Here is a 57671-nt window from a genome sequence, read left to right on the forward strand (position 1 = left end):
TCTCCGTGCAGATCCGCGCCGTGGAACGCTACGTTCGTAAGCCCGTTCAGTTCCGCATTCTCCCGGCCCCGCACAACCATCGCATCGTCGCCTTCAACGCCAATCACCTGCCCGCCCTTGCGCGCAAGTGGCAGTGTAAAGTTGCCTAACCCGCAGAACAGATCCAGAACCCGCTCACCTGGCTGCACATCCAGCCACTCCACAGCCCTGTGTACCATGGCCTTGTTAATATCTGCATTGACTTGGGTAAAGTCCATGGGATGGAACTTCATGGTCAGGTCGAAGGCGTCAAGCCGGTAGCTGAGCCGCTCATCCTGCCGGCCGGCCGATTCCGGCCAGATGCGATGAACAGTATCCGGCCCTTTCGGCTGCAGATAAATATGCAGTTCGTGCGCCTGACCAAAGGCAATCAGTTTTTCCTGGTCGCCACTGCTCAGTTCATCCATATTGCGGAAAACCATAGCCGCTGTATCATCGCCACAGGCAATCTCCACTTGGGGAATGCGGGCATAGGCATCCATGCTGTGCAGTAACTCGCGCAGCGGAACAATACGCTCCCCAATGCGCGGGTCCAAAACCACACACCGGTCAATATCCGTAAGGAAGCTGTTGCGCTTCTCCCGGAAACCAACCAATACCGACTCGCGAGCCTTCACATAACGCACACCCATACGCGCCTTGCGCCGATAAGCCAAAGTGCTGTCAGGGCGTAGCGGCTCAATCCACTCCTCAGGCTCTATACCGCCAAAGTGCGCGAACTGTTCACGCAGTGTGTCTTCCTTGAAGCGGATCTGGGCATCGCTACTCATGTGCTGAAGACTACAACCACCGCACAGATCTGCGAACTCGCATGGAGGTGTTTGGCGGTCCGGTGCAGACTCCAGCACCTCAAGGGTACGCAGCTCATCAAATTTGCTGCGGCTGGACACCACTTTGGCCATCACCGTTTCACCGGGCAAGGCACCATCGACAAACAGGATTTTTCCGTCCTGACGAGCTATGCCGCGGCCATCATGGCTTAGCTTGTCCACTTCACAGCGTACGGGTTCCGTAGGAAGTGCCTTCCTGCGTCGTCTGCTCATAATCTGTTCTCTTGGTGTCGTCAGTCAGGTTCAGGTGTTTGGAAACACACCCGTGGATAAATAGCGGTCGCCGCGGTCACAGATAATGGCTACGATAATGGCGTTTTCAACCTGGGCAGACAGTCGAAGTGCAGCGGCAACTGAGCCGCCGGATGATACGCCACAGAAAATCCCTTCTCGCTCAGCAAGCGCACGCATGGTGTCCTCGGCTTCTTGCTGGCCAATATCGAGTACCTGATCCACCCGGGCAGCATCGTATATGCTGGGCAGGTAAGCTTCAGGCCAGCGGCGGATTCCCGGTATGGAAGCACCCTCTTTTGGCTGCAGGCCAATGATGCTGATATCCGGGTTGCGCTCTTTCAGGTAACGGGACACGCCCATAATAGTACCGGTGGTACCCATGGAACTGACAAAGTGCGTTACCCGCCCCGCCGTCTGCTCCCAGATTTCAGGGCCTGTGGTGCGGTAATGCGACAGTGGGTTGTCCTGGTTACTGAACTGATCCAGCACCTTGCCTTTGCCTTCCTCCTGCATTTTCAAAGCCATGTCTCTGGCCACTTCCATACCTTCTTTCTGGCTCACGGTAATGATCCGGGCGCCGTAGGCTCTCATGGATGCACGGCGCTCTTCGCTCATGTTGGCCGGCATAATAAGTATCAGCCGGTAACCCTTGATGGCGGCTGCCATTGCCAGAGCAATACCGGTATTACCGCTGGTCGCCTCAATCAGCGTATCCCCGGGCTGAATCTCACCGCGACGCTCCGCTTCCTGAATCATTCCCAGAGCAGGTCGGTCTTTTACAGAGCCCGCCGGGTTATTGCCTTCCAGCTTTGCCAGAATTACATTGCTGGTCTCGCCAGGAAGACGCTGCAATCGAACCAGAGGCGTATGCCCGACATAATCTTCAACTGTTGGAAAATGCATATGAGAACCCTGTGGTACACTTTTGCGTGGCATGATACGCCTTATGGCCCCGGTCGCCCAATACAGCTTCTCGCTAAAACCATGACTGGAGGCTATATGAGCAACGTATTTTTCGGCTCCGCCGGCTTGGATACTCAGAACATCCGCGCCCGGATGACCTACTATTACAAGGACGTAACCCGCCCATAAAGGTGGCGTTAAGTTATTTTTCAGGAATTTCGTATGCGACGTTGGGGCATTCGCAAAAAGGTGCTGGTGGTTACTCTGGTTCCCACCCTTATCACCACCCTTATGCTAGGGATGTTTTTTACCTATAGCTGGGTTAACAATATTGAAAGCCTTCTGAAGGATCGTGGCGAGTCACTCTCTCGCCAACTCGCGGCTGGCTCAGAATATGGCCTGTTCACGGCGAACCGCAGTCTGTTGAGCAATCTTTCCAGCGCCCTGCTGGAAGAGCAGGATGTTCGCTCAATTACCTTCTTCGACAGCAACCGCCGTCGTTTACTGCACACTGGGCCCGGCAGTTCAGACAACCTCGACAGCAAAGAGCTGATCAGCGAAGAGGCAAGCCGGATTACCCGCAAGACCAGTACACGTTTTGTGAACCCTGTTTTTCTCCAGGATCTGATCATTCAGTCCATCCACGACCAGGGCTCACAGCAGCCCTCCTCCGAGCAAAGGCAGCCGCTTGGCTGGGTGGCAGTGGAGATGTCTCATATCCGTACGGAAAAAGAGACCTACAAAGCCTTACTGATTTCCCTTCTGCTGGTTCTGGGTGGCGTTATTTTCAGTTTACTGATCGCCCTGCGCTTGAGCCGTGCCTTCACCGGGCCAGTGTTCGAGCTCAACGAAGCTGTCGCAAAGCTTAAAGAAGGCAAGCTGGACACCCGCATTCATACCAAGGCTGGCCCGGAATTCGAGCAGCTTGAATCGGGCCTTAATGCCATGGCAGAGGAGCTGAGCAAAGCCCAGGCCGAAATGCAGCAAAACATTGATCAGGCCACGGAAGACCTGCGCGAGACTCTGGAAACCATTGAAATCCAGAACATAGAGCTGGATTTCGCGCGCAAGGAAGCCCTGGAAGCCAGCCGCATAAAATCTGAATTCCTGGCAAATATGTCCCATGAGATCCGGACACCACTGAACGGGATTATCGGCTTTACCGAACTACTACTCAAAAGCCCCTTGCCGCGCCAACAAAGGGATCATTTGAGCACCATTCGCAAATCATCCGAAATTTTGCTCACCATCATTAACGACATTCTGGATTTCTCCAAGATTGAAGCCGGCAAGCTGATTCTCGACCGTGTTCCCTTCCAGCTCAGGGATATTGTGGAAGAGGTAATGGTGATGCTGGCCCCCGCTGCCCATAGCAAAAACCTCGATTTGGTACCGCTGGTCTACAACGATGTGCCCGATAACATAATGGGCGACCCTTTGCGGGTAAAACAGGTAATTACCAATCTCGTCAACAACGCCATCAAGTTTACCCAGACCGGTGAAGTCGTTCTGCGGGCGAGCCTGGAAGAGGAAGACAAAGAAGGTAACCGCGTTACCCTGCGCCTGAGCATTACCGATTCTGGCGTTGGCTTGTCACGGGCCCAGCAGCAATCGCTGTTCAACGCCTTCAGCCAGGCCGATGCATCTACCGCAAGGCAATATGGTGGCACAGGCCTTGGGCTGGCCATTTCCAAGCGCCTGGTGGAAGAAATGGGTGGCCAGATTGGCTTGCAAAGTGAACTGGGCAAAGGCTCTACCTTCTGGTTCACTCTAACTCCAGAACTGTCCTCAAGTGGCGAAGCCGTCGCCCCCCGGGACGCTTTGCGGGGCGAGCGGGCCATCTATCTGGAACACCAGAAAACCTGTGGCCTTGCCGTTGAACACCTGCTGCGGGACTGGGGAATGACGGTTGATCGCGTTACCTGCCCAAGCGCCATGCAGGAGAAGATTGAAGAGGCCCAGAAAAGCCAATCCGGGTACGCCGTCGCTATCATTGGTATTACACGGCATCTGCTCAATTCCAGCCAGTACTGCGGGCTGGTGCGAGCGGTGGAGATAGAGCGGGATTGCCGCACCCTGCTTCTTACACCGACCCTCGACGTCCATGACACCCCGCTGGCCGGGCTGGCCAGTGGCCACCTGACAAAGCCCGTTTGTCGAGATGCCTTGTACGATGAATTGCTGCTCCTGGTACACGGCATCAACACATCCGGACAAGGCATTTCACGCCAGGACTACAGCGCACGACTGCCCGCCCCGGTGAATGTGCCCCGCGTACTGGCAGTGGACGACAACGATGCCAACCTCAAGCTGGTCATGACCCTGTTGCAGGATTATCAAATAGACGCAGAAGGCGCTTCAAGCGGCTTCGAGGCCCTGAGCAAAGCCAGGCAGAAGTCCTTTGATCTGGTGTTCATGGATCTTCAGATGCCTGGCATGGACGGAGTAGAAACAACGGCCCGAATCCGTGACATGGACAACAGCAACCACAGAACAGCCATTATTGCCCTCACGGCACACGCCCTGGCGGATGAGCAGGGGCGTTTGACCCGGCAGGGTTTTGACGGCTATATGCCCAAGCCTATCAGTAGCGGGCAGCTTGCAGATACCATCTTCGAATGCACCGGATACCGTTGCCAAAGCGCCGGTGAAGCAGGCCGAATTCCTGTGCCGGAGGTGCGCGACACCAGGCGCGCCCTCAGACCTTCCACCCGGAAGATGCAGCGAGAGTGCGTAAGTGTGGATGAGGGTATTCAACTGGCGGCAGGGAAAACAGATTTGGCGGAAGAGTTGTTCAGCATGCTGCTGGAACAGTTGCCGGCAGATTTCAACAGTATTAACCAGCTCTGGAATACTGGTGATCTGGCCGGCCTGCTGGAGTGCGTGCATAAGCTGCACGGTGCCACGCGCTACTGCGGTGTTCCGGAACTGCGAACTGCCGCAAACCAGCTGGAAGCCGCCCTCAAATGCTCAGCGCCTGACATGGAACTGCAGAAAGACCAGCTAATGTCAGCTATTGAGCGTTTGCAAATCTGGAGCGAACAAACAGACTGGCAGCAAATGTTCCGGGCTCATCATCAGCGGGCCGAAACCAGCTGATGATGGATGGGTGCACCTGCAAGACCTTATCCGGCTTGCCTGCCCGCCCGATCAAGAATGGCCTTCATATCCTTAACTGCCTCTTTGAGGCCGGTGAATAAGGCTCTGGCAATAATCGCGTGGCCAATGTTCAGTTCATTGATACCGGGAATAGCGGCGATCCGCTCGGTGTTGTGATAATGCAAGCCATGCCCCGCATTCACAATTAGCCCTTTCTTGCGGGCGTAACTGACGGCGTCTGATAGCGCTTTGAACGTCGCGTCCTGGGCTTCAGCACCAACCGCCTCAGCGTACTCGCCAGTATGAAGCTCGATAACCGGAGCACCACAACGCACTGCTGCATCAATCTGTGCAGGGTCCGGATCAATAAAGAGCGAGACTTCGGCGCCAAGCTTGGCAAGGCGCTCACACGCATTTGCCACGCGCTTCTCCTGACCTACCACATCAAGACCACCCTCGGTTGTTAACTCTTCCCGCTTTTCCGGAACCAGGCACACACACTCAGGGCGGACTTTCTCGGCGAATTCCAGCATGGCATCAGTTACCGCCATCTCGAGATTCATTTTGGTTTGAAGCACTTCTTTTAGCAGCAATACATCGCGGTCCTGAATGTGACGACGATCTTCTCTGGGATGGATGGTAATACCATCGGCCCCGGCTTCTTCTGCCATCAAAGCGGCCTGGACCGGATCGGGATAACGCGTTCCCCGGGCCTCACGTAAGGTAGCAATATGATCGATATTGACACCAAGCAATACTCTAGGATTCATGTCGTTCTCCCTCATGATGAGCGAATAGAAAGATGACTAAAAAGACTGCGACTGTTCAACGGGCGCCCCTGAAGCAGATAATCTGTCAGTACGCGCATGACCCGCTTTGACACCCGTCGGCTCGCGGCAGATTCATAATCCCCACCAGCAAGTGCCAGCAGCGTCTCCCCAGGCAGATTTTGCAAACGCACACCGGCGGACGCTGCAGCAACAATACCCTGTTCCGGGTCGTAGCAATAAACCTGTGCGGCATGGACTGCCTTGCCCGTGTCCATCACCTCATCCCAGCGAAAATCGTACCCCAGGGCAGCCGCAAACGCCTGCTCAAACTTTCGCAATACCGGCTCTACATCCGACGTTTGTGCAAGCTGGCCCAGCGCTTCAATATAAGCAGCAAAGAGTGTGGGGTGAGGATCGGCCTGGGGCAATACCCGTTGTATCAACTCATTCAGATACAGACCACTATAAAGGGAAACCGTGCGGTGCAGGGCCTGGCCATCACGCACATCCACATCGGTCAGGGTTTTCAGATCGCCGCGCCCCACCCAACTCAGCATCAGTGGCTGGAAAGGCTGAAGCTGAGCTTTCAGTGGGCTTTTATTACCGCTGGCACCCCGGGCTACCACGCTAAGACGGCCGTGATTCAGAGTAAAAAGGTCAACCATGAGGCTGGTTTCCCGCCAGGGCCGCCGATGGATCACATAAGCGGGCTCCTGTTGTTGCGCGTCTCTTCTCATAGTGCCTCAGGGGGGCGTGGTAGCCTCAGAGGTCGTTCATGCCCAGGCTTTTAAGTGCACGGTCACTGTCGGCCCAACCGCGTTTTACCTTAACCCACAACTTGAGCATGACCTTACAGTCGAACATGCGTTCCATATCGGCCCGGGCCTCTTGGCCAATACTTCGCAGCCGATCGCCTTTATCACCAATCATGATTTTTTTCTGGCCTTCGCGCTCCACAAGAATCAACGCCGATATATGGAGTGTCTTGCCATCATGCTTGAACTCTTCAATTTCCACAGCAACGGAGTAAGGCAGTTCAGCGCCCAGTTGGCGGGTGATTTTCTCACGCACCATCTCCGAAGCCATAAAACGCTCGCTCCGATCGGTAATCTGATCGTCCGGATAAAAGTGGACGCTTTCTGGCAGGAAACGTGTCACCGCTTTTTCCAGAGGCTCCAGATTGGTTTCCTTTAGCGCAGACATGGGAATAATTTCCGCAAAATTGCGCTTTCTGGATAGCATATCGAGGTGCGGCAACAGACTTTCCCGCTTCTCAATCCGGTCAACTTTATTCACAGCCAGAATAACCGGGCAATCGAGCTTGCTCAGCTTTTCGAGCACCATTTCATCTGCCGTGGTCCACGCAAGTTGATCCACCACAAACACCACAACATCCACGCCAGAAAGCGCAGAAGTTGCTGCTTTGTTCATATAGCGGTTAAGAGCACGAGGCTCTTCCACATGCATCCCTGGCGTATCCACATAAATCGCCTGCACTGGCCCCTCGGTTTTAATACCCAGCACCTTGTGGCGAGTGGTTTGGGGTTTACGGGAAGTAATGCTCAGCTTCTGCCCCAGAATATGGTTTAGCAGCGTCGATTTGCCCACATTGGGACGGCCGACAATAGCGACAAAACCACAACGACTGTCGGGGTTTTCGGGACGAGTAATATCATTCATCAGGGTGTCTCCACGCCAAGTTGCTTCAGCGCGCTACGGGCCGCTTCCTGCTCCGCCACACGGCGACTGTTGCCCACTCCACTGGTTTTCCGATCCAGCGATGGCAACACACAGGACACATGAAATGTCTGTTTATGAGCTTCCCCATCTACCGAAATAACATCGTATCTGGGCAAGGGGAACTGTCGGGACTGCAAATATTCCTGCAAACGGGTTTTCGGGTCTTTCTGGGTATCCTGAAGATCCAGCTTTTGCAGACGCGCCTCAAACCAGCGCAGCACCTGCTCGCGACAGGTGTAAAAATCGCTATCGAGGTAAATGGCACCGATTACCGATTCCACTGCATCTGCAAGAATGGATTCTCGACGAAAGCCCCCGCTTTTCAGCTCACCGGAACCTAGCCGCATGTAGCTTCCAAGATCAAACTCTCGCCCAATCTCCGCCAGGGTTACGCCTTTAACCATGCGAGCCCGAAGCCGGCTCAAGTGGCCTTCCCGGGCTTTATCAAAACTCTGAAACAGGTACTCGGCAATCACCATGTTAACAATGGAGTCGCCAAGAAACTCAAGCCGTTCATTGTTCTGATTTCCGTAACTCCGGTGTGTAAGCGCCAGCATAAGACGCTCTGGCGACTTGAATTGATAACCAATCCGTCGCTGTAGTTGATCGAGGTCTGGTTGCGAACTCACTTACCCCTCATCTCGTAACTGTGCTGAAAGTGAACAACCGTATCAATGTTGCGGAAGATGTTATTGCGGACTTCGTAGTCCACAGCAATCACAACAATCTCACCGTCCTTCTCAACAGAAATGTTTTTGGTATCAAAACCCCGGATGCTGTTCACGCTCAGTCGCTTGTTGATCAGGGTAAGAATTTGAGCCGGCCCCATCTGCGACAGACCTTCCGTGCCATCCAGACTTTGAAGCGCTTCCTGAATGGTGTAGTCATCCATATACGCTGGCCCAACCTTGATCAGCAAGGTAAGCAAACTGCCAAAAAACAGGACCATAATGAGAATGACAAGCGCTGAGGCGCCGCCTTGGCGGCCCATGGCGGACAGATTAATGTGTTTCATTACAACTGGACTCCAGAATAGTCAAAATTACTCAATTCCACCCACACGCTTGAAGGATGGCAGACTGGTGAGGGATTTCCAGTGCATCCAGATCGCGAAAGCTTTGCCCACAATCAACTCGTCGGGAACCGTGCCCCAATAACGGCTATCGTTACTGTTATCGCGATTGTCACCCATCATGAAGTACTCACCTTCGGGGATTTGCCATTCTCCCTCTCCGGCTGTACCCGGGCGCCCCATGGTCAGGAAAATATCATGCTCTACCTTGCCCAGATCTTCGCGGCGCACTTCCACCGGCGGCAAGCGCACAACAAACTCGCTTTCCACCTTTTGGTCGTTGATAAACAACTGCTTGTCGCGATAGCGCACCGTATCCCCGGGCAGGCCAATCACCCGCTTGATGTAGTTGGTTTTGCCGTCTTCGGGATAGCGGAATACCATCACGTCACCCCTTTCTGGCTCCCCTATACTCAATATTTTGGTTCCCGCAACAGGCAAGCGCAGGCCATAGGCGTACTTGTTAACCAGAATAAAATCGCCAACCTCCAGGGTTGGCAACATGGAACCCGAAGGAATCTGAAAGGGCTCCACCAAAAACGACCTGAGGATAAGCACAACCGCCAGTACCGGGAAAAACGAGCGGCTGAGGTCTACCAGGTACGGTTCTTTAGGTAGTTCCTCGCCATCCACGGAGGCAGCCGGGGACGCTGCAAGGCGACGCTTACGCAAAAACAGAATGTCTGCCAGCCAGATCAACCCTGACACCAGAGTCAGAACAACCAGAACCAGAGGAAAATCAATATCCATCAAGATGCCTTCTAATTATCGACTTTCAATACGGCAAGGAACGCTTCCTGAGGTACTTCAACATTACCTACCTGCTTCATGCGTTTTTTACCTTCCTTCTGCTTCTGGAGCAGCTTTTTCTTTCGGCTGACATCGCCGCCGTAACATTTTGCAGTTACGTTTTTCCGTAGCGCCTTAACGCTGACTCTGGATACCACCTGATTACCGATAGCTGCCTGAATGGCTATATCGAACATCTGACGGGGAATCAGTTCTTTCATCTTCTCAATGAGCTGGCGCCCCTTATAGTGGGACTGATCTTTGTGAACAATCAGCGCCAGAGCATCTACCCGATCACCATTTATGAGAACATCCAGACGCACCAGATTCGCCGGCTGAAAGCGCACAAAGTGGTAGTCCAGAGAAGCAAAACCACGGCTGGCAGATTTGATGCGATCAAAGAAATCGAGCACTACTTCAGCCATGGGCAGCTCGTATGTCAGCTGCACCTGATTGGTCGTAAAGTGCATGTTTTTCTGAACACCACGCTTCTCTTCACAGAGCGCTATAACGTTGCCCAGATGCTCTTGGGGCACCAGAATATTCGCTTCGACGATAGGCTCGCGCATTTCCTCAATCGAGCCGGTATCCGGCAACTTTGAGGGGCTATCCACGGTCAGGGTCTCGCCCTGCTTGGTCAGCACTTCGTATATAACCGTAGGCGCGGTTGTGATCAGGTTAATATCGTATTCACGTTCTAGCCGTTCCTGAATGATCTCCATGTGCAGCATGCCAAGGAAACCACAGCGGAAGCCAAAGCCGAGAGCGTCAGAGCTTTCTGGCTCGTAAAATAGTGAAGCGTCATTCAGGGTGAGCTTCTCCAGTGCATCACGGAAGTCGTTGTAATCATCCGCACTCACCGGGAACAGGCCAGCGTATACTTGAGGCTGAACCTTCTTGAACCCCGGCAGCATTGGAGTTTCTTCAGCAAATTTGTGGTGCACGATGGTGTCGCCAACCGGCGCCCCGTGAATATCCTTGATACCGGCAACCACAAAGCCAACTTCGCCAGCTTCCAGTATGTTGGTGTCGTGGGGTTTGGGTTTGAAAATCCCTACCTTATCGGCATTCCAGGCTTTGCCCGTCGACTTGAGGACAATCTTGTCACCTTTTCTCAAAACGCCCTGAGTTACCCGGACAAGAGAAACAACACCCAGATAGTTGTCGAACCAGGAATCGATAATCAGCGCTTGCAGGGGCGCGGAACGGTCACCCTGCGGTGGCGGAATTTTCTTGATCAGGTCTTCAAGAACATCTTCAACGCCCATCCCACTCTTGGCAGAGCAGCGCACCGCGTCGGTTGCATCGATACCGATAATGTCTTCTATTTCTGCCGCAACCCGCTCCGGCTCCGCCTGAGGCAGGTCCATCTTGTTCAGAACCGGAACGACTTCCAGGCCCTGCTCAATGGCTGTATAGCAGTTAGCGACCGACTGGGCTTCAACGCCCTGCCCCGCATCCACAACCAGCAACGCGCCTTCACAGGCATACAGTGAGCGCGACACTTCGTAGGAAAAATCCACGTGCCCCGGTGTGTCGATAAGGTTCAGTTTATAAATTTCGCCATCCCGGGCCGTATAGTGCAGCGTAACGCTCTGGGCCTTGATAGTGATGCCCCGCTCCCGCTCCAGATCCATGGAGTCCAATACTTGTTCGGCCATTTCCCTTTGGGTCAAACCACCGCATATCTGGATAAAACGGTCAGCAAGGGTAGATTTGCCATGGTCAATGTGGGCAATAATGGAGAAGTTACGGATTCGGCTCAGTTCAGTCACAGACAATGAATACTCATAAAAAGACGAAGGATTGAGCCCGGAGAGGCCATTATCAGGATCCGGGACCGGCGTGATTTTACCGGTAACCGGCCGCTATTGCCATGATCAGGAAATAACCGGCCGTTCATACTGCCGCACAAGGAAACCAATCAAAGCATCCTCATCCAGCGGGTAACTGAACAGATTGCCCTGGCACTGGGTACACCCGGCAGATTTCAGGAAACTCAGCTGCTGCGGTGTTTCCACACCTTCAGCAACCACAGTAAGATGAAGCTTGTGTGCAAGCGCAATAACCGCAGAGGCCACGTCGGTTGCGCTTACATTGTACGGAATATCGCGAATAAAGCGGTGATCAATTTTGATAACATCAAGGGGTAACTGCTGCAAGGCAACCAGGGAGCAGGAACCTGCCCCAAAATCATCCAGAATCAGGCACACACCAAGATCATTGAGTGACACCAGCAGCTCACGCACCGCCCGCGAGTCCTCATTCAACAGTTCAACAGGCATTTCGAGCTCAAGCTTCTCAGGGGATACGCCCGTCTCTGTAATCACCTGCCGAACCATATCAAGGAAGCGCGAATCCGTTACCTGCCTCACGGAAAGATTAACCGCCATTTTCAGGTCCTCAAAACCCGCACGTTCCAACGCTTGAACCTGAATACAGGCCTGACGCAGGGCCATCTCACCCAACCTCACAATCAGGCCGGTTTCCTCTGCCAGCCCGATAAACTGCTGCGCAGATACCAAGCCTTTTTCCGGATGATGCCAGCGCAGGAAGGCCTCAACACCAATTACCCGCTCCGTGGACAGGTCTATCTTCGGTTGGTAGTGCAGAACAAATCTTTCTTCTTCAAGTGCACTGGCCAACTCTTCCTGCTGCAACAAGCGGCGGGCGGCCTTTATATTCATAGCGGGGGTGAAGAACTGGTAGGTGTTACGGCCCATTTCTTTAGCGCGGTACATGGCCAAATCCGCAAACTTCATCAGGGTTCCCGGGTCTTCACTGTCATGGGGGATCATAGTCACGCCAATACTGACAGTAATTCCCACCTCATGGTCGTTCAGGCGAATCCGTTGGCACAGCCTGCGCAGAATGGTTTCAGCAACCTTGCCGGCCGCCTCGGCGCCACTGATCTGCGACAACAACACCACAAATTCATCACCACCAAGCCTTGCAACAGAATCCTCTTCTCGCACACAGCCCTCAAGCCAGGTTGCCACCTGACTCAAGAGTTCGTCACCCGCATCATGGCCGAGCGTATCATTGATGCGTTTGAAGCCATCAAGGTCCAGGAACATAAGGGCGGCGGGCTCGCCACTGCGACGGCTTCGTTGCACTACACTATTCAAACGGTCACGAAATAACTGTCGGTTGGCCAGCCCGGTGAGCGGGTCGTAAAATGCCAACCGGTGCAGCTCAGTCTGTGCAGCTTTCAGCTGGGTAAGATCACGCAAGCTAAGAACCACACCATCCACGCCCGGCACCGTCAACATTGCAGTGTAAGTGCCTTCCATGTCGCGCCAGTTGTGTTCTGCATCGTAGATACGCGCACGGATAACCGGCATCTGCTTGCCCGGGGCCTTAACTGCGTCTTCAAACCCCTGTTTCAGTTGAGCCCAGTCGTCTTCATGAACAAGGTTTTCCAGTGCAAGCACCTGTATTTCGCCGGGATTAAACCCGAGAATATCAAAGCTGGAGGGGCTGGCATAAAGGGGCTTGCCTGCTTCGTCCATAACCAGAGTTACGTTGGCGGCGCCCTCTGTAATTGCCCGGTAACGCCCTTCACTGATCTGCGCCATAAGACGGGAACGGATCAACACCAAAGCGACGATGAACAGCAGCAGGCTTATTGCAATGCCGCTGCCCAGCACTATGGACGGGCGCGGATCAGAGGCCAGATAATCGAATGCAGGAGTAGACCGGGTTTGCAGCAGCCACTCGCGCCCACCGTGGCTTACGGTCTGGCTCATGTCGAAACTGAACTGGTCGTCCAGAGAGCCAAGGTTTGAGCCGTACATGAGGTTTTCACGGGCAGCGATGGCATTGTCGTAGATACGAACATCAAGAAACGGCGAGATAAGGCCAACGATGCCATCAAGAAGGTTATTCATACGGAAGGCACTGAACACAAAGCCCGCCAGCATCATACGTCGCTCAGCGCGTATTTCAGGCACCTCCCCGCCTTGATAAACCGGGTAATACATGAGGAAACTGGCCTGCCCTTCTTCCATTTCCTCCTGAATCAGAACCACCTTGCCCGTTACCGTTGGAATGGCATTGTCGCGGGACTGCTCCATGGCTTTGCGGTGAACCGGGTCACTGAAGGCGTCGTAGCCTAGCGCCCTGCGATTACTGACGGTTCCCGGCTCGAGGTACACCATAGGGTAGTAAAAAGGCCCGACCCCCAAAGGCTTCACCAAATAATTATGAACACCCTCTGCGCGCACCGAAGCAATGTGATCAGCCATATCCCGCACTTCAATACGTTCAACAAACCCTATGCCCTGAATACCCGGGTAGTAGCGATTTATATCGACATTGTGAACATATTCCTGCCACTGATCACGGGAGACATTGCCTGCAACAGCAAAGAGGCCTGCACTACCGGCCAGAACCTGCTCGTAGTTGATCAGGCGCTCTTCAATTGCAGTTTTCAATTGCAGTGACTGGGTTCGGAATCTGGCTTCTGTACGATCTTCAACCAAGCGGATCGAAAACTGCCAGGACGCAATAGTGACAGCGATCGCCACAAGCAGAAGCAACCAGGCAAGCCAGGCGTTACGGAGTTTCAGAAGTTGCAGGAGGGGGAGATCCTTTCTGTTCATCATAATCTGACCTGGTCCATTCCGTGGCCGTTCTTATTATTACCGCGAAGCAGTATAACAAAAGCCTCCTGACCTGTCGTTTATAACATCAGGCCAGGAGGCTTAACGCCATTATATGCGACCAGTCAGATCAGGGCTTCATTACCAGATAGATTGCTCGCCCCTGACGCACCACTCGAACTGAGACCGCCCGCCCTTCCGGCAAGGTTCTGACAACCTTACGGAAGTCATCAACCGATGACACAGCTTTTCTGTTGATTTCGGTAATCACATCCCGGGCGCGAATACCTGCATTGTAAGCCGGACCTCTGCCAACGCCTGTTACAATAACGCCGCCCGACACACCTATAGAGTCCGCCAGCTCTGATGGTAATGGTTCAACGGTGAGCCCCAGTGGCGCCGCAGATGAATTACTGCCCGAGGGGCTCGCTTGCTGAGCGCCACGCTCGTCCGGTAACTGGCCGATCTCCACATTCAGGGTGATTTCTTTCCCACCGCGAAGAACGGTCAGCCGCGCTGATTCTCCTACCGGGGTGCGCCCCACCCTTGGTGGCAGATCAGACGACAAATGAATATCTTCACCATCGTACTCAAGAACAATATCACCGGACTGCAAACCACCAGCTTCGGCCGGTGAACCTGACATCACCTCTGCAATCAAGGCACCCCTTGGGCGCTTGAGGCCAAACGACTCAGCCAGGTCGCGATTAACTTCCTGAATCAACACGCCGAGCCAGCCACGGGATACCACACCGCTATCACGTATCTGACGAAATACACTCATGGCATCATCAATGGGGATGGCAAATGAAACCCCCATAAAGCCGCCCGAACGCGTGTAAATTTGTGAATTGATACCAATAACCTCACCATCCATATTGAACAGCGGGCCGCCAGAGTTGCCTGGATTAATAGCAACATCTGTTTGAATAAAAGGCACATAGTTCTCTGACGGCAGTGAGCGCCCGAGCGCACTGACAATGCCAGCCGTGACCGTGTAGTCAAAGCCAAACGGTGAGCCTATTGCAAACACCCACTCCCCCACTCTGAGATCCTTGGACCGCCCTGTTTTTACAACGGGCAAGTCATCCCCATTCTCGATCTTTAAAACTGCCATATCCGAGCGGGGATCTGTGCCAACCAGTGTTGCTGGCAACTCACGACGGTCGTTGAGCCGGACGATAATCTCATCAGCCCCTTCAACCACGTGATTATTGGTCAGCACGTACCCGTCAGCAGATACAATGAACCCGGACCCCATAGAGCGGCTTGGCTGTGAACCACCCGGCGCACCACCAAACGGCGATTGCGGGCCACGGAAGAACTCCTGAAAAAACTCGGGCAACTGATCGAACTGACGCTCATCAAAAGGCAACCCGTGAAAGCGTGTGCCGCCTGCTGCAGGAGTACTGGTGGTGCTTATATTGACGACTGCGTCTGCATTTTCTTCAACAAGCTCGGTAAAGTCTGGCAAGCTCCGCGCTGCACCTGACTGACTCCAGACCACCAGCACAAAGGCCAGCAACATCATCAGCACAGAAGCCGGCACCCTCTGAGTGAGTGATGCCGGGGAAAGCCAGGTAACTGCTGGTGTAGTTCTCAGCATATCAGGGTCCCCTGTAAGTCATGTTAGCGAGTCTGTATGTGAAACCGCTCCGGCCGGGATACGGTTAACCCGAAGCAGCCTGGGTTCATAACCACCGGATTTCCGGTGTTGTAATTTCCGGCTTATAAAAAAGCCTGATGCAAGGCCAGCGGCCGCGCCGACCATAGAAACAAAATCATTGCCTCCGGACACCTGATGCCCAACCACACTGGCAACCACCATAAGCAGTAACGGTAGCGCATACACCAGCATCGATGCTCCCAGGAGTGCACTTTCCTCAATACCGAGCGTAACGTCCTGGCCAACACAGGCATTCACAGAATTAACAACCCGAACCTGATTGGCACGCCCGCCTGTCGCTGAAGCCAGTAACTTCTGCCCACACCCGTTGCGTGCCGAACAGCTTTGGCAGGCACTGATGCGAATGGTCTGAACCCAGGCGTGTTCACCTGAAACAGCAACCACTTTGCCAGTCTCGGTAATCACGGCTTTGCTACACCCAGCACAAACGTCTCATCAATCCGCACTGACTCAGCAACCTGACGCGCAGAGGCGGGAGGCAACTCACCTACCACAGTCACTAAAAACATTTTGTTACCGCTTTCCAACTGACGCATATAAACGGTTGTTGCTCCGATACGCGAGGCCCCTGTAGGCATACTGATCCTGCCGGCAGGTTCAACAAAGACCGAGAATGCTGCCAACCCATCCGAAAATGCAACTGCCTGACCTTTGCCGGACCCTGGCGCAGCAGCCGGTTCAAACCCTTCTGGCCGCCAACCCAGGTGCCACCCATGCATACGCGGCACTTTAGAAACCTCTCCCTCCGAGCCTGAACCACTGAGGGTGCGGGAGATCTCTCGCCCTTTGGAGCGGATCTCAAATTCGCTGTCAGAAATATCCTCGGTGATCTCCAGGCTGGTGAACTGGAAGTGTTCCAGCACTTCACCTTTTGCGGTGCGTACGTGGCTTTTTACCAGAAGTCCTGTCGATTTTTCCAGCCAAAGGCTGTGACTGTATCTGTGTTTATCGTTAGCCGTTAACGCCACAGTTACCACCTCATAACCGGCAACTCGATCCTCACCTTTCAGCTCGGCAGTGTACCACCGGTTTACGGGAATCAGCTGGTTTGTAAAGGCCTCAGCAAAAGGGCCGGAAGGTATGATCTGATCCAGTTGCACCTTACCCTGTTCCGGGAGCACACAGACGACTTTCATATCCCGGCGCACGATTTCACCAGTGCCTCCATCCTGCAAAACCAGCCGTTCCTCCACAATGCCATTGTGATAACGGTGGGCAATCTGCATGGAATGGACGTTGGCACCCCGGGCATACACAAACACACCGCGGTAAGAAGTCATATTGAGGGCGGGCCCCAACTGTTCAAGCCAGTCAGCCGCCGTTTTATCCCCGGCAAATGAGTACGCCGGCATCATCACTGCCAAGACAAGGGCGAGGAGGCTCTGCGCTGTCAGATCAGTTAAACTCAGGCCAAAATAACGGGCTTTGCTCATGGACACCTTCATCACTTGCTATCAATAGCCGCCACTTGCGCTGACAAGGCGGGCATAGCCCACTGAGCCCTGCCCTGCACCTACACTATTGTGCTGGGCGTGCTCCAACAGATAGCGGCTCATGTGCTCCCACTGTTTTTCATCAAGCCCCTGCAAGGCAACCTCCTGAACTGGCCCGGCATTGGCGGGCGATTCATTTGCAGATGCTTCCGTGGCAGGAGCAGATGCCAGCGTACCGGAAGAAACCGCATCGGAGTCCCAGCCTGTGCCCGCACCAAAACCAACCAGCAAAGCAGCGGCAACCATGGCCGCGGCTGCTGGCCACTGCCAGAATCGCTGCGGCTCTCGGTGCCGCGCTGCGGCAGGATTTTGCGGCCTGGCACGCCCATCGAGCGCTTCACGCACTGCAGCACTGACATCAACGCCCTCAGCCGGGGAGCGCCCCCGGTGCATCAGATCATGCACACCCTGCCACCGCTGCCACTGGGCGCGAACATCGGCCTGATTTTCATGGGACAACAGACGCCGAACCGACAGTTCATCGGCTTCATCGTCCATCATGGCCGACAGCGTTTCTCTGAGACGATCATCCATAGGATGCACCTTCAATTACGTCACCGAATGATTGAGCATAGGCCCCAAATGCTTGTCAACAGCATCCCTGGCCCGAAAAATACGCGAGCGCACAGTCCCGATAGGGCACTCCAGAATCCCCGCGATGTCTTCATAACTGAGACCGTCATACTCCCGCAACAGGAACGCTGATCGCAGCTCCTCTGGCAGATTGGCTATGGCGTTACTCAGCTCTTTCTGCAACTGCTCTCGCTGAAGCAAGCGCTCGGGCGAAGCGATGTCACGCAACCGCCGTCCATCATCAAAGTTCTCGGCTTCCGCTGAGTCAGCGCTGCCCTGAGGCCTTCGATTACGAGATTCAAGATGGTTTTTCGCGGTGTTCACTGCAATACGATACAGCCAGGTATAAAAAGCACTGTCGCCACGGAAACGGTCAATGGCACGGTAGGCCTTGATGAACGCCTCTTGGGTAAGGTCCATGACCTCTTGGCTGTCGTATACATAACGGCTGATGATAGAAGCCACCCTTGACTGGTATTTAACTACCAACAAGTCAAAGGCTGCACGATCCCCACCCCGAACTTTGCGAACAAGTTGCAAATCGGTCTGGCGATCTGACGGCTCAGCCTGTTTTTGATCATTTTGGGCCATGGTCGATGTGCCGGTACGCTCCGGTTTCATGGCCAGTATTTCGGCCGATACGAGTTTCTGGTGATTCATACGCTCTATCCGGCGCCCGTTTCAAGAAAAGGACAACCCTGCCTGCTAAGCCTGTTATCCGTTAGGCCAAATAGACAGCAAGCGTAAAGTTTAGTTCAATACACGTCTACATTATGGCCCGCGACAACGACCCGATGCCACAGTCCCACGAATACGATGTTCTTATTATTGGCAGCGGCGCTGCCGGCCTGACCGTTGCCTTAAATCTGCCGGAACACCTGAAGGTGTGTGTTGTGAGCAAGGCAGACATCAGCAGCGGCGCCACCCTCTGGGCCCAGGGCGGCATTGCCGCCGTTCTGGACGACCAGGACTGTACCGAAAACCATGTGCAGGACACACTCGTGGCCGGCGGAGGTCTTTGTAACGAAGATGCCGTGCGCTTTACGGTTGATAACAGCAAAGAAAGCATAGATTGGCTTATTGGCACCGGGGTTGATTTCACACGGGATACAGACGCCCAACTCCACCTCACCCGGGAAGGCGGGCATAGCCACAGGCGCATAATCCATGCTGCCGATGCCACTGGGTACGCGGTATCGACAACTTTGACCTCCCAGGCACAGGCCCGATCCAACATTGAGCTGAAGTCCGGACGTGTTGCGGTAGATCTGATTACCAATCGCAAGCTGGCCCTACCCGGCAACCGCTGTGTTGGCGCCTACATACTGAACCTTGAAGACAACCACGTGGAACTGTTCCGGGCGCGCTTCACGGTGATCGCAACCGGCGGCGCATCCAAGGCGTACCGATACACCACCAACCCTGACGGCGCCTCCGGGGATGGCATTGCCATGGCCTGGCGTGCAGGCTGTCGTGTCGCGAACATGGAGTTTAACCAGTTCCACCCGACCTGCCTGTACCATCCTCACGCCAAGTCATTCCTGATTACCGAAGCCGTGAGAGGCGAAGGTGGATTACTGAAACTGCCTGACGGCTCCCGCTTTATGGATCGCTTCGACAAGCGTGGAGAGCTGGCGCCCCGAGACATAGTGGCCCGCGCCATTGACCATGAAATGAAGCGACTGGGTGCCGACCACCTGTATCTCGACATAAGCCACAAGCCTGACGACTTCATCCGGCATCACTTCCCGACTATCTACGAGAAGTGCCTTGAATTTGGTATCGACATTACACGCGATCCAATCCCAGTGGTGCCAGCAGCACATTACACCTGTGGCGGTATTGTCAGTGATGTGCGGGCAAGAACCGATATCAACCAGCTTTATGTGGTGGGTGAAGCCGGGTTTACCGGACTTCATGGCGCCAACCGTATGGCCAGTAACTCGTTGCTGGAATGTCTGGTCTATGGGCGAGCTGCCGCAGCCGATATTGCGCGCAGGGAGGCAGACATTCCGCCCCCACCGGACGCCCCGGCATGGGACGAAAGCCAGGTACGCGATTCCGACGAAGACGTTGTTATCTCCCACAACTGGGACGAACTGCGGCACTTCATGTGGGACTACGTTGGCATTGTGCGCACCAGCAAACGCCTGCAGCGGGCAAAACACCGGGTTGATCTTCTTTCTGCAGAAATCAGCGAGTTCTACAGCAACTACCGGGTAACCAACGACCTTCTGGAATTGAGGAACCTGGTAACCGTGTCCGATCTGATTATCTGCTCAGCGTTGCAACGCAAAGAGAGCCGAGGCCTGCACTACACGCTGGATTACCCGGGACTACTACACGAAGCCCGTGATACCGTACTCGTACCAACCACTTACAGAACCCCTTCGCCGTAAGGGCAGCGACCAAGAGAGCAATTATGCAAGACACCCAAGCAGAAAACCCGGATTTCAAACGTCTCTGGTGGCATAGCCGCCGTGGCATGCTGGAACTGGATGTCCTGCTTATCCCGTTCCTGGAAGAAGCCTACCTTGGCCTGGACGCGGAAGACCAGGAGCGCTACAAAAAGCTCCTGAGCTGCGAAGACGCGGACATGTTTGAATGGTTTATGCAACGCAGCCGCCCAGATGACGCAGATCTGCAGCGTATCGTTGACATCATTCTCGCCCGTGTCCAGCCGGATTGACCTGACGCTGTCACCCAGTGTGGCGGTTGGTTGCCTGGCCGCCACGCCATGGCTAACAGCCAGCGCTTTCGTACTCATTGCCGCTGCTGCCGGTAAAAGCTGGCTGTACGCGCTAGCGCCACTTACCCTTGCGGGTGCCCTCTTCCAATACCGACTCAACGGGCTGCTTATTGGTCCTTCTGCAGTTCTCGGGTTGTACCTGGAAAAAAACACGCTCTACGCACGACTCGGCAACGGGCAAACCGCAGCTGTTAGCGCCTGCCGTTCTAGCCGCCTGAACTCCCGGATGGCGCTCTTGAAACTGCACGCTGTCGCCTCCAGATCTACTTCATATCCGGTTGTGATACTCTCGGGCCAACGGGTTTCCGGTAATCTGCCCGAAGAACAATTTCGTCGCCTGAGACTGTGGCTCAGACTGGGCCGCACTCAACAATCCTTTGATTAGCATTCTGCCCGGAGTTTTTCCATGACTGGTACAGAAACACCTGTTTCAGCCACGCCTGTTTATGCTTCTGCCGAACGCCCACTTCCAACGTCGGGCCACATCCAGCTGACCAACCGAGTCCTGGTTCGCATCTCCGGTCCAGGCACTGACAAGTTCTTGCAGGGCCAGTTAAGCCAGAACCTTGATGACGTCAAAACCGGTACTTCACCCCGCGCTGCAGGCGCCACACCCAAGGGCCGGGCATACTGCCTGACCCGTCTGGTGCGCGATGGTGATGACGTGCTCATGGACCTGCCTTCCGAGCTGGCAGAAGCAATCATGACTCACCTGAAAAAATACATGATGCTGTTTCGTGGAACCACCATGACCGCGCTCACTGACGGAAGGATCATCGGGCTACTGGGCATTGAGGCAGCATCAGGCCTTGCAAGAGATGAGCTGAACAGCCTTGAGGCTGCCGGGGATACCCTTATGCTGGATTGTGGGTTTCTGATTCGCACAGAAAACACAGCAGACGGCCTACCTCGTTTTGAACTGTGGCAAGCCAGTGCAAGTGATGTGCAACTGGGCGACATTCCTGAAAAAAACCTCTCTGACTGGCAAGCCTCGGAGATTGCAGCAGGCGTGCCCATGCTGAGCAAGGCCTCCAGCGACGCCTACGTGCCGCAAATGCTTAACTGGCAGCATCTGGGTGGCGTGCATTTCAAGAAAGGCTGTTATACCGGCCAGGAAATTATCGCCAGAATGCACTTTCTCGGACAACTTAAAAAAAGCCTGTTCCGCTTTCGTATTGCGGATGCCAACTCGCTACCTGTGCCGGGAGCCTCAATCATGGCGGGCGATCGGTCAGTAGGGGAAATCGTCAACGCGGTGGGCTTCACTGACGGCTCTTGCGAACTACTTGCCGTTATTCGGCATGACGCCGCTAACGCAGTCCTGTTAGCAGAAGGTTTGCCACAGGCAGTGCTGGAGCAGCAGCCACTGCCCTACTCGGTTACCGAGCGTGAGGGAAGTGAACCAAAGGATACATAAGTTGACAGGCAAGGCTGTCAGAATTTGCTATAAATAGGGACTATACTTCTGGCCTTCAGATTGCTCATCTCACAGGATAATGGGCGACCTGAACTGACAAGCGGATCCATACGAAATCATGTCGAACATTGCCGAAACCATCAAAGCGGATCTTATAACCGCGATCGAAGAAGACAAACTCCTACTCCCAACATTACCGGAAGCCGCACTTCAGGTAAGGGATATTGCCGAGTCTGAAGACTCCGCCATCGCAGATCTGGTAAAGGTCATCAGCAACGACACTGCCCTGTCTGCACGCATCATCCGTGTGTGTAACAGCCCTCTCTTCCGGGGCAATCGAGCTATAGAGAACCTGAACATGGCTGTTAGCCGTCTGGGCATGGCTTACACCAGCAGCCTGGCCATGGGCTTGGCGATGCAGCAAATGTTCCAGGCAACCTCAGAGATGATCGACAAGCGCTTGCGCGCAACCTGGCAAGCGAGTACCGAAGTAGCAGGCATTTGCCACGTACTGGCCCAGCACTACACCAAACTGAAACCGGATCAGGCAACGTTGGCAGGCCTGGTTCACCTGATTGGCGTGTTACCTATCTTGCGTTACGTGGAAGATGAAGACATACAAATCAGCGGCGCCATGCTCGACAGCGTTATTGAAGAACTGCACCCAAGAATCGGCACTGCCATCCTGAAAAAGTGGGACTTCCCCAAGGACCTGTTGAACGTTCCTCTGGAATTCGCCAAATTCAAGAGGGAGGTCCCTTCAGCCGACTACGCCGATCTGGTTATGATCGCTAACTTGCAGCTGATTTCAGGGACAGAGCACCCTTGGGCACAGATGGACTGGACTGCCATTTCAGCATTTGACCGCCTCGGCCTTGACCCGAACATTGATATGAACGAAGAAGAAGATCTTAATGCTCAAATGGAAGCCGCAATGGCGCTGCTTCAATAATCGGCATCCAGATCTGCTTTCGAAGGTAGCGCCCAACATACTGGCGCATGTCCTTGCTCCCGGAGCCATTCATTGGCCCGGGAGAAATGCTTGCAACCAAAGAATCCACGATACGAACTGAGTGGTGACGGGTGCGGCCCTTCAAGCACCAAATGCCGACTACGATCAATGTGCCGCCCTTTCTTTCTGGCATAGTTACCCCAGAGCAAAAACACGACCCCATCGCCTTTACGATTCACCGTTTCGATCACACGATCAGTAAACGTCTCCCAACCTTTGCCTTGATGGGCGCCTGCCTGGCCTTGCACGACTGTGAGCACGCTGTTCAGCAGCAATACGCCCTGTTCTGCCCATGGCTGCAGACAGCCGTGATCAGGCGGAGCAATGCCCAAATCACTCTCGATTTCCTTAAAAATGTTAACAAGTGAGGGCGGCGGCGGAACGTCTGGCCTTACAGAAAAGCACAGGCCGTGCGCCTGGCCGGGGCCGTGGTAGGGGTCTTGCCCAAGAATCACAACACGCACATTACCCAGAGGCGTGCTGTTAAGGGCATTAAAACAGTGTTTGCTGTCCGGGAAGAGGACCTTTCCGGCACTTTCTTCTTCGGCGAGAAATTCTGCCAGCGCCTTCATGTAGGGCTGGCAGAATTCACCTGAGAGATGTTCTTTCCAGCCCCGGTCGGGCCTGAGAGTGTTTGCCAGTGCCTCAACCGGGTGCATGATTACTCCTCGTCTTTCGAGTTCTCGGCCTTGTGCTCAGGGCGCATGGCCGGGAACAGGATTACGTCGCGAATGGACGGCGAATTGGTCAGCAGCATGGCCAGGCGGTCAATGCCAATGCCCTCGCCCGCTGTTGGCGGCAGGCCGTACTCCAGTGCCATCACGTAATCTTCATCGTAGAACATGGCCTCATCGTCGCCGGCATCTTTCTCGGCAACCTGCGCCCTGAAGCGCTCAGCCTGATCTTCCGCATCGTTAAGCTCGGAGAAACCATTGGCAATTTCACGACCACCCACAAAGAACTCGAAGCGCTCGGTCACAAACGGATTACTATCCTTGCTGCGGGCCAGCGGCGACACTTCCTTCGGGTACTCGGTAATGAACGTTGGTTGCATCAGGCGGTGCTCTGCCGTTGCTTCAAAAATTTCGATTTGAATCCTGCCCAGGCCCCAGCCGGATTTCACATGGATGCCCAGATCTTTTGCCACCTGACGAGCAGACGTCTCATCCGCCAACTGCTCGGCAGTTACATCAGGCGCATAACGCAGGATTGCATCAACTACGGTCAGACGCTCAAAGGACTTACCAAAATCGTACTCGATACGCTCTTCGGTGCCGTCGGCCAACATGCGTGTATTCACGACAGTGGTGGTACCCAAAACATTCTGCGCGATCGTGCGTAGCATGTCCTCGGTAAGATCCATCAGATCGTTGTAATCCGCATACGCCTGATAGAACTCGACCATGGTAAATTCGGGGTTATGGCGGGTAGAAAGCCCTTCGTTCCGAAAGTTTCGGTTGATCTCGAATACCCGCTCAAATCCGCCTACAACCAGGCGTTTAAGGTACAGCTCCGGCGCAATGCGCAGATACATATCCATACCCAGTGCGTTGTGATGGGTAACGAACGGGCGCGCAGTTGCCCCACCGGGAATCACCTGCAGCATGGGCGTTTCAACTTCAATGAAATCCCGATCTGCGAAAAACTGGCGCATGGAAGTGATGATTTTCGAGCGCGCCAGGAACACCCGGCGACTGTCTTCGTTAACCATCAAATCCACATAACGGTGGCGGTAGCGTGATTCAGTATCGGTCAGCCCTTTATGTTTCTCGGGCAGCGGACGCAGAGACTTGGTGAGCAATACATACTCATCCATAGCCACATAGAGATCGCCTTTACCTGATTTACACAAGGTTCCCCGCACACCGACAATATCCCCCAGGTCCCAATGCTTGGTGTCTTTCTGCACATCCTTGGTGGCGTAGATCTGGATACGACCAGTCATGTCCTGAACCACCTTGAATGCCTTGCGGTCCAGCATCATGCGGCCTGCAATCGCAACCTTGATATCCAGTGACTCAAGCTCTTCCTTGCCATGATCACCGTATTTAGCCTGCAACTCAGCAGCGGTGGCATCACGACGGAAGTCGTTAGGGAACGGATTGCCACTTTCACGCAGTTCGGCCAACTTGGCGCGACGCTCAGCAATCAGCTTGTTGTCCTCTTGGGGTGCATTCTTGGCGTGTTCAGTCATGTTGGCTCACTAGAAAATCAGGGGTGTCCGGAGTTGGCTTGGCAATGGCGCTGATTACAGCGCCATCTTCAGGCTGGCTTCAATGAACTTATCAATATCACCATCCAACACCGACTGGGTGTTGCTGGTTTCAATTTTGGTACGCAAATCCTTGATGCGGCCGTCGTCCAGCACGTAGGAACGAATCTGGCTGCCCCATCCAATATCGGATTTGGCATCTTCAGCTTTCTGTTTCTCAGCGTTACGCGCCTGCATCTCATGCTCATACAGCTTGGCTTTGAGCTGTTTCATCGCCTGATCTTTGTTCTGATGCTGGCTTCGGCCGGCCTGACAGGCAACAACAATACCGGTCGGGTTGTGGGTCAAACGTACCGCAGATTCTGTGCGGTTAACGTGCTGACCACCTGCGCCAGAGGCACGGTAAACATCTACCCGCAGATCTGCCGGGTTGATCTCAATCTCGAAACTGTCATCCACTTCGGGGGTAACAACCACCGATGAAAACGATGTATGGCGACGGTTACCAGAGTCAAAAGGCGACTTGCGAACCAGGCGGTGAACACCGGTTTCTGTTCGGGCCCAACCAAAGGCATACTCACCTTGAATATGAACCGTGGCACTCTTCACGCCCGCTACTTCACCTTCCTGAAGCTCCACAATTTCTGTCTTGAACCCCCGGCTCTCAGCCCAGCGCAGGTACATGCGCAGAAGCATATTAGCCCAGTCCTGAGCCTCAGTTCCGCCCGACCCTGCCTGAATTTCCAGATAGGCGTTGTTTGGGTCCATCTCACCGGAAAACATCCGGCGGAATTCAAGCTTCTCAAGCTCGGCTTCCAGAGCTTCAAGATCCGACACAATCTCATCGACCGTGTCGGCATCATCTTCCTCAACAGCCATTTCCAGCAGGCCTTCTGCATCAGAAAGGCCGGATGTGAGGTTATCGATGGTGCTAACAATCAAATCAAGATCAGAACGCTCCTTGCCCAACGCCTGGGCGCGCTCAGGATCATCCCACACCGTGGGCATTTCCAATTCACGTTCTACTTCGACCAGCCGCTCACTACGCTGATCGTAGTCAAAGATACCCCCTGAGCGTCTCAGTACGCTCACGAAGCTCTTTAATCTTCGTCACAATGGGATTAACTTCCATAAGACCAATACTCAATGTTGGAAAATGATGCGTAAAACAGACGCGGGATTCTACCGGAATTCCAGCGGTAAATCAGCCGTTGCCTATACTCTGGTGGCTGCGCTGATCAGGAACGGCTTGCCGGGAGGCGCTGTTAATACGTCCCTGTACGCTTGACGAAAACATCCATGTTTTCGACACTCCCGGCAAGCCGTTCCCGACCAGCGCCCGTTGTTTGGAGTAAGTCTGCTGCAAATACAGCCTCAACCCTACTAGTTAGTCTTAGTCGATTAAATTCGCCCAACCTGAGCAAGCAACCGAGATATCTTTAAAGTCTGATCGGTCAGGGGGCGGGTACGCTTTTCTGCCGGAAAAAGATGTCTGAGCGCAGCGAGTTGTTTTTCCAGAAGAAAAGCGTACCCGCCCCCTGACCAGCCACCAGAAGCCAGAAGCCAGGCAAAGCTAAGAAAGCGGCTCCAGATAATCCACCAAAAGCTGCAAATTAGTCCGCCCACGAAACGTATTCGAATCCGGCTTATAAACCACCCGAGCCCCGGTGCGCGTGTAATCAGGCACCTCCGGCCCGGTATTGAACGCAATACCGTCAATAATCCCGCTGCCGTCCACCGGCTGCAAAACCAGCTTCAAATGATTTTCGCCAACAATACGCTGGCTAACCACCCGGAATTCACCATCAAACAAAGGCTCCGGGAAATGCTGCCCCCAAGGGCCGGCGCGCTTCAGCAGGGCTGCGGTTTCAAGCGATAACTCATCAGCACTCAATGGCCCATCAGTAGTAATGGCCGCTTCAAGATCTGCTGCAGTCAAGGTATCCCGCACAGCCCGGTCAAAGGCCTCAGAAAACGCATCCAGATCGCGTCGAGCCAGAGTCATGCCCGCTGCCATAGCGTGGCCTCCGTACTTGTGCATCACTCCGGGATGGCGGGCATCCACTACCGCCAGCACATCACGGATATGCAGCCCCGGGATTGAACGGGCAGAACCCTTTATATCCACGCCATTTTCGTCCGGAGCGAAGGCAATCGTCGGTCGGTGAGTCTGCTCCCGAATCCTTGCAGCAAGAATGCCTATCACACCCTGATGCCAGTCCTGATCAAACAGCGCCAGGCCCCAGGGTAGTCCTTCCAGATCCAGTGACATGGAGGCAAGCAGGTCCTGCGCCTGAGTCTTCATATCCTTTTCAATGGTGCGCCTTTCCCGGTTGAAGGTGTCCAGCTCACGGGCAAGTCGCCGTGCTTCATCCGGGTTGTCAGCCAACAGGCAAGCTATGCCAACGCTCATATCATCCAGCCGGCCCGCAGCATTCAAACGCGGGCCAACTACAAATCCCAAATCGGTTGAACTGATGTTCCCGTGCTCACGGCCTGCTACTTCCAGCAAGGCAAGAATTCCCGGACGAGCTTCACCCTGACGGATTCGGCGCAAACCCTGCTCTACAAAGATACGGTTGTTATGATCCAACGGCACAACGTCGGCCACAGTGCCCAAGGCAACCAAATCCAACAAAGAACCCAGATTGGGTTCAGGCTGCGGCAAGCGGCCAGCATCCCGAAGTTTTTTGCGCAGAGCAGTGAGAACGTAGAACATCACGCCCACACCAGCAGCGTTTTTACTCAGAAAAGCACATCCAGGCTGGTTGGGGTTAACAATAGCGTCTGCATCCGGAAGCGTTTCACCTGCAAGGTGGTGATCCGTAACCACCACCTTGATGCCCAGTCGCCTGGCCGCACTTACCCCTTCAACAGCAGAGATTCCGTTATCGACCGTCACCAGAAGATCTGGCAGCTCGCCTTCTTCCCGTAGTCGCTCAATAATCCCCGGAGTCAGGCCGTAACCGTCGGAAAAGCGACTGGGCACCCGGAAATCTATGCTCTGTAGCCCAAGCATGGAAAGGCCAAGCATGGCGACAGCAGTGCTGGTGGCTCCGTCGGCATCAAAATCCCCGAGCACAAGTACTCGCTGGTTCTGCGCAATGGCATCTGCCAACAGTTCAACTGCTCGATCAATACCACGCAACTCAAAAGGTGAGGCCAGATGTTTAAGGGTATAGCTTAGCTGTGCATCGGAGGTTACACCCCGGGCAGAGTACAAACGGCGGAGTATGGGAGGGAGATCTTGCCCCCAGCCTGGAGTATTGTCCGGCTGGGGGCGACGCAGGATCTTTTTTGGTGTCATACCGTATCAGGCATTCTTCCAGTGTTTTGCTATGAAATCCTGCACGCCAGCGCGGTCATTATCAAGCACCGTGTAGCGCTCTTCCCGCTCAAACAGATCGGCCATATGGGCAGGCAGTTCAGGCTTAACCGTTAGACCGGATTCAGTAATGGCATCCGGGAACTTGGCCGGGTGGGCAGTACCAAGGGTAATCATTGGTATCTCAACATCCCGACGACAGGTTCTGGCTGCGCGTACGCCAATGGCGGTGTGTGGGTCCAGAAGGTATTCATTCTGTTCGTACACTTCACGAATGGTGGCGCACGTAGCCTTATCATCAACCGCGGCGCTATCGAACAGCTTGCGAGCCTGCTTCCAGCGGTAGTCTTCGATGCTGACAGGGCCTTTGGATGCGTTTTCCAGCAGCTCTTTCACTGCCAACCCATCGCGACCATGAAGATCAAACAGCAAGCGCTCAAAGTTGCTGGACACCATAATATCCATACTTGGCGACAGCGTGTGCTCAAGCTGGTGCTGTTCGTATTTATTGCCACTCATGAAGCGATGGAGAATGTCATTTCGGTTGGTAGCAATAACCAACTGCGAAATCGGCAGGCCCATTTTCTTCGCAAGATAGCCGGCGAAGATATCGCCGAAGTTTCCGGTAGGCACAGAAAACGCCATGCTGCGATCCGGACCACCAAGCGCCAGGGATGCATGGAAGTAATAGACAATCTGAGCCATGATCCGGGCCCAGTTGATAGAGTTAACCGCGGCCAACCTGGCCTTGCCACCAAGGAAAGACTGGTCGCCGAAGCTCTCTTTCACCATGCGCTGACAGTCATCAAAATTGCCCTTGATGGCAATATTGTGAACGTTGTCACCCAGGACCGTTGTCATCTGACGGCGCTGCACTTCCGACACTCGCTGGTATGGGTGCAGGATAAAGATATCCACGTGCTCGCAGTGGCGGCAACCTTCAATAGCGGCAGACCCGGTATCGCCGGAGGTCGCGCCCATAATCACGGCGTGTTCCTGACGCTTTTCCAGTACGTAGTCCAGCAAGCGGCCCAGCAATTGAAGTGCGAAATCCTTGAATGCCAAGGTTGGTCCGCGGAACAACTCCATTACCCACTCGTTGGTATCAAGCTGCACCAGCGGGGCAACCGCCTTATGGGCAAACGCCGCGTAGGTTTCATCCAACATGTGTCGGAAATCGGCCTCAGGAATGGCCTCTTCCACAAACGGATACATAATGTTGAATGCGAGCTGGGTGTAGGGAAGCCCCCGCCAACTACGGATTTCTTCCAGACTAAAGTGCGGAAGTGATTCCGGCACGTACAGCCCGCCATCAGGAGCCAATCCTGTTAGCAGGACATCTTCAAAGCCCAGTGCGGGTGCTTCTCCCCGCGTACTGATGTATCTCACGTGAGTACCTGTTGGTTAGGGTGTTCTCAGTTAAAGTTTTCAGCGCGAATACGGACAACCGGGCCATCTGTATCAGCCAGGGCTTCCAGTTCTGCAATAGCGCGGTTTACCTGTCGCTCCTGCACCGTATGGGTCAGGATAATGACCGGTATGCGACCATCCTGTACCTCAGATTCTTTCTGCATGATCGACTCGATGTTAATGCCATGCTCACTCAGAATCGACGCAATCTTGGCCAAAACACCCGGGCGATCAAGAGCCGTTATGCGCAGGTAATAAGCAGACTGGATGTCTTCCATGGACAGCACATCAAGCTTTTCCAGGGCATCCGGAGCAAACCCGAGATGGGGCACGCGAAGCGAGCTTCCGCTCGCCACAATTCGGGCAACGTCCACAATATCTGCAATCACAGCGGAAGCCGTTGCTTCGTCGCCGGCACCTGGCCCGTAATACATGGTCTGACCAACAGCATCACCATCCACAAGAACAGCGTTCAGCACGCCATCTACCTGAGCAATCAGGTGACTTTGAGGAACCAGGGTCGGATGCACGCGAAGTTCAATGCCTTCATCACGGCGACGGGCAATGCCCAGATGCTTGATGCGATAGCCTAGCTGCTCGGCGTGGGCGATATCGTAGGGCGTGATCGAAGAGATGCCTTCGGTGAAAGCTTTTTCGAACTGAAGCGGAACGCCAAAGCCAGCGGAAGCCAGAATGGTCAGTTTGTGAGCTGCATCAATGCCTTCCACATCGAACGTGGGGTCGGCTTCTGCGTAACCAAGATCCTGGGCCTCTTTGAGCACATCGGCAAACGCACGGCCAGCGCGCATTTCGGTAAGAATGTAGTTACCCGTGCCGTTGATGATGCCGGCAATCCAGTCGATACGGTTCCCCGCCAAACCTTCGCGAATAGCCTTCATTACAGGGATACCACCTGCTACACCCGCTTCGTAGGCAACAACAACACCCGCCTTTTCTGCTGCAGCAAAAATTTCGTTTCCGTGCACCGCAATCAGGGCCTTATTGGCTGTAACCACGTGCTTGCCATTAGCGATAGCCGTCAGCACAAGCTCCCGCGCAGTGTCGTACCCACCAATCAGTTCAACCACCACATCAACCGCGGGATCATTCACCACGTCAAAAATTTCGGTACTGAAGGCAACGCCACCAAGATCTATATCATCACGATTGCGCCGGCTGGCGACCCGGGTAATCCGGATGTTACAGCCTGCACGGCCCGCAATAAGTGCGGCGTTGCGAGTCAATACATTGAATGTACCGCCGCCAACGGTTCCCAATCCGCAGATTCCGACACTGACGTCTTTCAAGCTCTCACCTCTGATCCCGAAGGGGTCCTGATGTATTGTAATAGTGCAGCATAATGATTCCGCGACACTAAAAGGTCGCATAGTATACCGGTTCAGGGCCGGTTGAATAAGCCCTGAACCAAAAGCCTGTCACATAACCAGGCCCACCCGGAGGAAGCAGTGGCCTGTAAAGGATTTAAAGCAGCCCCAGCCCCTCGGCAAGGTTTCTGGCCGGCACAAAACCAGGCACGATATTACCGTCTTCCAGCACAATCGCCGGAGTGCCCGTTACGCCAACACGCTGCCCAAGCTCATACTGCTCCAACACTGGATTATCACAGGTTGCCGCAGGAACAGTATGACCAGCTTTAGCTGCATTCATTGCAGACTGCTGGTCTTCAGCGCACCAAACAGAAACGTATTTTACAAAAGATGGCGAACCGGGCTTGGAGCGCGGGTAAGCGTAATAATTCACCGTGATACCGTAGTCATTGAGTTTTGGAACCTCGTCATGGAGCTTGCGGCAATACGGGCAATCAATGTCGGTGAACACATCAATCACCGCCTTTTCATCACTGGCCTTGTAACTGATAAGGCCGTCCCTTCCAAAGTCGGTCATAGCCTTGTGCCGCGCATTTGCTTTGGTCTCTTTGGTGACGTTGGCAATGCCCATATTGGTAACTTTCAACAAATCACCGGTAAACAGGTACTGGCCATCCTGGGTGGCATACACGGTCTCACCACCCCCACTCTGAATCTCATAGAGCCCCTTCGCCTCAGATTCGCGAACCGACACTATTTCCAGCCCGGGTATGGCACTGGATAGGCGCTCACTAATTTTGTCTTCAACATCACCAGCAACGCTGAAGGCTGATCCCAGAACCCCGACCGCCATTAGCACCAACATAAACCACTGTTTTACATTCATTCTGGAAAACACACCTATTCAGCAGAGTAATTAAGGGGCTTGCGAAACTGTGTTCACAAACCATGAAATGGTTCTTTTAGCCAAAACCGTGCGACAGCAGCTTGTAAAGAAAGTTCAGAGCGCCACCTTACCTAAAAATCGCAATATCAGCCACGGGGGTGATGAGCCTTATGCAACGATTGTAAACGCTGGCGCGCGACATGGGTGTATATCTGGGTCGTGGAAAGGTCAGAGTGCCCCAACAGCATCTGAACCACACGCAAATCTGCACCATGATTAAGCAGATGTGTTGCAAAGGCATGACGGAGCGTGTGGGGCGACAAGTGCTTACGAATACCTGTTCGGGTGGCGTAGTGGCGAACCCTGTACCAGAAAGTTTGGCGCGTCATGGCCGCAGCGCGATTTCCCGGAAAAAGCGCATCACAGGCCCGCCCCTTCAGAAGCTCCGGGCGACCTTCTTTCATATACAGGACAAGCCAATCTATCGCCTCCTCACCCAGCGGAACCAGGCGCTCTTTGTCGCCCTTTCCGGTCACACGTATGACCCCCTGCCGCAGGTTTACCTGATCCACCCGCAGGCCGGTGAGCTCAGATACTCGCAGACCACAGCCATACAGTATCTCCAGCATGGCCTTATCACGCTGCTCAATGGGCAAACCCGGATCTGGCTCAGCCAAAAGCGCGTCCACTTCATCTTCTGTCAACGAGTCCGGCAGGCGACGCGGCAAACGGGGGCTGTCGATGCGCAAGGTGGGGTCTTCAGAGATCAGCCGCTCGCGAAGAAGAAAGCGGTAAAACCGACGAATACCCGAGAGGCGACGAGCAGCGGTAGACGTTTTTAGACCCCGGGTGAATCCGTTGGCCATCCACGCAAGCAAATCCGTTCGCCGCACCTCAGTTAGCAATAACCGCCCCGGCTGCTCCTCCAGCCACGCGGCCAGGCGCTGCAAATCGCTGCGGTAGGCTTCGCGGGTTTGCTCACCCAGCCCGTCTTCCAGCCAGACGGCATCAACAAACCGGGCAATTGCCGCTTCATTTTCTGGTCTCATACCCCAACCCCTAACAGCCTCGCCAGGTACAATGAGCATTCTGGCTTGCCAGAAACGAAAAAGGCAGCCCTCAGGCTGCCTTTTTCACTGCAAGGTTGCTCAGCAAAAAGCTGATCAGCCCAGCTTTTCCTTGATACGTGCTGCCTTGCCCGAAAGCTCGCGCAGGTAGTAAAGCTTGGCTTGACGTACTTCACCACGACGCTTCACAGCAACACTGTCGATCAGCTTGGAGAAAGTCTGGAAAGTACGCTCAACGCCTACGCCGTAGGAAATCTTCCGTACGGTGAATGACGAGTTCATGCCACGGTTACGCTTACCGATAACAACGCCCTCAAACGCCTGCAGACGCTCACGGTTGCCTTCAGTTACACGAACCTGAACAACCACGGTATCACCCGGCGCAAACGCGGGTACTTCCTTGGTCATCTGTTCTGTTTCAAGTTGATTGATGATGTTGTTCTTGCCGCTCATCGTAATGCTCCTGATACCCAATCTTTTAATGCCCTGATTATTCAGAGGCACACGGTTCGTTTAAAATCTCACCCAGCAACTCACGCTCTTCATCCGTAAGCACCCGCTTTTCAAGCAGGTCGGGGCGTCGTTCCCGGGTTCGCCTCAGCGACTGTTTAAGTCGCCAACGCCGGATCTGATCATGGTGACCGCCCAACAAAATATCCGGCACCGCCTGACCTTCGTATACTTCGGGCCGGGTGTAGTGCGGACAATCCAGCAAACCGTCAGCAAAAGAATCCTGCTCTGCTGACTGCGCATGACCCAGCGCTCCGGGGATGAGGCGTGTAACCGCATCAATAACAGTCATCGCTGCCAGTTCACCACCAGAGAGTACAAAATCTCCCAGTGATATTTCCCGGTCGACTTCTGTCGCTAGCAGGCGCTCATCAACACCTTCATAACGCCCCGCTACCAGAATCAACCGCTCTTCTGCAGCAAGTGACTCAACAACCGCCTGGTTCAGTGTTTCACCCTGAGGTGAAAGATAAACCACACAGGCCTTGCCTGGCGCCGCTTTCCGCGCTGCGTGAATGGCATCCCTGAGCGGCTGAATTTTCATCAGCATCCCGGGGCCACCCCCGTAGGGACGGTCATCAACGGTGCGGTGACGATCCTGGGTAAAGTCGCGAGGATTCCAGCTCTCGAAGGTCAACAGACCATCGCGCACTGCCCTGCTCGTTACCCCGTATTCCGTTACCGCCTGGAACATCTCCGGAAACAGACTGACTGCGCCAATCCACACCCGTCAGAACTCCGGATCCCAGTCTGCGATCAGTTTGTGCTCTGCCAGATTCACTTCCCGAACAACTTGCTCAGGAAGGTATGGAATCAGGCGCTCACGTTGATCGATGGAGCCCGCAGTTGCATGCACCACCAGAACATCATTAGAGCCGGTTTCTATGAGGTGATCCACTCGCCCAAGGCATTCGCCCTCAACCGTGAACACATCAAGCCCCTGCAACTGACGCCAATAAAATTCCCCTTCAGGAAGTTCAGGCAGCTCAGAAGTGGGCACCCTGACCTCGGCACCACAGTATGTCCGGGCCTGATCACGATCATTAATACCTTTAAGCCTTACAACGATCGCCTTGCCTTGCCGGCGACCCTCTTCAAGCTTTGCCGGAATACGCTTACCGTCCAGATCGAGAACCCAGTTGGTATAGCCAAGTATTCCGTCAATGGGGTCGGTGAAGGAATAAACCTTTAACCACCCCTTAACCCCAAACACCGAGGTAATCCGACCGATCACAGTTTCCTGCGAATTCTGCGTCATACAACAACCTCGGTAGTCAGTAAAAGCTTACTCAGCAGCCTTGAGCAGCTGCGCAACGCGATCGCTGGTCTGTGCACCCTGGCCAACCCAGTAATTCACACGGTCGCGATCAATACGGAGACGCTCTTCCTGACCGCGTGCGATCGGGTTGAAAAAGCCTACGCGCTCAATGAAAGCGCCGTCACGTGCATTGCGGCTGTCAGTGACTGTCAGATGATAGAACGGGCGCTTCTTGGAGCCGCCGCGAGCCAAACGGATTGTTACCATTTAACCAATATCCTGTTCTGTTATACGAACTTTGTACGTTTCACGCCTGCCACTATAGTGACTGACGCGGAGACCCATACTCGAAAGGGGCGCTATTCTATGCTAAATGAGCGCCAAAGAAAACAGGCAAACTAACTGTTTGCAGGTTTTCCATGTAAGGCTTTTTACATACGGCCAAATGGAGGCATTCCACCGCCGCCACCGCCCGGCGGCATCATACCACCAAGACCGCGCATCATATTCGCCATTCCACCTTTTTTGCTAAACTTTTTCATCATTTTTTGCATCTGCTTATGCTGCTTGAGCAGACGATTCACATCTTGTATCTGCGTTCCGGAACCTGCGGCAATGCGGCGTTTACGGGAATTATTGATTACATCCGGGTAGCGACGCTCTTTTGGCGTCATCGAACAAATGATCGCCTCCAATTGCCCCATCGACTTATCGTTAACCTGCTGCTGCGCCGCCTGAGCCATCTGCCCCATTCCGGGAAGCTTATCCATCAAGCCACCGATACCGCCCATATTCTTCATTTGCTGAAGCTGGTCGCGGAAATCTTCCAGATCAAAGCTTTTGCCTTTTTTGATTTTTTTGGTGAGTTTCTGAGCCTTCTTCTGGTCCAGCTTGCGCTCGGCTTCCTCGATAAGGGACAGAACATCGCCCATACCCAATATCCGGGAAGCAACCCGATCCGGGTGGAACGGTTCCAGGGCATCCGACTTCTCGCCAACACCCAGAAACTTGATGGGCTTACCCGTAATATGCCTGACCGAAAGCGCAGCACCACCGCGGGCATCGCCGTCAGTTTTCGTTAAAATCACACCGGTCAGCGGCAAGGCATCGTTGAATGCCTTGGCAGTATTGGCAGCATCCTGCCCGGTCATGGCATCAACCACGAACAGGGTTTCTATCGGATTGACCGCCTTATGCAACCGACCAATCTCGCCCATCATCTGCTCATCGACATGCAAGCGACCGGCGGTATCGAGGATAACCACATCGACATGCTTCTTGCGGGCAGCAGCTACAGCACCTTCCGCGATGACAACAGGATCCTGATCAGCGGTACTGGAAAAAAACTCAACACCCACCTCGCCTGCCAAAGTCTCCAACTGCTTGATCGCAGCCGGCCGATAAACATCGGCACTCACGACCATTACTGATTTCTTGTGCCGCTCCTTGAGAAAACGCGACAACTTCGCAACCGTGGTGGTTTTACCCGCACCCTGAAGACCTGCCATCATGATTACGGCGGGAGGCTGAACGGCAAGATTGAGGGCTTCATTCCCCTCACCCATGACCCGTTCCAGCTCCTGCTGAACAACCTTGATAAAGACCTGGCCCGGGGAAAGGCTGCGCTGAACTTCCTGCCCGATAGCGCGCTGACGGACACCCTCTACAAAGTCTTTCACCACTGGCAGGGCGACGTCCGCCTCCAGCAGTGCCATGCGCACTTCCCGGAGAGTGTCCTTTATATTATCTTCGGTGAGCCGCGCCTGACCGGAAATCTTGCGCAGGCTACCGGAAAGTCGGTCTTGGAGATTCTCAAACATGTTGCTCTTCCGTTCCCCGGGTAAATTGAGTGCACAAACCTCAGAGCCAGCTTCGGCTCCTTGATTCCTGTTGCATAATCGCGACATTATAACCAGACTATCGTCCTGAAACGACCAACCCGGTCAAATCGACAGCTATATCTGTCGATCTCCAGCCAGCACAGTGGTTAATAAAGGAAGTTATGGGAACGCTGATTCTCGCGGTCACCTCTCTTTTTCTGTACAGCGTCGGCACCGCTTTGCAGGCGCTCCACTTCCGTGGTCGCGTGCACAGCAATATCGCGATAACCACCCTTATCGGCATGCTGGCGCTCACGTCTCACGGGCTTTTGATCTCGCAGACCATCTACCACGATGGAGGTGTCGATCTGGGTTTTTTCAAAAGCTCGGTTCTGATCTCCTGGTTAATCGTGTTTTTACTGCTGGGCCTGAACCTGAGAAAACCGGTTCAAAGCCTGTTCCTCGGCGTTTACCCGCTTGCAGCGCTGACCATCATAATGACACTGATTACTCATACGCCATCGCGACTGGTATCTGACGAAAGCTATGGAGTACTGTCTCACATCGCACTGTCTGTCACAGCCTACAGCCTGTTCTCTCTTGCGGCTATACAAGCAATCCTGCTTTATTTTCAGAACCGGCAGCTCAAACAAAATTATAACAGCCCGCTGATACGTAATTTGCCGCCGCTCCAAACCATGGAATCACTGCTCTTCGAAATGGTCTGGGCTGGCGTTGTCATGTTAACCCTGGCCATCATTACCGGCGCTGTATTCATAGAAAATCTTTTCGCCCAGAATCTGGCCCATAAAACCGTATTTTCCATACTGTCGCTGCTGGTCTTTATAGCCCTGCTTGTGGGCCGCTATACCAAGGGCTGGCGAGGCATGACGGCAAGCCGCTGGACACTGGCCGGCTGCGCCCTTCTCATGGTGGCCTTTTACGGCAGCAAATTCGCACTTGAACTGGTATTCCAGAGGGGCGGCTGATATCTGGCCCACAATCTCTTGACACCAGGCACAATCACAACCTATTTTCGCTACTTGTCAGCAACATAAGGACACCTCTGGTTTGGACGGTACATCGCTTACTGCGCTGTCGATTATTCTCGTCGGGCTGATCATGCTGTCGGCATTCTTTTCCAGCTCTGAAACCGGAATGATGTCTCTTAACCGGTATCGCCTCAAACATATGGCCAAGACCGGCCATAAAGGCGCCAAACGGGCACAGGGGCTGCTGAAACGCACCGATCAGCTCATCGGCATCATTCTGATCGGCAACAACTTCGTCAACATTCTGGCATCATCTATAGCCACTGTTATAGCAATAAGGCTTTGGGGCGACGCCGGTATCGCCATCGCCACGCTGCTGCTGACCATCGTCATCCTGATTTTTGCGGAGGTCACCCCCAAGACTCTGGCCGCCCTGTTCCCTGAAAAAATTGCTTTTCCAGCAAGCTATATTCTTGGGCCCCTGCTGAAAATCCTTTATCCGATTGTATGGGCGGTCAACCTGTTTACCGGCGCCATTCTCTGGGTCCTCCGGATTTCTCCAAATGACTCAGCCAGCGACCATCTGAGCCGTGAAGAGCTGAGGACTTTGGTAAACGAGGCAGGCGCCCTGATCCCGACCAAACACAAGGATATGCTGGTCAGTATCCTCGATCTCGAAAAGGTCACCGTTAACGACATCATGGTGCCCCGCAATGAGGTTTCCGGCATCGATCTGGACGACGACACTGACACCATTTTGCGCCAATTAAGAAATAGCCAGCACACTCGCCTGCCGGTATTCAAAGGTGACATCAATAACATTCAGGGCATCCTGCACCTGCGCAGCGCAACAAAACTGCTGCAGCAAGATGAGATAAGCAAGCCCATGATCATGCAGCTATGCCAGGAGCCCTACTTCGTTCCCGAAAGCACACCACTGAACACGCAACTCATTAACTTCCAGAAGGGAAAACGCCGGTTCGGTATTGTCGTGGATGAGTATGGCGATGTACTTGGGCTCGCAACTCTTGAGGATATTCTGGAAGAGATCGTTGGCGAATTCACAACAGACTACGCTGCAGCCAGCCCCGACATCATCCCCCAGGAAGACGGCACGTTTATTGTTGATGGCACCGCATCCGTGCGCTCAATCAACAAATCCCTTGGTTGGAAACTGCCCACAGACGGCCCCAAGACCCTCAACGGCTTAATCACCGAAACCCTTGAGAATATACCGGACACCAACGTATGCCTGAGGGTCGATGGGCACCGGGTAGAGGTACTCCAAATCAAAGACAACGTTGTGAAAGCCGCAATTGTGCACCCCAAGAAGCGCAAAAAACGCGCACTCTCCATCGTTTAAGCCATCCTGTCCTCACTTCGCTATAGACGTTCCAGTTATAGCGAAGCCCTTTCTTGAAAGATCAAAATGTAACCAGCTCCTTGACGCATATCAATCTACCGCCAACACTCAATGGGAACACTGAAAAACAATAATGCTAAGGAGTTTATCCATGAGCTTGTCGCACACTTTTGGTCTTCTGACCCACCCTGATCAGCAATGGAAAGCCATTCGGAAAGATTCCGAGTCCACCACCCAACTCTATCTTGGACACGTACTGCTTCTCGCTCTTATCCCCGCCCTGGCCGGTTTCTTCGGAACCACCCAGGTAGGCTGGCAGATTGGTGACGGACAAGTCACACGCCTTTCCGTAAACAGCGCGTTAAGCCTGTCCGTGCTGTTCTATGCTGCCATGCTGGCAGGCATTTTCATTCTTGGTAAATTCATTGATTTCTTTGCAGCAACCTACGATGCGGTAGACAACGCGCCCAGGGGCGTAGCAATGGCGGCCTATACCGCCACACCCATGTTCCTTATCGGAGTTATCGCAGCCTACCCTAATATATGGGTAAACATGCTGGCAGGGCTCATTGCCATTGCGTATGCGGTGTATCTTCTTTATGAAGGCCTCCCCATCCTCATGAAAATCCCCGAGGAGCGAGGATTCATGTTTGCCACAGCGGTGCTGACAGTTGGGTTGATCATGTTTGTCGCACTTCTTGCTATCAGTGTCGTTATCTGGAGCGTTGGAATTGGCCCGGTCTATGTAAGCTAGGAGGCAACCCCAGCCACTACACCTTCACACCATTAAATCAATCAAGGGTGCTCCGCTGGGTCACCCTTTTTTGCGGATAAGAGCACTGGTTAGATTTTATTCATGTTATCCCGGCAGAAAATGCGGTAAATTTAGCCTATAACTAAAAAACAGAAAGTCTAACTCGGTCATGTACCCGGTTGAGCCGTAAACAGGAGTCGGCCATGAACAAGCAGTCCGGCATACATTACCTCCGTGAGCACAGGGAAGCGGGAAGCAGCGAGCCGGTTCCTGTGGAGGTCACCCGCATCCGCGACACAGTCGTCGCCGGGCTCGGAGATCTATTGCAGGGCGCATTTGATGCCGTTGATGATTCGCTGTTCGAACTGGCAAACAATGCCCGCAGCAACAACGAGCAGAACCGCTATTTTGAAGCCATGCGGGAAATCCGTATCAAGCGCAAAGGCGTGGAGCGCCACTTCCAGAATACCGTTGCACAATTTTTTGCAAATCCCCCCCATACGGTTCAACTGCACGAAGACACCTTGGGGCGGCAAGCAAACGCAGACAACCTGGCACTCGTTGGCAACGATGATCTTGAGGAGCAAGTAGCTCTTAATGCCATGATCACCAAAGCAAAAGCGCATTTCCAGGGGCCGCTCATTCAGCTTCAAACTCGCTTTAGCCATGTCTATGATGGTGCCTCTGAGGAGTCACCGGTCAACCCTATGGCGCCGGAGCATCTTTGCAGCGCGTTCACCGAAGCGATTCAGGCTCTGGAAATTCAAATCCGGGAACGATTGATTCTGCTCAAGCAGTTTGATCGTTATGTTGTTTCCAATCTGGGCATGCTTCTGGATGAAGCCAACAGGATTCTCGTTCAAGCAGGAGTTATTCCCAACTTCCGCTATCACGGGAAAACCGGGACGCAGCACAGCAGCGCTACGGAGAGCCAGGAATCTTCCGAAAGCTCCGCCGCTCATGAAAGCCAGTCAAGTGGTGACCAGGGCAGCAACGCCGTCTTCGAACAGATACATCAGCTGCTGGCTCGCCAGAGGGCCAATGCCGGCATACCATCGCGTCAATACAGCTCAGACATACGCGTTATCGGCGGCAACGAATTGGTCAGCCTGCTGGCTGCGCTGCCTTTAAATACCCAGCCAGACGCCCAACTTAACCTCAGCGAGGGCGATCCGCTTACTATCGATCTCCTCAGCGTCGTACAACAGATTCTGGCCCAGGCCCAAACAAACGACGGCAAGAAGCCTGCGCTGAAGGAGATGGATGAGGATCTGATCAACCTCGTATCCATGTTATTTGAGTTCATCCTTGACGATTACAACTTGTCAGCACCGGTTCAGGTTTTGATCAGTCGGCTGCAGATACCCATCCTTAAAGTTGTTATCAAAGACAAAAGCTTTTTCAGCAAGACTGCCCATCCCGCGCGCAAACTGCTTAATGCTCTTGCCCGCGCAGGTATTGGTTGGAGCAACAGCGACGAAAAAGCGCGAGATAAGCTGTATGAAAAAATTCACAGCATTGTGCAGCGAATCCTTAGTGAATTTGATGGTGATATAACTCTTTTCGAAACCCTGAATGAAGAGTTTGAAGAGTTTCTTGCCAGAGAAAACCGGAAATCGTCTCTTGTAGAGCAGCGCACTCGTGAATCTGAGCGTGGCCGCATCAAATCCCAGAAGGCCCAGGAAATGGTCGACCGGGTAATAAAAGAACGAATAGCGCGCTACCGCCTCCCCGAACCTGTCCATAATATCCTTATTAATGGCTGGAGCCGGTTTATGTTCCTTGCATACCTGCGGGACGATGTGGAGCATCGCTGGCAAGAAAGCGTCAAAGTTGTTGACGATCTGATCTGGTGTCTTCACCCGCATCAGGAAGACACTGAAAGGGACCAGTGGGTACGCATTGTACCTGGCCTTCTCAAGTCGCTCAGAGCGGGCCTGGAAGAGGTTTCATATAACGCCACCAAGCTTGATGACACCATGAGCTTACTCAAACATGAGCTGGCAGAAGCGTTCCGCGCAAGTTCCAGTATGGAGGTCGCGGAAGAGCCACCCGCTCAGGAAGAGCCAAAGGATGAAGCCAAGAGCCAGGCTGAGCCCGAAGATGCAGTGATCGCCGAGTTCATGGCTCAGGTTGATAGCCTGGAAATTGGCCACTGGGTTGAGTTCAGGCTGGTTAATGGTGCAAGCTTCCGCTGCAAGCTGTCCGCAATCATTGAGGAAGCGGACTGTTTTGTCTTTGTAAATCGCATGGGGCTTAAAGTCATCGAAAAGACCCGCACCGACCTTGCCCATGAAATGCGACGAGGAAGAATGACACGGCTTGAGCAAGGGGCCCTCATCGACCGGGCACTGGATGCCGTTGTTGGTTCCCTACGTAGTAAAACTGCTTGACCTGGCCTGGGCCTGCAATCACCTTGCGGGCCCAGCGTCTGGCGCAGTGAACACTTGGCAGTAAAGGAGATACCTGAGTTAAATGCTGGAGCACGGCAGCAACAACAGCCTTCCGGCGAAGCATCGGATCGCCCTAGCCTTATCAACCGCCTTCCTGATTCATACGCTGCTATTATCCGGGTTTCCTGCCATTCTTCCGGATTTACCCATCCGGCACAGGCACCAACTAAACCTGGAGTTGGTAGCAGTAGATAGCAGCCAGGGAATACCCGCATCTGCAAATCCGCAACGGCCAAACGATACGCCCGAACCCCGCAACCCGCCCTTTGAGGTACCGCCCCAAAACACCCCCGGGCTGACAACGCCAGAAGTTACAACAACCAACTCTCAACAAAAAATTTCTGTCGGCAGCAAGGTACAAGCTACAACGCCAAACAATAAAGCCGACGCCACGCAAACAACGGCAACCCCATCTACCTCGGGAGCACAATCCAATTCCGGGGTCCGCACTCAGGTTGCGGACAAGCAAACGACAGAAGATGTCACAAAAATAACTCTGTCGCCCAGCGAACAGGATCCTTACTTGATAAAGCTGGCAACGCACTTGGCAACGAAGCTTGAAACACTGAGGATACCCGCTATCAGGCAGCTGACTGATACAAGCACCATGGAACTGGAGCTTCAGCTACTGAGCAATGGGGCATTAACACGGGCCAGGGTGGTCAAATCGACAGGTATTCAACAAATAGATCTTGCAGCCTACCAGGCCGCGCTGTCAGCGAGTCCTTACCCGGAGCCGCCACCTGATCAGAAAAGCAAAAGCCGCTTCGAAGTAAAACTGGTGTTTTCTCCGTCGCGGCTTTAATTGGCGGACCTGCACTCCAGGCAGGTAAAGATCAGGCCTCGGCCTGTTTGGCAGCCTCTTTTACCAAAGCGGCCAGTTCGCCGTTTTCTGACATTTCCATAATGATGTCACAGCCGCCAACCAGCTCGCCGTTTACATACAGCTGGGGGTATGTAGGCCAGCTGGAGTAGACTTTCAGGCCTTCGCGCAGCTCCTGATTGTCAAGAATATTCACAAATGCAAAACGCTCGCCACACGCCATCAGGGCCTGCGATGTTTTAGCAGAAAAGCCACACTGCGGAGCCTGGGGAGACCCTTTCATGTAAAGAATGATCGGATTCTCTGCGAGCTGATTTTTAATGGTTTCGTTAATATCCATGAACATTCACCTCTGGTTGAAAACAGAACAGTCTGCCGCGCCGGTTTGCGCTATTGCTCCTGCCTTGACTGGCGCCTATTGTACACGTCGGGCAGGCTACTCAACAAACCGTGTGATTTGATACAGAGCAAGCCTGACACCCGCAGCGTTGTCATCAAACGCGTGAAGGGCTAGACTTGTTCCCCCCGTTTTTTTCACCAGTATTTATACTCATCCAGGGCTTCATCTAGGTAAGGGCCACCCCATGGCAGTAAGGCATTTTCTGACACTGAATGACATGTCCACAACCGAACTGGAAAACCTGGTGGATCATGGCACCAGACTCCGGAACGAATGGCGCCAGGGCAAGGTCAGGGACTCACTCAAAAACCGTGTTTTGGCGATGATTTTTGAAAAATCTTCAACCCGCACACGGGTTTCGTTTGAGGCAGGCATGACCCAACTGGGTGGATCAGCGATGTTTCTATCGCCGCGAGATACTCAGCTCGGTCGCGGCGAGCCCATAGAAGACTCTGCGATTGTTATCTCCAGCATGGTTGACGCGGTGATGATCCGCACATTCGCCCATGAAACGGTTGAAAAGTTTGCCCGGGCATCGCGGGCGCCGGTCATCAACGCACTTACTGATGACTTCCACCCCTGCCAACTGCTGGCTGACATGCAAACCTATCGCGAGCATCGCGGTAGCATCCGGGGCGCTACTGTGGCCTGGATCGGGGATGGCAACAACATGTGCCACTCTTACATCAATGCCGCCACGCAGTTCGACTTTCACCTGAACGTGGCTACCCCCGAGGGTTACGAGCCGGACCCGGAACTGGTGAAGGCCCACAGTTCTCGCATCACGCTGATGCGTGAACCAGAGGAGGCTGCACGTAACGCGAACCTTCTGGTCACCGATGTGTGGGCATCCATGGGTCAGGAAGACGAGCAGAAAGCCCGTGAGAAGGCTTTCAGAAAATACCAGATCAACAAGGCACTAATGGATATAGCCGCGAAAGACGCGCTCCTAATGCACTGTCTGCCGGCTCATCGCGGCGAGGAAATTGCAGCCGATATGATTGAGCACCCGGGCTCCGTTATCTGGGACGAAGCCGAAAACCGGCTCCACGCTCAGAAAGCCCTGCTGGAATTCCTGATCCTGAACCGTCTGGACTAAGATTTATGAGCGCGCCGAAAACGACTGCTGACACCTGGTTGCTTGAAGTAGACAATCTGACCTGTGGTTATGGGGGAGATGCTGTTGTAAAAGATGTCAGCTTCGCGCTAAGCCATGGCGATATCGGCTGCCTGCTCGGGCCTAGCGGTTGCGGGAAAAGCACAATTTTACGAGCGCTGGCCGGTTTTCTTCCTCTAACCAGCGGCGAGATACGGTTACAATCCCAACCTATCAGCCTTCCTGGTCGCACGCTCGCGCCTGAGAAACGCCGTATTGGCATGGTTTTTCAGGATTACGCCCTGTTTCCCCACTTGAGCATTGCCGACAACGTAGGTTTCGGTTTGCGCGGGCTGGATAAAGCCGAGAAGCGGAACAGAGTAATGGAGCTACTGCACGTGGTTCACCTGCAGGACCTGGCAGACAACTATCCTCACGAGCTGTCAGGCGGCCAGCAACAGCGGGTGGCTCTGGCTCGGGCCCTCGCGCCTGAGCCAACACTGATTCTGCTCGATGAGCCTTTCTCCAACCTGGACACAGATCTACGCCGCAGGCTAAGCCTCGACGTTCGTGAGATTCTGAAAACCCTTGGGATCAGCGCCATTCTGGTAACTCACGACCAGCAAGAAGCCTTCGCCATGTGCGATCAGGTAGCTGTGCTGCAAAGCGGAAAAATCCAGCAGTGGGATGTCCCGTACAACCTCTACCACGAGCCAGTGAATCGCTTTGTAGCGAGCTTTGTGGGACAAGGCGGGTTCATACCGGGAAAAGCCGTGGGACCAGACATAATAGAGTCCGAGCTTGGCATCATTCACGGAAACCGGGCCTACAAATGGCCTTCCGGCACTTTGGTGGATGTGCTTATCCGACCCGATGACATAGTCTACGATGCAGAATCCAATCTGCGCCCGAAAGTTGTAGAGAAAACTTTCGCAGGCACCTCCACGCTTTATCGCTTCCGCTGCTCCGAAGATACTGAATTTGAGGCGCTGTTCCGCAGCCATCTGGATTTCCACCTGGGCGAAACTGTACCTGTGCGGGTAGAAGCCGACCACCTGATAGCATTTGAGCGTGGAATCTGACCTACTGGGCCGCAGAGGAAAGCACTGAACTCGTCAAAAAAAATGCAAAAAAAAGGGCCGGAAAACCGACCCTCAAATGACGAATGAAACAAGGAAAGTTCGTAAGAACCACAACCTCAAAAGTCATCCCTTACGCTTTAAATTATTGCTGCAGCCGGCTGAGCATTCAGTAGTACTTGTGTAGTCGCTTTGTAACATCTGGTGAGAGCCCCGGGGCGGGCTCTCGAACCTCTTCACTCGCTCTGCTCCAATGGCTTTCTTCGGGGCCAAACCAGGCTGAAGCGCGCGCCGCCCAGACTGTCACTCCGGCTCACGAAAGCCTGCCCGTTGTGCCAGTAGAGAATACGTCGCACGATAGAGAGGCCAAGCCCGTACCCACCAGAGGTGCGAGTGCGGCTGTCATCAAGCCGTGAGAAGGCTGTGAAGACCTTTTCCCACTCATCTTCTGGAATGCCCGGGCCGTCGTCTTCTACATCAACCCGACAATGCTCCTCATCAATATGGCAGCGAACGAGCACCTTCCCCGCCGCGTAGCGCCCTGCATTACCCACGAGATTCTGGACAGCCCGATGGATATAACGCGGCTCAACATCGGCCATCGCCAGGAGCTCTGTTTCTTCATCAATCTCGCCTTCGATACTGAGAGCCGGGCGTAAAATTCTCTGTTCGGCGACAACCTGCCTGACAATATCGGTTACCGAGGCCTCTTCAAGGGTAAAAACAGGCCCACCCTGTTCCAGGCGCGCGTAGGTGAGAATCTCATCAATTAACTCATCCAACTCCTGAATATCACCATCAATACCATCCAACTGCCTTTGCCGGGCCTCCTCGCTTTGGCAGTCTTCGATCATCTGCACACCAAAACGGATACGGGCAACGGGAGTTCTCAATTCGTGGGAGACTGCGTGGATCATTTCACGCTGAACATTCACAAGGCGCTGAATGTGTTCTGCCATACCGTTGAACGCTGCAGCTAAACGGGAGACAACGGTGCCTTCCCCAGTCTCTACACGGGCACCCATTTCACCCCGTGCAATGCGCACAGCCACAGATTCCACTTTACGCAGATTGCTATCCAGATTCCGGAGTACAAACAATAGTGCCAGAGCTAAGACGCTTCCGGAAATCACCACCATCAACAAAATGACAGGCCATGCCCACGGATTGAAAGGCTTGGCAAAACTAACCTGAATCAGCTCACCATCAGACAGCTGAACAAGCACCCGCCCCAGCCCATTGCTGTCATAAAATGCCGAGCCCTGGCTGGCTACCCGTTCAAGAACCTCTTCATCTGGTAGTGCAGCAGACCCCTGAATCCTCAGAACCCCAAGATTCAAGCCGTCTGCCAGCTGCCTGACGGCTGCCTCGCGCTCCTCCGGGCCAACCGCATCAAGATGAACCCGCAGAATTTGAGCAGACGCGACAGCAATATCACGATAGGGCTGGGAGGCTCTGAATTGCAGCGGTTCACCATGAAGCCCGTTCACCAGAAAGCGATAACCCAAACTGCTTTCGATCGCCACCACCTGTCCATAACCCAGGCGCTCGCGAACGATGGGATAGCCCGACAGCTCTTCAGCGCTGGCCACCCGAAAGTCGTACCGGGAAGCCAGCCAGTGGTACTGCTGCTCGGGAGCAGGCGAGGACGCCAGCCAGCGCATTAACGGATCAGAAAAGCGTTCATGCCAGAATTGTGAGCGCACAGAATTCATGCCGACAAACAAAACAATACAGAGCAGTATCACCAGCGCTGTGAGGCCGGCAAGGCGGGAATATAGTTTCAGGAAAAACTTCAGGGGCATGTCAACAAACCCTGGCAGGGAAACGCCGGCCGGAATACCCGTGCCGACGCCAAAGACTGAATCGTCAGACTTCCTTCACAAACAGGTAGCCTTTGCTTCGAACGGTCTTGATTCTGCGGGGGTGAACAGGGTCATCGCCGATTTTCGGGCGAATCCGGGAGACCCGAACGTCAATTGACCTGTCCTGACCGTCGTATTCTATGCCCCGCAACGCAGTGAAGATTTCTTCCCGGCTCAACACGCGGCCGGCGTTGCTCGCCAGTAGCCACAACAGATCGAACTCAGCGCTGGTCAGGTCAATACTTTCGTCGCTAAGCCAGGCTTCACGCATGGAGCGATCTACAACCAGGTTGTTGAACTGCAGGCGCGTTGGCTCTTCAGCGCTTGCCTCATCTGCGGTGTTTTGCGCACTTTCCGTAACACGGCGCAGCAAGGCTCGGATTCTTGCAAGAAGCACACGAGGTTTGACGGGTTTGCTGATGTAGTCATCTGCACCCATCTCAAGCCCCAGCACCTGATCAAGGTCGTCAGTCCGTGCGGTAAGCATGATGATAGGGCCGGAATAAAATGGCCGTACACGGCGACAGATGGACAGCCCATCTTCCCCGGGCAACATCAGATCCAACACAACAAGATCCGGCTGCTCATTTCTGATTCGCTCTACGGCAGGGCTACCATGAGTTTCGAGGGACACGGACAAACCGTTACTCTCAAGGTATTCACGGGTTAGCTCAGCCAGTCGCTCATCATCTTCGACAATAAGAATTCGCCAACTTTCGTTCGTCTGTTCCACAGGCGTCCATCTCTTATTTTATTTTCCGGGTCCATTATTTCGTCTGCATCTGACGATACAGACAACCTGATGTAACAGCAATTATACATGCTATTCAGAAATATACATGGAACGATCATGCGGTTACACCTGGTTACACCCATTGAGCTCTACCAAATTCGGCATGCAACCACTTAATTCACTCAAACAGCGGCCGGCCCTGAGCGATTTCATCATCAGTCGCTTCGCGGCGCCCAATGATTTCCAGATCAAAATACAGGGTGAAACCCGCAAGCGGATGATTTGCATCAATCCGCACAAGATTACCGTCAAACCCCATAACCTGAACAATCTGGGCATTTTCACCGGTATTGGTTTGAAACTTCATGCCAACCTGCAGCTTTTCTACCCCCTCAAACATTGACCGGGGCACCTTCCGAACCAGGTCATCACGGTGTTCGCCGTATGCCATTGAAGGGGGAACCGTAACCTCCAGACAGTCGCCGACATTGCGCTCTTTTACCGCTTTCTGGATACCCTCAATGACATCCGGGCTGCCATATAGAAAGTGTAAGGGCTCACCACCCTCCGAGGTGTCAACCAGCTCGCCAATCTTGTTCTTGAGCACATAGTGAACCGTGAAAACATCAGGTTTTTCTTGAGGAGATTCCATCAGGCTTTCGACTTTCCTGTATCCGTTGGGTTTTCTGTGAGCTGCAAGCCGTGGATCACCAGGCGCTGATCCAGTTTTTCACGCAGGCCCGAAGGCTGGTGCAGGCCCATGCGTTGCAGTAATTCTGCATAACGCCCCTCTTCATCTTTGGCCCGAACAGCTTGCATGAGGGTTGCCAGTTTACCACGACGGGTCGAAGTTTCGGCCTTGAGTTTTTTGAGGGCTTTACCAAGCACCAACTCCTGATCAGTAAAGTCCCGGCCAAAGGGAAACGGAGGGAACCAATCTTTACCGCCAGCCTCAGCAAATGTTCTGGCAATGGCATCTGGCGTGTTGTTCAACCAACTGGCCGGCAAACGGAACTTCGCATCCACCTTGCCTGCTTTTTGCGCCTGCTCCAGAAGGCCCTGCTGAAAACGGGAATCTGCAATGCGGATCAGGCGCAGATAAACCTGCTCATCCGGCTGGCCACGCAGATCTGCCATACCATACTCCGTAATCACCACATCCCGCAGATGACGGGGAATCGTACAATGACCATAACTGAACACAATATTGGACACCGCCCTGCCCCTGGCGTTTCGGCTGCTGCGCAAGGCAATAATCGACCGGGCACCAGGCAGCTCGTGCGCCATAGAGACAAAATTGTACTGGCCACCCACACCGCTGATCACCCGACCATCCTCAAGCCCGTCGGAAACCGCTGCACCGCCCAGGGTATACATCATTGCCGTGTTGATAAACCGACTGTGGATGCGCTGAGCTGCCTTGAGACGCTGATTACCGAAACGGTGATCATAAAGATGATTGATATAGCTGACACTGGTCATGCATATGCGATCGCGATCCTCATCGGAGAGCTCTCGCAGTGACTGGTAGAACTGCTGGGGGCCCACATAGAACCCTCCGTGCATGGCAACTCCGCCAGTAAGCCTCTCACCAAGCGCCAGAGACGCCATTGCCTCTCTCGCCTCGGGATCATCCAGATCGGCGTTGAGTGAATGGTCTCCTATCCGCAACCGGCCACCTTTAAATTCAACCGCGTCACGGAGAATGCCGTAACGCTTCAGCCAGGTTACATCCCGGGCCCGCATGGGTGAATCAATCAGCCCTTCCCGCCTCAGTACGTCGAGGGTATCGAGGGAAACCCGCTCTTCAATGTTGCCGTTGTTGATCAGTATTTGCAGGTCTGCATGATCATATACTTCACGCCGCAAAACCCCTGCTTCCATAAGGTACAGAAAGCCATCGACCATCATCTCGCTGCAACCATAGAGCCCTTTATCAAAGGGGCCGGTTCCACCTTCCTTTTCCGCCAGCGGAAACCGCTCCGCAACATTAAAATTGTCGTAAACAGCCCGCCAGGCGGCGTTATTCTTGTGACGCAATATGGTGCTGTGCACAAGCGCCGCCCCGAGAGAACCAATACCCACCTGCAGCGTGCCGCCATCTTTAAGCAGTGTGCTGGCGTAAAAGCCGATCATGTGGTCTGCGGGACTAATGGCCATCTGAGGCGCAGAGAACAACGGGTACTCGGAAGCCTGATGCTCAAACACCATGTCAAACTCATCTTCCGCAATAGCCGCGTCGCGACCAAACCAGGGCATCTGACGATTAATTTCACCCACAATAGCCACCGGGGTTCCAGCCGTTTCCCGTTCCCTCAGCAGAGGCAGTAGGTCGAGGCTCAGGTCAGGGTTGCAACTCAGGCTTACCATGCCCGGCGCCCCATGCAACTCGCCTGGGGCCACCATTTGCGCCACCACATTAACCCCGAGGTCCATAAGGTCACGAACGGCATGGGTATAGTTGGTCGACACGTAATGGCGCTGCTGACTGCGATTATTTAGGTAACTTCCCGCTTTGAAGAAAAACTCCGACACCTGAACATTGGGGGGCAGATTGTTCTTGTTAACATCCTGCGCATACTGAAGAACCGGAATGCCGCCATAGAGGCGCTCTGCAAACGGTCCCATAAAGCGCTTTTCCAGCGACGAGCTGCCGGAAGGTGCCAGCAACGAAAGGGCAGTAAAAATATGCAGATTTATTTCAGGATCGTCTTTCGCTCTCTGATAGAGCGCATTTACGAAGCGGACAGGCTTTCCAAGACCCAGCGGTAACCCCAAGGTAATGTTCTTGCCCACCCGGCGGATTACGTCATCCACGCAACGCTCCGTGTTATTTGAGCGCTGTTTGCTGCTTACCGCCATATAGAGATCCTCATTGATCATTCAACATATAACTACTATCTGGGAATCATCACATGAGACATGCAGGCAGACAATGCACCAGATCATTAATCTGGCGTTAAACCAATGTATTGCGAGAAAAAAGATATTACAAAGAAGGGTCGGATCAGGGGTGCGTGCAAGAGATATTAAGCAAAGGAGGTGATCAGGAATTGCAGACTACAGATTCAGAAATTCCATTTCAGATTCAGGCAGGCACCTTCATTAAGCAGCGCGATACCATGGTCAGCCTGAGCCGGCTGGGAGGCGTAGTGCTTGCCGTTATCGTTCGTGCGCACCAAAGAAAGGCTTAACAAACGAGAGCCTATTTCGGCAACAGCAACCGCATCGGCATCGTCTTCATCAAAATCGCGGGACATCCGCTGGGGTAACTCGTAGACATATTCTACTGTCATGCTTTCGCTAGTCGCCTCAAACGCGCGCTCCGACGCCTCAGCGCGAACCACAAACGCGGCGACGTTGAGAACAAGCAATGTGACAAATATGCGGATAATCATGATACTTACAGCGACCTTTTAAACGGATTAGAAGTTTACTCACCCCATTGACTAAAGTCTAACCCCTCAGCGGCAAAAAGATGTGAAATCGCGCGCAGTCACGCCTCTTTTTTGTCACGCTTCTGCACACATTTTGTCAATATATGATCACCTATATTTCAGAATGTAACGACTTCCACGCTCAAAGCTGCCAATTCCTTTTGGCGTCAGAAACTTAGGGGAAACTGGAAGTCTTTGACTCTTGCTAAGGGCAAGGGTAGGTAAATTCATGATGAATCGTTTCGAGAGCTTCCAACGTATCCTGGCTCAGGTTCACATTGCATGAGCCGAGGTTTTCCCGGAGCTGCTCCATGCTGGTCGCACCGATGATGTTACTGGTCACAAAACTGCGACTGTTTACATAGGCCAGTGCCATCTGGGCCGGAGACAAACCTATATGTCTCGCGAGTTCTGCATAGGCTCGAGTCGCATCTACCCCTCTTTCACTGGTATAGCGGCTGAACCGCTCATACAGGGTGAGTCGAGCCTTTTCCGGCCACTTACCACCCATATACTTACCAGACAGCATGCCGAAGGCCAGCGGCGAATAGGCCAGCAAGCCCGTTTGTTCCCGATGGGCTATTTCGGCCAGTCCCACCTCAAAAGAGCGGTTCAGCAGATTGTAAGGGTTCTGGATACTGGCAATTCGCGGCAAACCTTTCTCTCCAGCCAGGCGGAGATATTCCATGGCACCCCATGGTGTTTCGTTGGAAATTCCGATGTGTCGGACCTTTCCCGCCTTGACTAACTCGTTGAGCGCTTCGAGGGTCTCTTCAATTGGCGTGGACTTTTCCTTCGGGTCAGGCTGATAGCCGAGTTTGCCGAAAAAATTGGTGCTGCGATCCGGCCAGTGCACCTGGTACAGATCAATATAGTCTGTCTGCAGGCGCTTCAAGCTTGCCTCACAGGCCTCAACAATGTGATCTCGGGTAAGGCGGGGGCCATTTCGCAGGTAACTGAGCCCATTACCGGGCCCGGCCACTTTAGAGGCGATCACCAGATCGTCCCGGCGACCACGCTGCGCCAGCCAGTTGCCCAGATAAGTCTCCGTCAGGCCCTGGGTCTCTGCCCGAGGCGGCACCGGGTACATCTCTGCGGCATCAATAAAATTCACACCTTCAGAGGTGGCATAGTCCAGCTGCTCAAAAGCTTCCTGCTCCGTGTTCTGCTCACCCCAGGTCATGGTGCCAAGGCATATAAGGCTGACATCAATGTCCGTACGGCCTAGCTTTCGGGTTTGCATTGCGTCTCCGATTCAGGTTGTTGGGTGCGTCAAAAGAATGTCACAAGAGTGTCGCGGGCTTGTCGCCTGCAATCTCCATGGTTGAGACATAGTAATAAAAACCAGGGGGAACGTCATGATGAAAACCGCTCAGGCACGCCGGGGTGCACGCAAACTTAAAGGCTCGCCCCCTGTGTCAGAAAGCAGCAAGGCATTCCGCTTATTTGAACTCGCAGGTCAGCGTGAATACGCCCTCTGCCAGCACATAAACAAAATTGCTGAGTTTTGGCCAGAAATGCGCTATTGCCAACTGGGAAGCCGGCTAGGTGATGGGTGGTTTTGGTACGCACTGATCTTGGCTACCCCCTTACTGGAGCGTGTTACTGGCCCGGGCCTGGCACTACTGCCCAGGCTAAACTCAATCAAACAATCTCAGCTGGGTGACCGGTGCATCATCATTGCGAAATCGCACTCCAAGCCCCAGCAGGCGAACCGGCCGCTCGCGATTTGAAACCAGCTCTGTAAGTAGTGGCAGGTAGTCCTCAAACTCTGGCTCTTTAATATTCTCCCGCACGCGCTCCAGGGTGTGGGTAGAAAAATCGCTATAGCGTATTTTTATAAACAGCTTATGTATCGGCTTGTCCCGGCCCTTACGGGCAAGGCGGAGATTAAGGTCAGCAGTCAGTGACGCCAGCACAGTTTCACAAGCCGTCACATCTGGCAAATCCTGAGAAAACGTACGTTCCACGCTCACAGATTTGGCAATTCTGGAAACCACCACTGGCCGCTCATCCCGGCCATGGGCCATTTCATGCAAACGATAGCCCTGCTTACCAAAACGCTCGATCAATACATCAACGCCCAACGCCTGCAAATCGCCACATGTCTTTACGCCCAGCGCATGCAGTTTAGCCGCCGTTACCTGCCCCACGCCAAACAGTTTCTCAACCTTAAGTTCGCGGACAAACCCGTCTACCTCATCAGGCTTCACCACAAACAACCCATCAGGCTTTTGCCAATCACTGGCAATTTTGGCAAGAAATTTATTGGGAGCGACCCCGGCAGAAATAGTAATGCCCACTTCCTTTTCCACCCGTTCCCGCAGATAGCGGGCCATCAGTGTGGCGCTGCCCTTGTGATCGGTAACATCAGACACATCCAGAAAAGCCTCATCCAGAGATAAAGGCTCAACCATATCGGTCAGCTCCCGCAGAATACCCATCACCTTCTGTGACGCCGCTCGATAACGGGCCATATCAGGAGGCACAGTAACCAGCCCCGGGCATAGCCGGCGGGCTTCACCACCCGGCATGGCCGAGCGCACACCGAAAGCCCGGGCTTTATAATTACAGGTAGTTACTACACCACGACCGCCTTCGCCGCCTACCGCCAGCGGCACTTCACGCAGTGTTGGGTCATCACGCATTTCAACTGCAGCATAAAAGCAGTCACAATCCACGTGGATGATCTTGCGTTGAGGCATAATCATTGGGCTCGCGTCAATTTTCTGTACATTTATACAGTCTTGTATCTTAAAGTAAGATGCTGAGAATGTCAGGAACCCCAAGCCAACCATCAAATCGCATATTGAGGCACCATGTCGAACTCTATTCCAGACTCCAAGCGTACTGAAATTGAAGCTGCAGCTTTTCGCCGCCTGGTTAAACACCTGGGAGACAATCCCGAGGTTCAGAACATTGATCTCATGAATCTGGCCGGGTTCTGCCGCAACTGTCTTTCCAAATGGTATCGGGCAGAAGCCAGTGAACGCGGTTTTGAGATATCAGACCCGGCTGCCAGGGAAGAGATTTACGGCATGCCGTACGAAGAGTGGAAAGCCCTGCATCAAACAGGTCCCAAACAGGATCACAAGTAATGAATGTAAATGAGGCTGTACGCATTCATCTGGCTTCAATAGGTGGCGGGCATGCCGATTTTGATGACACCCTGGCCCTGATAGAGCGGCACTTCGACTACAGCCCGGCAGGCTTTCATAACGGCCCTTTATTTAACGCCGCAGGTGACAACTCAGGTTCATGCAGAGTATTTGGCCTGGGCCTATACTGCACCCTCAATGAAGCAGACACGCTAAAACTGTTTGCTCAACATTATCAGCAGGTGCTAGACGACCCCGCTGGAGAAAGCCACAGCAACATTCGCCAATTCATGGGCACCGGCTGGTCTGGCATTCGCTTTGAAGATGCACCCCTGCGCCTGCGCCGCCCTGCCGAGCCATCCATCAAGGAAGACACCCGTTCATGAGCAACACCACCACATCAGGGGTACAGCAGGTATTCCAGCTGAAAAGCGCCAGCGTTTCCATGACTGCACTGGAGCTGTATTACTTCGACAACGACGAATTTGAAGAGATGCTGAGGAACAAAATCAGCCAGGCTCCCGGGTTCTTTCGGGATATCCCTCTTATCATCAGTCTGGAGAAATACGAAGGCCTCGACAGCGAGCTGGATTTCTTCAAGATAATTGGTGCCTGCCGCCGCAACAGCATTCATGTTATCGGCGTTCGTGGCGGGAATGACGATCAACGCCGCTTGGCGCGCGGAGCCTCTCTGGCCCTGATGCCCGGAGGCGGGCAAAGAGACAGGGATCACCAAGCCACAGCCCAAGCGGCTGATTCTCCTGCAGCGCCCGCGCCGCAGACAATAAAAGAAGCCGCTCCCACAAAAATCATCAACCAGCCAGTGCGTTCCGGCCAACAGGTTCACGCTCCCGATGGCGATCTGGTTATTCTGGCGCCGGTTCAGGCCGGCGCAGAAGTGCTGGCTGCGGGTAGCATTCATGTCTACGGCCCACTGCGCGGCCGGGCGCTCGCAGGCATTCATGGCTCGGAGTCCGCAAGAATTTTCTGCCAATCCCTTGAGGCAGAGCTTGTGTCCATCGCCGGACACTATAAAATCTCCGAAGATCTTCAGGACAACGGCTGGAAAAACGCTGTGCAAATTCAGCTCAGGGACGACTTGCTGGTGGTAGCACCACTGGACAAGGCCTGATACTGGAATCGAACAGAATAATTTGACCGGGCTATACAACCGGCTGACACGACGAATCCACGAGATACAGGAAACAAACCTTGGCTAGAATTATTGTCGTAACTTCAGGAAAGGGCGGCGTTGGTAAGACCACCACCAGCGCCTCCATAAGCACCGGTCTTGCCAAACGCGGCCACAAAACCGTGGTGGTGGATTTTGATGTGGGCCTGCGCAACCTCGATCTGATCATGAACTGCGAACGCCGCGTGGTGTATGACTTTGTAAACGTTATACAAGGCGATGCAACGCTCAATCAGGCGCTAATCCGTGACAAACGGGTTGATACCCTCTACATACTCCCGACCTCACAAACCCGGGAAAAAGAAGCTCTCACCAAAGAGGGTGTTGAAAAGGTCATTAACGAACTCGCCGAAACCTTCGACTACATTATCTGCGACTCCCCGGCCGGCATTGAGCACGGGGCTCAGATGGCGTTGTACTATGCGGATGAGGCCATTGTTGTTACCAACCCGGAAGTATCATCAGTTCGGGACTCCGACCGCATTCTTGGCATTCTGCAAAGCAAATCCCGCCGTGCAGAAATGGGTGAAGAGCCGGTTAAGGAGCACCTGCTCCTGACTCGTTACAACCCGGAGCGGGTCGAACGGGGCGAAATGCTATCCGTGGCAGATGTTGAAGAAATTCTCGCCATCCCTTTGCTGGGTGTTATCCCGGAAAGCCAGGTTGTTCTCAACTCCTCCAACCAGGGGTTGCCGGTTATCCTCGAAACTGAGAGCGATGCTGGCCAGGCATATGATGACGCCGTTGCACGCCTTCTGGGTGAGGAGCGCGAACACCGCTTCATGACCAGCCAGAAAAAAGGTTTCTTTTCACGGATGTTCAAGGGGGGCTAACGGATGAGTTTCCTCGACTATTTCAGAGGCAAGAAATCAAGCTCCGCCAATGTGGCAAAAGAGCGTTTGCAGATTATTGTGGCTCACGAGCGTGGGCAGCGCGATCAGCCCGACTACCTGCCGCAAATGCAGCAGGAAATACTGGCGGTTATTCGCAAATATGTCCAGATCAGCGATGACATGGTTCAGGTAGAAGTAGACCGGCATGGTAGCTGCTCCGTTCTGGAGCTGAATGTCACCCTGCCTGAACGCTGAGCCCCTCAGCGCCCGGTGATACAAACGAACGTTGGCCCGCGCCCTGCAGGCCAACGCTCGCTGCCCTTACCACCGAGCAAAATGGTCCTCCATGAACCCTTGCAAACCCTGAACCTCAACCCTGCTGTCACCCTCATCAATAAGGCTTCCATTGAAGGTGCCTACATACTGCCGGAAATTGGAGGCCAGGAGCCCTGCATTCAGCTTTTCCTTTCGAGCCGTGGCCGGCACAAAATGCAGATCTACCCGGCCATCTACCGTGCTTACATGCCAATCATTCCCGGGACTGTAGCGATCGAAGCTAAACCGGGCTGCCCCAAGAGTCTGGCACTGCCCATCCAGCCACAGAGCGTTCTCTGTCATACCGGTTTCATTAACGCCCGCTGCCAGGTTAAGCCCGATTGAGCGACCATCGGGCAATTGTCCAGACAGACTCGCCCAATTCCAGGCCGTTTCACGGCGCATAAAGCC

Annotated in this window: 55 protein-coding genes (2 of these 55 running past the window's edge); 18 read left to right on the forward strand and 37 right to left on the reverse strand. The window is 53.8% G+C overall.

Annotated elements, in window-relative coordinates; genetic code table 11:
• Window positions 1–1082, reverse strand: the 5' portion of a protein-coding gene (gene rlmD, locus FE848_RS06210; RefSeq protein ID WP_200201892.1) for a 23S rRNA (uracil(1939)-C(5))-methyltransferase RlmD. 262 nt of this gene lie to the left of the window's left edge; 1082 of the gene's 1344 nt are visible here — the first part of the coding sequence; its start codon is at window positions 1080–1082; its stop codon lies beyond the left edge, outside the window.
• Window positions 1083–1112: 30 nt separating this feature from the next.
• Window positions 1113–2006 (reverse strand): cysteine synthase CysM, encoded by an 894-nt coding sequence (cysM, locus tag FE848_RS06215; protein WP_200201893.1) that lies wholly within the window; start codon window positions 2004–2006, stop codon window positions 1113–1115.
• Window positions 2007–2228: 222 nt separating this feature from the next.
• Here cysM and FE848_RS06220 point away from each other — a divergent pair, with 222 nt between their 5' ends.
• A complete protein-coding gene (locus FE848_RS06220; RefSeq protein WP_200201894.1) occupies window positions 2229–5105 on the forward strand; it encodes an ATP-binding protein in 2877 nt (958 codons plus the stop codon).
• A gap of 26 nt (window positions 5106–5131) precedes the next feature.
• On the opposite strand, the gene pdxJ is transcribed toward FE848_RS06220, so the two are convergent.
• From pdxJ to rpoE, 13 genes are all read right to left on the reverse strand, one after another.
• A complete protein-coding gene (gene pdxJ / locus FE848_RS06225; protein ID WP_200201895.1) occupies window positions 5132–5875 on the reverse strand; it encodes a pyridoxine 5'-phosphate synthase in 744 nt (247 codons plus the stop codon).
• 11 nt (window positions 5876–5886) lie between these two features.
• Window positions 5887–6612: a DNA repair protein RecO gene (recO, locus tag FE848_RS06230; RefSeq protein WP_200201896.1), complete on the reverse strand. Its 726-nt coding sequence runs from the start codon at window positions 6610–6612 to the stop codon at window positions 5887–5889.
• A gap of 25 nt (window positions 6613–6637) precedes the next feature.
• Window positions 6638–7555: a GTPase Era gene (era, locus tag FE848_RS06235; RefSeq protein WP_200201897.1), complete on the reverse strand. Its 918-nt coding sequence runs from the start codon at window positions 7553–7555 to the stop codon at window positions 6638–6640.
• Complete coding sequence (rnc, locus tag FE848_RS06240; protein ID WP_200201898.1) at window positions 7555–8244, reverse strand: ribonuclease III; 690 nt, start codon at window positions 8242–8244, stop codon at window positions 7555–7557. The genes era and rnc overlap by 1 nt, the downstream gene beginning before the upstream one ends.
• Window positions 8241–8630, reverse strand: a complete 390-nt coding sequence (locus tag FE848_RS06245) for a DUF4845 domain-containing protein (protein WP_200201899.1) — start codon at window positions 8628–8630, stop codon at window positions 8241–8243. The genes rnc and FE848_RS06245 overlap by 4 nt, the downstream gene beginning before the upstream one ends.
• 27 nt (window positions 8631–8657) lie before the next feature.
• Window positions 8658–9437, reverse strand: coding sequence for a signal peptidase I (gene lepB, locus FE848_RS06250; RefSeq protein WP_200201900.1), 780 nt, complete (start codon window positions 9435–9437; stop codon window positions 8658–8660).
• 11 nt (window positions 9438–9448) lie between these two features.
• Window positions 9449–11251, reverse strand: a complete 1803-nt coding sequence (gene lepA / locus FE848_RS06255) for a translation elongation factor 4 (protein WP_200201901.1) — start codon at window positions 11249–11251, stop codon at window positions 9449–9451.
• Between the two features lie 105 nt (window positions 11252–11356).
• A complete protein-coding gene (locus FE848_RS06260) occupies window positions 11357–14083 on the reverse strand; it encodes an EAL domain-containing protein (protein ID WP_200201902.1) in 2727 nt (908 codons plus the stop codon).
• Window positions 14084–14210: 127 nt separating this feature from the next.
• Window positions 14211–15611, reverse strand: coding sequence for a DegQ family serine endoprotease (locus FE848_RS06265; protein WP_265091897.1), 1401 nt, complete (start codon window positions 15609–15611; stop codon window positions 14211–14213).
• A gap of 93 nt (window positions 15612–15704) precedes the next feature.
• Entirely contained in the window at window positions 15705–16172 is a 468-nt protein-coding gene (locus FE848_RS06270; protein WP_200201904.1) for a SoxR reducing system RseC family protein, read from the reverse strand.
• On the reverse strand, window positions 16169–17200 hold the full coding sequence (locus FE848_RS06275) for a MucB/RseB C-terminal domain-containing protein (RefSeq protein WP_200201905.1): 1032 nt from the start codon (window positions 17198–17200) through the stop codon (window positions 16169–16171). Before FE848_RS06275 ends, FE848_RS06270 begins: the two co-directional genes overlap by 4 nt.
• Before the next feature lie 21 nt (window positions 17201–17221).
• Entirely contained in the window at window positions 17222–17794 is a 573-nt protein-coding gene (locus tag FE848_RS06280) for a sigma-E factor negative regulatory protein (protein ID WP_200201906.1), read from the reverse strand.
• 15 nt (window positions 17795–17809) lie between these two features.
• On the reverse strand, window positions 17810–18424 hold the full coding sequence (gene rpoE, locus FE848_RS06285; RefSeq protein ID WP_227714839.1) for an RNA polymerase sigma factor RpoE: 615 nt from the start codon (window positions 18422–18424) through the stop codon (window positions 17810–17812).
• A gap of 203 nt (window positions 18425–18627) precedes the next feature.
• Here rpoE and nadB point away from each other — a divergent pair, with 203 nt between their 5' ends.
• The 5 genes from nadB to FE848_RS06310 all read left to right on the forward strand — a co-directional run bounded on the left by nadB (window position 18628) and on the right by FE848_RS06310 (window position 22951).
• On the forward strand, window positions 18628–20232 hold the full coding sequence (gene nadB, locus FE848_RS06290) for an L-aspartate oxidase (protein ID WP_200202113.1): 1605 nt from the start codon (window positions 18628–18630) through the stop codon (window positions 20230–20232).
• Window positions 20233–20255: 23 nt separating this feature from the next.
• Complete coding sequence (locus FE848_RS06295; protein WP_200201908.1) at window positions 20256–20522, forward strand: succinate dehydrogenase assembly factor 2; 267 nt, start codon at window positions 20256–20258, stop codon at window positions 20520–20522.
• The gene (locus FE848_RS06300; RefSeq protein WP_227714808.1) at window positions 20488–20967 is read left to right on the forward strand and encodes a hypothetical protein; all 480 of its coding nucleotides are present in this window, start codon (window positions 20488–20490) and stop codon (window positions 20965–20967) included. Before FE848_RS06295 ends, FE848_RS06300 begins: the two co-directional genes overlap by 35 nt.
• A gap of 21 nt (window positions 20968–20988) precedes the next feature.
• A complete protein-coding gene (locus tag FE848_RS06305) occupies window positions 20989–21999 on the forward strand; it encodes a YgfZ/GcvT domain-containing protein (protein ID WP_200201909.1) in 1011 nt (336 codons plus the stop codon).
• A 118-nt stretch (window positions 22000–22117) separates the two neighbouring features.
• Window positions 22118–22951 (forward strand): HDOD domain-containing protein, encoded by an 834-nt coding sequence (locus FE848_RS06310; RefSeq protein ID WP_200201910.1) that lies wholly within the window; start codon window positions 22118–22120, stop codon window positions 22949–22951.
• Here FE848_RS06310 and ung read toward each other — a convergent pair.
• From ung to ffh, 13 genes are all read right to left on the reverse strand, one after another.
• The gene (gene ung / locus FE848_RS06315) at window positions 22945–23670 is read right to left on the reverse strand and encodes a uracil-DNA glycosylase (RefSeq protein ID WP_200201911.1); all 726 of its coding nucleotides are present in this window, start codon (window positions 23668–23670) and stop codon (window positions 22945–22947) included. The genes FE848_RS06310 and ung overlap by 7 nt on opposite strands.
• A gap of 2 nt (window positions 23671–23672) precedes the next feature.
• A complete protein-coding gene (gene lysS / locus FE848_RS06320; protein WP_200201912.1) occupies window positions 23673–25205 on the reverse strand; it encodes a lysine--tRNA ligase in 1533 nt (510 codons plus the stop codon).
• Between the two features lie 54 nt (window positions 25206–25259).
• A protein-coding gene (gene prfB / locus FE848_RS06325) for a peptide chain release factor 2 (RefSeq protein ID WP_200201913.1) occupies window positions 25260–26355 on the reverse strand; the annotation gives its coding sequence in 2 pieces (ribosomal slippage) (window positions 25260–26282 and window positions 26284–26355; 1095 coding nt in all).
• 441 nt (window positions 26356–26796) lie between these two features.
• A complete protein-coding gene (gene recJ / locus FE848_RS06330; RefSeq protein ID WP_200201914.1) occupies window positions 26797–28530 on the reverse strand; it encodes a single-stranded-DNA-specific exonuclease RecJ in 1734 nt (577 codons plus the stop codon).
• Between the two features lie 6 nt (window positions 28531–28536).
• Window positions 28537–29937 (reverse strand): threonine synthase, encoded by a 1401-nt coding sequence (gene thrC / locus FE848_RS06335; RefSeq protein ID WP_200201915.1) that lies wholly within the window; start codon window positions 29935–29937, stop codon window positions 28537–28539.
• Between the two features lie 26 nt (window positions 29938–29963).
• The gene (locus FE848_RS06340; RefSeq protein WP_200201916.1) at window positions 29964–31265 is read right to left on the reverse strand and encodes a homoserine dehydrogenase; all 1302 of its coding nucleotides are present in this window, start codon (window positions 31263–31265) and stop codon (window positions 29964–29966) included.
• 175 nt (window positions 31266–31440) lie between these two features.
• Window positions 31441–32172, reverse strand: a complete 732-nt coding sequence (locus tag FE848_RS06345; RefSeq protein WP_200201917.1) for a DsbC family protein — start codon at window positions 32170–32172, stop codon at window positions 31441–31443.
• A gap of 146 nt (window positions 32173–32318) precedes the next feature.
• Complete coding sequence (gene xerD / locus FE848_RS06350) at window positions 32319–33221, reverse strand: site-specific tyrosine recombinase XerD (RefSeq protein ID WP_200201918.1); 903 nt, start codon at window positions 33219–33221, stop codon at window positions 32319–32321.
• A 114-nt stretch (window positions 33222–33335) separates the two neighbouring features.
• Entirely contained in the window at window positions 33336–33692 is a 357-nt protein-coding gene (rplS, locus tag FE848_RS06355) for a 50S ribosomal protein L19 (RefSeq protein ID WP_200201919.1), read from the reverse strand.
• A gap of 37 nt (window positions 33693–33729) precedes the next feature.
• Window positions 33730–34476, reverse strand: coding sequence for a tRNA (guanosine(37)-N1)-methyltransferase TrmD (gene trmD, locus FE848_RS06360; protein WP_200201920.1), 747 nt, complete (start codon window positions 34474–34476; stop codon window positions 33730–33732).
• A gap of 3 nt (window positions 34477–34479) precedes the next feature.
• Window positions 34480–35007, reverse strand: coding sequence for a ribosome maturation factor RimM (rimM, locus tag FE848_RS06365; RefSeq protein ID WP_200201921.1), 528 nt, complete (start codon window positions 35005–35007; stop codon window positions 34480–34482).
• Window positions 35008–35034: 27 nt separating this feature from the next.
• Window positions 35035–35274 (reverse strand): 30S ribosomal protein S16, encoded by a 240-nt coding sequence (gene rpsP, locus FE848_RS06370; protein ID WP_200201922.1) that lies wholly within the window; start codon window positions 35272–35274, stop codon window positions 35035–35037.
• Window positions 35275–35438: 164 nt separating this feature from the next.
• A complete protein-coding gene (ffh, locus tag FE848_RS06375) occupies window positions 35439–36827 on the reverse strand; it encodes a signal recognition particle protein (protein ID WP_200201923.1) in 1389 nt (462 codons plus the stop codon).
• Window positions 36828–37009: 182 nt separating this feature from the next.
• Between ffh and FE848_RS06380 the strand changes: the two genes are divergently transcribed.
• The 5 genes from FE848_RS06380 (at window position 37010) to FE848_RS06400 (ending at window position 43194) form a co-directional block, all read left to right on the forward strand.
• Window positions 37010–37816 carry an inner membrane protein YpjD gene (locus tag FE848_RS06380; RefSeq protein WP_200201924.1) on the forward strand — a complete coding sequence of 269 codons (807 nt, stop codon included), beginning with the start codon at window positions 37010–37012 and terminating at the stop codon, window positions 37814–37816.
• A gap of 82 nt (window positions 37817–37898) precedes the next feature.
• On the forward strand, window positions 37899–39182 hold the full coding sequence (locus FE848_RS06385; protein WP_200201925.1) for an HlyC/CorC family transporter: 1284 nt from the start codon (window positions 37899–37901) through the stop codon (window positions 39180–39182).
• A gap of 151 nt (window positions 39183–39333) precedes the next feature.
• Entirely contained in the window at window positions 39334–39936 is a 603-nt protein-coding gene (locus FE848_RS06390) for a Yip1 family protein (protein ID WP_200201926.1), read from the forward strand.
• A gap of 203 nt (window positions 39937–40139) precedes the next feature.
• On the forward strand, window positions 40140–42329 hold the full coding sequence (locus FE848_RS06395; RefSeq protein WP_200201927.1) for a DUF1631 domain-containing protein: 2190 nt from the start codon (window positions 40140–40142) through the stop codon (window positions 42327–42329).
• 82 nt (window positions 42330–42411) lie between these two features.
• Window positions 42412–43194, forward strand: a complete 783-nt coding sequence (locus FE848_RS06400; protein ID WP_200201928.1) for an energy transducer TonB — start codon at window positions 42412–42414, stop codon at window positions 43192–43194.
• Window positions 43195–43225: 31 nt separating this feature from the next.
• Here FE848_RS06400 and grxD read toward each other — a convergent pair whose 3' ends face one another.
• Window positions 43226–43552: a Grx4 family monothiol glutaredoxin gene (grxD, locus tag FE848_RS06405; protein WP_200201929.1), complete on the reverse strand. Its 327-nt coding sequence runs from the start codon at window positions 43550–43552 to the stop codon at window positions 43226–43228.
• A gap of 244 nt (window positions 43553–43796) precedes the next feature.
• Here grxD and argF point away from each other — a divergent pair, with 244 nt between their 5' ends.
• Window positions 43797–44711 (forward strand): ornithine carbamoyltransferase, encoded by a 915-nt coding sequence (gene argF, locus FE848_RS06410; protein ID WP_200201930.1) that lies wholly within the window; start codon window positions 43797–43799, stop codon window positions 44709–44711.
• A 5-nt stretch (window positions 44712–44716) separates the two neighbouring features.
• The gene (locus FE848_RS06415) at window positions 44717–45790 is read left to right on the forward strand and encodes an ABC transporter ATP-binding protein (protein ID WP_200201931.1); all 1074 of its coding nucleotides are present in this window, start codon (window positions 44717–44719) and stop codon (window positions 45788–45790) included.
• A gap of 233 nt (window positions 45791–46023) precedes the next feature.
• On the opposite strand, the gene FE848_RS06420 is transcribed toward FE848_RS06415, so the two are convergent.
• The 7 genes from FE848_RS06420 to dinB form a co-directional block, all read right to left on the reverse strand.
• Window positions 46024–47592 (reverse strand): ATP-binding protein, encoded by a 1569-nt coding sequence (locus FE848_RS06420; protein WP_200201932.1) that lies wholly within the window; start codon window positions 47590–47592, stop codon window positions 46024–46026.
• Window positions 47593–47656: 64 nt separating this feature from the next.
• The gene (locus tag FE848_RS06425) at window positions 47657–48385 is read right to left on the reverse strand and encodes a response regulator (RefSeq protein ID WP_200201933.1); all 729 of its coding nucleotides are present in this window, start codon (window positions 48383–48385) and stop codon (window positions 47657–47659) included.
• A gap of 178 nt (window positions 48386–48563) precedes the next feature.
• Window positions 48564–49037 (reverse strand): FKBP-type peptidyl-prolyl cis-trans isomerase, encoded by a 474-nt coding sequence (locus FE848_RS06430; protein WP_200201934.1) that lies wholly within the window; start codon window positions 49035–49037, stop codon window positions 48564–48566.
• On the reverse strand, window positions 49037–51247 hold the full coding sequence (locus FE848_RS18865; protein ID WP_200201935.1) for an acetyl-CoA hydrolase/transferase C-terminal domain-containing protein: 2211 nt from the start codon (window positions 51245–51247) through the stop codon (window positions 49037–49039). The genes FE848_RS06430 and FE848_RS18865 overlap by 1 nt, the downstream gene beginning before the upstream one ends.
• A 206-nt stretch (window positions 51248–51453) precedes the next feature.
• Window positions 51454–51783 (reverse strand): hypothetical protein, encoded by a 330-nt coding sequence (locus tag FE848_RS06440; RefSeq protein ID WP_200201936.1) that lies wholly within the window; start codon window positions 51781–51783, stop codon window positions 51454–51456.
• A 244-nt stretch (window positions 51784–52027) separates the two neighbouring features.
• Entirely contained in the window at window positions 52028–53065 is a 1038-nt protein-coding gene (locus tag FE848_RS06445) for an NADP(H)-dependent aldo-keto reductase (RefSeq protein WP_200201937.1), read from the reverse strand.
• 397 nt (window positions 53066–53462) lie between these two features.
• Window positions 53463–54527: a DNA polymerase IV gene (gene dinB, locus FE848_RS06450; protein ID WP_200201938.1), complete on the reverse strand. Its 1065-nt coding sequence runs from the start codon at window positions 54525–54527 to the stop codon at window positions 53463–53465.
• Window positions 54528–54641: 114 nt separating this feature from the next.
• On the opposite strand from dinB, the gene FE848_RS06455 reads away from it, so the two are divergent.
• The 5 genes from FE848_RS06455 to minE all read left to right on the forward strand — a co-directional run bounded on the left by FE848_RS06455 (window position 54642) and on the right by minE (window position 57200).
• Complete coding sequence (locus FE848_RS06455; protein ID WP_200201939.1) at window positions 54642–54920, forward strand: DUF1244 domain-containing protein; 279 nt, start codon at window positions 54642–54644, stop codon at window positions 54918–54920.
• The gene (locus tag FE848_RS06460) at window positions 54920–55306 is read left to right on the forward strand and encodes a HopJ type III effector protein (RefSeq protein ID WP_200201940.1); all 387 of its coding nucleotides are present in this window, start codon (window positions 54920–54922) and stop codon (window positions 55304–55306) included. Before FE848_RS06455 ends, FE848_RS06460 begins: the two co-directional genes overlap by 1 nt.
• Entirely contained in the window at window positions 55303–56052 is a 750-nt protein-coding gene (minC, locus tag FE848_RS06465) for a septum site-determining protein MinC (RefSeq protein WP_200201941.1), read from the forward strand. The genes FE848_RS06460 and minC overlap by 4 nt, the downstream gene beginning before the upstream one ends.
• A gap of 80 nt (window positions 56053–56132) precedes the next feature.
• Window positions 56133–56945: a septum site-determining protein MinD gene (minD, locus tag FE848_RS06470; RefSeq protein WP_200201942.1), complete on the forward strand. Its 813-nt coding sequence runs from the start codon at window positions 56133–56135 to the stop codon at window positions 56943–56945.
• Window positions 56946–56948: 3 nt separating this feature from the next.
• On the forward strand, window positions 56949–57200 hold the full coding sequence (minE, locus tag FE848_RS06475; RefSeq protein ID WP_200201943.1) for a cell division topological specificity factor MinE: 252 nt from the start codon (window positions 56949–56951) through the stop codon (window positions 57198–57200).
• 66 nt (window positions 57201–57266) lie between these two features.
• Here minE and FE848_RS06480 read toward each other — a convergent pair whose 3' ends face one another.
• Window positions 57267–57671, reverse strand: partial view of a DUF2804 domain-containing protein gene (locus FE848_RS06480; protein ID WP_200201944.1) — the 3' portion only. The gene runs 603 nt beyond the window's last position; 405 of the gene's 1008 nt are visible here — the last part of the coding sequence; its start codon lies beyond the right edge, outside the window — the gene reads right to left on this strand; its stop codon occupies window positions 57267–57269.

This window comes from Marinobacter sp. 1-3A (assembly GCF_016597775.1).
Taxonomy (GTDB): Bacteria; Pseudomonadota; Gammaproteobacteria; order Pseudomonadales; family Oleiphilaceae; genus Marinobacter; species Marinobacter xiaoshiensis.

Coding starts and splice junctions, on each gene's coding strand:
- cysM (WP_200201893.1), bottom strand. CDS start 2,006: ATGCATTTTCCAACAGTTGAAGATTATGTCGGGCATACGCCTCTGGTT.
- FE848_RS06220 (WP_200201894.1), top strand. CDS start 2,229: ATGCGACGTTGGGGCATTCGCAAAAAGGTGCTGGTGGTTACTCTGGTT.
- pdxJ (WP_200201895.1), bottom strand. CDS start 5,875: ATGAATCCTAGAGTATTGCTTGGTGTCAATATCGATCATATTGCTACC.
- recO (WP_200201896.1), bottom strand. CDS start 6,612: ATGAGAAGAGACGCGCAACAACAGGAGCCCGCTTATGTGATCCATCGG.
- era (WP_200201897.1), bottom strand. CDS start 7,555: ATGAATGATATTACTCGTCCCGAAAACCCCGACAGTCGTTGTGGTTTT.
- FE848_RS06245 (WP_200201899.1), bottom strand. CDS start 8,630: ATGAAACACATTAATCTGTCCGCCATGGGCCGCCAAGGCGGCGCCTCA.
- lepB (WP_200201900.1), bottom strand. CDS start 9,437: ATGGATATTGATTTTCCTCTGGTTCTGGTTGTTCTGACTCTGGTGTCA.
- FE848_RS06260 (WP_200201902.1), bottom strand. CDS start 14,083: ATGATGAACAGAAAGGATCTCCCCCTCCTGCAACTTCTGAAACTCCGT.
- FE848_RS06265 (WP_265091897.1), bottom strand. CDS start 15,611: ATGATGTTGCTGGCCTTTGTGCTGGTGGTCTGGAGTCAGTCAGGTGCA.
- FE848_RS06275 (WP_200201905.1), bottom strand. CDS start 17,200: ATGAGCAAAGCCCGTTATTTTGGCCTGAGTTTAACTGATCTGACAGCG.
- FE848_RS06280 (WP_200201906.1), bottom strand. CDS start 17,794: ATGGATGATCGTCTCAGAGAAACGCTGTCGGCCATGATGGACGATGAA.
- rpoE (WP_227714839.1), bottom strand. CDS start 18,424: ATGGCCCAAAATGATCAAAAACAGGCTGAGCCGTCAGATCGCCAGACC.
- nadB (WP_200202113.1), top strand. CDS start 18,628: ATGCCACAGTCCCACGAATACGATGTTCTTATTATTGGCAGCGGCGCT.
- FE848_RS06295 (WP_200201908.1), top strand. CDS start 20,256: ATGCAAGACACCCAAGCAGAAAACCCGGATTTCAAACGTCTCTGGTGG.
- FE848_RS06305 (WP_200201909.1), top strand. CDS start 20,989: ATGACTGGTACAGAAACACCTGTTTCAGCCACGCCTGTTTATGCTTCT.
- FE848_RS06310 (WP_200201910.1), top strand. CDS start 22,118: ATGTCGAACATTGCCGAAACCATCAAAGCGGATCTTATAACCGCGATC.
- ung (WP_200201911.1), bottom strand. CDS start 23,670: ATGCACCCGGTTGAGGCACTGGCAAACACTCTCAGGCCCGACCGGGGC.
- lysS (WP_200201912.1), bottom strand. CDS start 25,205: ATGACTGAACACGCCAAGAATGCACCCCAAGAGGACAACAAGCTGATT.
- recJ (WP_200201914.1), bottom strand. CDS start 28,530: ATGACACCAAAAAAGATCCTGCGTCGCCCCCAGCCGGACAATACTCCA.
- FE848_RS06345 (WP_200201917.1), bottom strand. CDS start 32,172: ATGAATGTAAAACAGTGGTTTATGTTGGTGCTAATGGCGGTCGGGGTT.
- xerD (WP_200201918.1), bottom strand. CDS start 33,221: ATGAGACCAGAAAATGAAGCGGCAATTGCCCGGTTTGTTGATGCCGTC.
- rplS (WP_200201919.1), bottom strand. CDS start 33,692: ATGAGCGGCAAGAACAACATCATCAATCAACTTGAAACAGAACAGATG.
- rimM (WP_200201921.1), bottom strand. CDS start 35,007: ATGACGCAGAATTCGCAGGAAACTGTGATCGGTCGGATTACCTCGGTG.
- rpsP (WP_200201922.1), bottom strand. CDS start 35,274: ATGGTAACAATCCGTTTGGCTCGCGGCGGCTCCAAGAAGCGCCCGTTC.
- ffh (WP_200201923.1), bottom strand. CDS start 36,827: ATGTTTGAGAATCTCCAAGACCGACTTTCCGGTAGCCTGCGCAAGATT.
- FE848_RS06380 (WP_200201924.1), top strand. CDS start 37,010: ATGGGAACGCTGATTCTCGCGGTCACCTCTCTTTTTCTGTACAGCGTC.
- FE848_RS06390 (WP_200201926.1), top strand. CDS start 39,334: ATGAGCTTGTCGCACACTTTTGGTCTTCTGACCCACCCTGATCAGCAA.
- FE848_RS06395 (WP_200201927.1), top strand. CDS start 40,140: ATGAACAAGCAGTCCGGCATACATTACCTCCGTGAGCACAGGGAAGCG.
- FE848_RS06400 (WP_200201928.1), top strand. CDS start 42,412: ATGCTGGAGCACGGCAGCAACAACAGCCTTCCGGCGAAGCATCGGATC.
- grxD (WP_200201929.1), bottom strand. CDS start 43,552: ATGGATATTAACGAAACCATTAAAAATCAGCTCGCAGAGAATCCGATC.
- argF (WP_200201930.1), top strand. CDS start 43,797: ATGGCAGTAAGGCATTTTCTGACACTGAATGACATGTCCACAACCGAA.
- FE848_RS06415 (WP_200201931.1), top strand. CDS start 44,717: ATGAGCGCGCCGAAAACGACTGCTGACACCTGGTTGCTTGAAGTAGAC.
- FE848_RS06420 (WP_200201932.1), bottom strand. CDS start 47,592: ATGCCCCTGAAGTTTTTCCTGAAACTATATTCCCGCCTTGCCGGCCTC.
- FE848_RS06430 (WP_200201934.1), bottom strand. CDS start 49,037: ATGGAATCTCCTCAAGAAAAACCTGATGTTTTCACGGTTCACTATGTG.
- FE848_RS18865 (WP_200201935.1), bottom strand. CDS start 51,247: ATGGCGGTAAGCAGCAAACAGCGCTCAAATAACACGGAGCGTTGCGTG.
- FE848_RS06440 (WP_200201936.1), bottom strand. CDS start 51,783: ATGATTATCCGCATATTTGTCACATTGCTTGTTCTCAACGTCGCCGCG.
- FE848_RS06445 (WP_200201937.1), bottom strand. CDS start 53,065: ATGCAAACCCGAAAGCTAGGCCGTACGGACATTGATGTCAGCCTTATA.
- dinB (WP_200201938.1), bottom strand. CDS start 54,527: ATGCCTCAACGCAAGATCATCCACGTGGATTGTGACTGCTTTTATGCT.
- FE848_RS06455 (WP_200201939.1), top strand. CDS start 54,642: ATGTCGAACTCTATTCCAGACTCCAAGCGTACTGAAATTGAAGCTGCA.
- FE848_RS06460 (WP_200201940.1), top strand. CDS start 54,920: ATGAATGTAAATGAGGCTGTACGCATTCATCTGGCTTCAATAGGTGGC.
- minC (WP_200201941.1), top strand. CDS start 55,303: ATGAGCAACACCACCACATCAGGGGTACAGCAGGTATTCCAGCTGAAA.
- minE (WP_200201943.1), top strand. CDS start 56,949: ATGAGTTTCCTCGACTATTTCAGAGGCAAGAAATCAAGCTCCGCCAAT.